This window comes from Pseudorhodoplanes sp. (assembly GCA_032027085.1).
Lineage (GTDB): Bacteria > Pseudomonadota > Alphaproteobacteria > Rhizobiales > Xanthobacteraceae > Pseudorhodoplanes.
The window spans coordinates 1725709-1781508 of record JAVSMS010000001.1; the positions used below are offsets into that span (position 1 = coordinate 1725709).

The 55800-nt window shown below is 62.6% G+C and carries 57 protein-coding genes and 1 pseudogene (2 of these 58 cut by a window edge); 25 read left to right on the plus strand and 33 right to left on the minus strand.

The features are described 5' to 3' along the window. Positions 1 to 477, minus strand: partial view of a hydrogen peroxide-inducible genes activator gene (locus RO009_08390; GenBank protein ID MDT3685047.1) — the 5' portion only. 408 nt of this gene lie to the left of the window's left edge; 477 of the gene's 885 nt are visible here — the first part of the coding sequence; the start codon lies at positions 475 to 477; its stop codon lies off the left edge, out of view. Positions 478 to 591: 114 nt separating this feature from the next. On the opposite strand from RO009_08390, the gene katG reads away from it, so the two are divergent. Further along, entirely contained in the window at positions 592 to 2802 is a 2211-nt protein-coding gene (katG, locus tag RO009_08395) for a catalase/peroxidase HPI (GenBank protein ID MDT3685048.1), read from the plus strand. 177 nt (positions 2803 to 2979) lie between these two features. Here katG and fabI read toward each other — a convergent pair whose 3' ends face one another. From fabI to fabA, 4 genes are read right to left on the minus strand one after another with little or no spacing between them, the layout of a single operon-like run. Next, complete coding sequence (fabI, locus tag RO009_08400; protein MDT3685049.1) at positions 2980 to 3792, minus strand: enoyl-ACP reductase FabI; 813 nt, start codon at positions 3790 to 3792, stop codon at positions 2980 to 2982. Next, positions 3789 to 4133 (minus strand): hypothetical protein, encoded by a 345-nt coding sequence (locus RO009_08405; protein MDT3685050.1) that lies wholly within the window; start codon positions 4131 to 4133, stop codon positions 3789 to 3791. The genes fabI and RO009_08405 overlap by 4 nt, the downstream gene beginning before the upstream one ends. 9 nt (positions 4134 to 4142) lie before the next feature. Further along, positions 4143 to 5363 (minus strand): beta-ketoacyl-ACP synthase I, encoded by a 1221-nt coding sequence (gene fabB, locus RO009_08410; protein MDT3685051.1) that lies wholly within the window; start codon positions 5361 to 5363, stop codon positions 4143 to 4145. A gap of 55 nt (positions 5364 to 5418) precedes the next feature. Further along, positions 5419 to 5946: a 3-hydroxyacyl-[acyl-carrier-protein] dehydratase FabA gene (gene fabA / locus RO009_08415; GenBank protein ID MDT3685052.1), complete on the minus strand. Its 528-nt coding sequence runs from the start codon at positions 5944 to 5946 to the stop codon at positions 5419 to 5421. 191 nt (positions 5947 to 6137) lie between these two features. Here fabA and RO009_08420 point away from each other — a divergent pair, with 191 nt between their 5' ends. After that, positions 6138 to 6650 (plus strand): Fur family transcriptional regulator, encoded by a 513-nt coding sequence (locus RO009_08420; protein ID MDT3685053.1) that lies wholly within the window; start codon positions 6138 to 6140, stop codon positions 6648 to 6650. A gap of 100 nt (positions 6651 to 6750) precedes the next feature. Here the strand turns inward: RO009_08420 and RO009_08425 are convergent, their stop codons facing one another. Next, positions 6751 to 7308 carry an SH3 domain-containing protein gene (locus tag RO009_08425; GenBank protein ID MDT3685054.1) on the minus strand — a complete coding sequence of 186 codons (558 nt, stop codon included), beginning with the start codon at positions 7306 to 7308 and terminating at the stop codon, positions 6751 to 6753. Between the two features lie 112 nt (positions 7309 to 7420). Between RO009_08425 and RO009_08430 the strand changes: the two genes are divergently transcribed. Next, positions 7421 to 8422 carry a D-glycerate dehydrogenase gene (locus RO009_08430; GenBank protein MDT3685055.1) on the plus strand — a complete coding sequence of 334 codons (1002 nt, stop codon included), beginning with the start codon at positions 7421 to 7423 and terminating at the stop codon, positions 8420 to 8422. Positions 8423 to 8470: 48 nt separating this feature from the next. Here RO009_08430 and moeB read toward each other — a convergent pair whose 3' ends face one another. Further along, the gene (gene moeB, locus RO009_08435; GenBank protein ID MDT3685056.1) at positions 8471 to 9271 is read right to left on the minus strand and encodes a molybdopterin-synthase adenylyltransferase MoeB; all 801 of its coding nucleotides are present in this window, start codon (positions 9269 to 9271) and stop codon (positions 8471 to 8473) included. Positions 9272 to 9404: 133 nt separating this feature from the next. Here moeB and RO009_08440 point away from each other — a divergent pair, with 133 nt between their 5' ends. Continuing rightward, positions 9405 to 10793: a serine protease gene (locus tag RO009_08440; GenBank protein MDT3685057.1), complete on the plus strand. Its 1389-nt coding sequence runs from the start codon at positions 9405 to 9407 to the stop codon at positions 10791 to 10793. 229 nt (positions 10794 to 11022) lie between these two features. Here the strand turns inward: RO009_08440 and RO009_08445 are convergent, their stop codons facing one another. Both RO009_08445 and RO009_08450 read right to left on the minus strand, forming a co-directional pair. Further along, positions 11023 to 11796, minus strand: coding sequence for an enoyl-CoA hydratase (locus tag RO009_08445; protein ID MDT3685058.1), 774 nt, complete (start codon positions 11794 to 11796; stop codon positions 11023 to 11025). 70 nt (positions 11797 to 11866) lie between these two features. Next, a complete protein-coding gene (locus RO009_08450) occupies positions 11867 to 12661 on the minus strand; it encodes an alpha/beta hydrolase (protein MDT3685059.1) in 795 nt (264 codons plus the stop codon). A gap of 216 nt (positions 12662 to 12877) precedes the next feature. Here RO009_08450 and RO009_08455 point away from each other — a divergent pair, with 216 nt between their 5' ends. After that, positions 12878 to 14158, plus strand: a complete 1281-nt coding sequence (locus tag RO009_08455; GenBank protein ID MDT3685060.1) for a glycosyltransferase family 4 protein — start codon at positions 12878 to 12880, stop codon at positions 14156 to 14158. A gap of 195 nt (positions 14159 to 14353) precedes the next feature. Further along, positions 14354 to 14893 carry a translation initiation factor IF-3 gene (gene infC / locus RO009_08460; protein ID MDT3685061.1) on the plus strand — a complete coding sequence of 180 codons (540 nt, stop codon included), beginning with the start codon at positions 14354 to 14356 and terminating at the stop codon, positions 14891 to 14893. Here the strand turns inward: infC and RO009_08465 are convergent. After that, the gene (locus tag RO009_08465) at positions 14871 to 15857 is read right to left on the minus strand and encodes a class I SAM-dependent methyltransferase (GenBank protein ID MDT3685062.1); all 987 of its coding nucleotides are present in this window, start codon (positions 15855 to 15857) and stop codon (positions 14871 to 14873) included. The two genes, infC and RO009_08465, sit on opposite strands and share 23 nt — an antisense overlap. 279 nt (positions 15858 to 16136) lie before the next feature. Then, positions 16137 to 16526: a hypothetical protein gene (locus RO009_08470; protein MDT3685063.1), complete on the minus strand. Its 390-nt coding sequence runs from the start codon at positions 16524 to 16526 to the stop codon at positions 16137 to 16139. Between the two features lie 289 nt (positions 16527 to 16815). Between RO009_08470 and rpmI the strand changes: the two genes are divergently transcribed. The 5 genes from rpmI (at position 16816) to RO009_08495 (ending at position 21602) form a co-directional block, all read left to right on the plus strand. Next, positions 16816 to 17016 (plus strand): 50S ribosomal protein L35, encoded by a 201-nt coding sequence (gene rpmI, locus RO009_08475; protein ID MDT3685064.1) that lies wholly within the window; start codon positions 16816 to 16818, stop codon positions 17014 to 17016. Positions 17017 to 17064: 48 nt separating this feature from the next. Continuing rightward, positions 17065 to 17424, plus strand: coding sequence for a 50S ribosomal protein L20 (rplT, locus tag RO009_08480; protein ID MDT3685065.1), 360 nt, complete (start codon positions 17065 to 17067; stop codon positions 17422 to 17424). A 106-nt stretch (positions 17425 to 17530) separates the two neighbouring features. Next, complete coding sequence (gene pheS, locus RO009_08485; protein MDT3685066.1) at positions 17531 to 18613, plus strand: phenylalanine--tRNA ligase subunit alpha; 1083 nt, start codon at positions 17531 to 17533, stop codon at positions 18611 to 18613. Further along, a complete protein-coding gene (gene pheT / locus RO009_08490) occupies positions 18610 to 21027 on the plus strand; it encodes a phenylalanine--tRNA ligase subunit beta (GenBank protein ID MDT3685067.1) in 2418 nt (805 codons plus the stop codon). Before pheS ends, pheT begins: the two co-directional genes overlap by 4 nt. A gap of 161 nt (positions 21028 to 21188) precedes the next feature. Beyond that, positions 21189 to 21602 (plus strand): BA14K family protein, encoded by a 414-nt coding sequence (locus RO009_08495; GenBank protein MDT3685068.1) that lies wholly within the window; start codon positions 21189 to 21191, stop codon positions 21600 to 21602. 61 nt (positions 21603 to 21663) lie between these two features. On the opposite strand, the gene RO009_08500 is transcribed toward RO009_08495, so the two are convergent. Both RO009_08500 and RO009_08505 read right to left on the minus strand, forming a co-directional pair. Then, positions 21664 to 22332 carry an ATP-binding protein gene (locus RO009_08500; GenBank protein ID MDT3685069.1) on the minus strand — a complete coding sequence of 223 codons (669 nt, stop codon included), beginning with the start codon at positions 22330 to 22332 and terminating at the stop codon, positions 21664 to 21666. After that, a complete protein-coding gene (locus RO009_08505) occupies positions 22329 to 23696 on the minus strand; it encodes an NAD(P)/FAD-dependent oxidoreductase (GenBank protein ID MDT3685070.1) in 1368 nt (455 codons plus the stop codon). The genes RO009_08500 and RO009_08505 overlap by 4 nt, the downstream gene beginning before the upstream one ends. A gap of 182 nt (positions 23697 to 23878) precedes the next feature. Between RO009_08505 and RO009_08510 the strand changes: the two genes are divergently transcribed. Next, the gene (locus RO009_08510) at positions 23879 to 24700 is read left to right on the plus strand and encodes a YiiX/YebB-like N1pC/P60 family cysteine hydrolase (GenBank protein MDT3685071.1); all 822 of its coding nucleotides are present in this window, start codon (positions 23879 to 23881) and stop codon (positions 24698 to 24700) included. A gap of 172 nt (positions 24701 to 24872) precedes the next feature. Continuing rightward, positions 24873 to 25604 (plus strand): sulfate transporter family protein, encoded by a 732-nt coding sequence (locus RO009_08515; GenBank protein ID MDT3685072.1) that lies wholly within the window; start codon positions 24873 to 24875, stop codon positions 25602 to 25604. Positions 25605 to 25639: 35 nt separating this feature from the next. Here the strand turns inward: RO009_08515 and nth are convergent, their stop codons facing one another. After that, on the minus strand, positions 25640 to 26443 hold the full coding sequence (gene nth / locus RO009_08520; protein MDT3685073.1) for an endonuclease III: 804 nt from the start codon (positions 26441 to 26443) through the stop codon (positions 25640 to 25642). 21 nt (positions 26444 to 26464) lie between these two features. On the opposite strand from nth, the gene RO009_08525 reads away from it, so the two are divergent. Then, the gene (locus tag RO009_08525; GenBank protein ID MDT3685074.1) at positions 26465 to 26977 is read left to right on the plus strand and encodes a DUF2244 domain-containing protein; all 513 of its coding nucleotides are present in this window, start codon (positions 26465 to 26467) and stop codon (positions 26975 to 26977) included. Between the two features lie 83 nt (positions 26978 to 27060). Further along, positions 27061 to 27939 carry a bifunctional helix-turn-helix domain-containing protein/methylated-DNA--[protein]-cysteine S-methyltransferase gene (locus RO009_08530; GenBank protein MDT3685075.1) on the plus strand — a complete coding sequence of 293 codons (879 nt, stop codon included), beginning with the start codon at positions 27061 to 27063 and terminating at the stop codon, positions 27937 to 27939. Positions 27940 to 28007: 68 nt separating this feature from the next. Here RO009_08530 and RO009_08535 read toward each other — a convergent pair whose 3' ends face one another. The 10 genes from RO009_08535 to RO009_08580 all read right to left on the minus strand — a co-directional run bounded on the left by RO009_08535 (position 28008) and on the right by RO009_08580 (position 37482). Beyond that, positions 28008 to 29048, minus strand: a complete 1041-nt coding sequence (locus RO009_08535) for a polysaccharide deacetylase family protein (GenBank protein MDT3685076.1) — start codon at positions 29046 to 29048, stop codon at positions 28008 to 28010. A gap of 111 nt (positions 29049 to 29159) precedes the next feature. Then, positions 29160 to 29783: a 2,3-bisphosphoglycerate-dependent phosphoglycerate mutase gene (locus tag RO009_08540; GenBank protein ID MDT3685077.1), complete on the minus strand. Its 624-nt coding sequence runs from the start codon at positions 29781 to 29783 to the stop codon at positions 29160 to 29162. 116 nt (positions 29784 to 29899) lie between these two features. Next, positions 29900 to 30715, minus strand: a complete 816-nt coding sequence (gene dapB / locus RO009_08545) for a 4-hydroxy-tetrahydrodipicolinate reductase (GenBank protein ID MDT3685078.1) — start codon at positions 30713 to 30715, stop codon at positions 29900 to 29902. Positions 30716 to 30880: 165 nt separating this feature from the next. After that, on the minus strand, positions 30881 to 31183 hold the full coding sequence (locus RO009_08550; protein MDT3685079.1) for a DUF1330 domain-containing protein: 303 nt from the start codon (positions 31181 to 31183) through the stop codon (positions 30881 to 30883). A 22-nt stretch (positions 31184 to 31205) separates the two neighbouring features. Beyond that, complete coding sequence (gene pyrF / locus RO009_08555; protein MDT3685080.1) at positions 31206 to 31919, minus strand: orotidine-5'-phosphate decarboxylase; 714 nt, start codon at positions 31917 to 31919, stop codon at positions 31206 to 31208. Beyond that, the gene (locus RO009_08560; GenBank protein ID MDT3685081.1) at positions 31916 to 32497 is read right to left on the minus strand and encodes an NAD(P)H-dependent oxidoreductase; all 582 of its coding nucleotides are present in this window, start codon (positions 32495 to 32497) and stop codon (positions 31916 to 31918) included. Before RO009_08560 ends, pyrF begins: the two co-directional genes overlap by 4 nt. A gap of 221 nt (positions 32498 to 32718) precedes the next feature. After that, positions 32719 to 33321: a methyltransferase gene (locus RO009_08565; GenBank protein ID MDT3685082.1), complete on the minus strand. Its 603-nt coding sequence runs from the start codon at positions 33319 to 33321 to the stop codon at positions 32719 to 32721. A 90-nt stretch (positions 33322 to 33411) separates the two neighbouring features. Beyond that, positions 33412 to 34551 carry a molecular chaperone DnaJ gene (gene dnaJ / locus RO009_08570; protein MDT3685083.1) on the minus strand — a complete coding sequence of 380 codons (1140 nt, stop codon included), beginning with the start codon at positions 34549 to 34551 and terminating at the stop codon, positions 33412 to 33414. 107 nt (positions 34552 to 34658) lie between these two features. Continuing rightward, positions 34659 to 36569 (minus strand): molecular chaperone DnaK, encoded by a 1911-nt coding sequence (gene dnaK / locus RO009_08575; GenBank protein ID MDT3685084.1) that lies wholly within the window; start codon positions 36567 to 36569, stop codon positions 34659 to 34661. Positions 36570 to 36840: 271 nt separating this feature from the next. Beyond that, complete coding sequence (locus RO009_08580) at positions 36841 to 37482, minus strand: trimeric intracellular cation channel family protein (GenBank protein MDT3685085.1); 642 nt, start codon at positions 37480 to 37482, stop codon at positions 36841 to 36843. 28 nt (positions 37483 to 37510) lie between these two features. Here RO009_08580 and RO009_08585 point away from each other — a divergent pair, with 28 nt between their 5' ends. Then, positions 37511 to 38518 (plus strand): hypothetical protein, encoded by a 1008-nt coding sequence (locus RO009_08585; GenBank protein ID MDT3685086.1) that lies wholly within the window; start codon positions 37511 to 37513, stop codon positions 38516 to 38518. Positions 38519 to 38533: 15 nt separating this feature from the next. Here the strand turns inward: RO009_08585 and grpE are convergent, their stop codons facing one another. Beyond that, positions 38534 to 39142 carry a nucleotide exchange factor GrpE gene (grpE, locus tag RO009_08590; GenBank protein MDT3685087.1) on the minus strand — a complete coding sequence of 203 codons (609 nt, stop codon included), beginning with the start codon at positions 39140 to 39142 and terminating at the stop codon, positions 38534 to 38536. Positions 39143 to 39213: 71 nt separating this feature from the next. Next, on the minus strand, positions 39214 to 40242 hold the full coding sequence (hrcA, locus tag RO009_08595; protein ID MDT3685088.1) for a heat-inducible transcriptional repressor HrcA: 1029 nt from the start codon (positions 40240 to 40242) through the stop codon (positions 39214 to 39216). Positions 40243 to 40431: 189 nt separating this feature from the next. On the opposite strand from hrcA, the gene rph reads away from it, so the two are divergent. The 3 genes from rph (at position 40432) to hemW (ending at position 43043) form a co-directional block, all read left to right on the plus strand. Beyond that, positions 40432 to 41145 (plus strand): ribonuclease PH, encoded by a 714-nt coding sequence (gene rph, locus RO009_08600; GenBank protein MDT3685089.1) that lies wholly within the window; start codon positions 40432 to 40434, stop codon positions 41143 to 41145. 118 nt (positions 41146 to 41263) lie between these two features. Continuing rightward, the gene (gene rdgB, locus RO009_08605; GenBank protein ID MDT3685090.1) at positions 41264 to 41899 is read left to right on the plus strand and encodes an RdgB/HAM1 family non-canonical purine NTP pyrophosphatase; all 636 of its coding nucleotides are present in this window, start codon (positions 41264 to 41266) and stop codon (positions 41897 to 41899) included. Beyond that, entirely contained in the window at positions 41889 to 43043 is a 1155-nt protein-coding gene (hemW, locus tag RO009_08610; GenBank protein MDT3685091.1) for a radical SAM family heme chaperone HemW, read from the plus strand. Before rdgB ends, hemW begins: the two co-directional genes overlap by 11 nt. 145 nt (positions 43044 to 43188) lie before the next feature. Here the strand turns inward: hemW and RO009_08615 are convergent, their stop codons facing one another. Further along, a complete protein-coding gene (locus RO009_08615) occupies positions 43189 to 44400 on the minus strand; it encodes a penicillin-binding protein activator (GenBank protein MDT3685092.1) in 1212 nt (403 codons plus the stop codon). 114 nt (positions 44401 to 44514) lie between these two features. Here RO009_08615 and rsmI point away from each other — a divergent pair, with 114 nt between their 5' ends. Both rsmI and RO009_08625 read left to right on the plus strand, forming a co-directional pair. After that, a complete protein-coding gene (gene rsmI / locus RO009_08620; protein ID MDT3685093.1) occupies positions 44515 to 45423 on the plus strand; it encodes a 16S rRNA (cytidine(1402)-2'-O)-methyltransferase in 909 nt (302 codons plus the stop codon). Between the two features lies 1 nt (position 45424). Further along, the gene (locus RO009_08625) at positions 45425 to 45817 is read left to right on the plus strand and encodes a YraN family protein (GenBank protein MDT3685094.1); all 393 of its coding nucleotides are present in this window, start codon (positions 45425 to 45427) and stop codon (positions 45815 to 45817) included. Here RO009_08625 and RO009_08630 read toward each other — a convergent pair. Then, positions 45814 to 47493 (minus strand): methyl-accepting chemotaxis protein, encoded by a 1680-nt coding sequence (locus RO009_08630; protein MDT3685095.1) that lies wholly within the window; start codon positions 47491 to 47493, stop codon positions 45814 to 45816. The genes RO009_08625 and RO009_08630 overlap by 4 nt on opposite strands. A gap of 107 nt (positions 47494 to 47600) precedes the next feature. On the opposite strand from RO009_08630, the gene gshB reads away from it, so the two are divergent. Then, the gene (gene gshB / locus RO009_08635; GenBank protein ID MDT3685096.1) at positions 47601 to 48539 is read left to right on the plus strand and encodes a glutathione synthase; all 939 of its coding nucleotides are present in this window, start codon (positions 47601 to 47603) and stop codon (positions 48537 to 48539) included. Further along, positions 48536 to 49501: a hypothetical protein gene (locus RO009_08640; GenBank protein MDT3685097.1), complete on the plus strand. Its 966-nt coding sequence runs from the start codon at positions 48536 to 48538 to the stop codon at positions 49499 to 49501. The genes gshB and RO009_08640 overlap by 4 nt, the downstream gene beginning before the upstream one ends. A 6-nt stretch (positions 49502 to 49507) precedes the next feature. Here RO009_08640 and RO009_08645 read toward each other — a convergent pair whose 3' ends face one another. Continuing rightward, positions 49508 to 49675, minus strand: a complete 168-nt coding sequence (locus tag RO009_08645) for a hypothetical protein (protein MDT3685098.1) — start codon at positions 49673 to 49675, stop codon at positions 49508 to 49510. A 114-nt stretch (positions 49676 to 49789) separates the two neighbouring features. Between RO009_08645 and RO009_08650 the strand changes: the two are divergent. Next, positions 49790 to 51327: pseudogene (locus RO009_08650) on the plus strand (YifB family Mg chelatase-like AAA ATPase). A 25-nt stretch (positions 51328 to 51352) separates the two neighbouring features. Here the strand turns inward: RO009_08650 and RO009_08655 are convergent. The 3 genes from RO009_08655 to RO009_08665 form a co-directional block, all read right to left on the minus strand. Continuing rightward, positions 51353 to 51691 carry a cupredoxin family copper-binding protein gene (locus RO009_08655; protein MDT3685099.1) on the minus strand — a complete coding sequence of 113 codons (339 nt, stop codon included), beginning with the start codon at positions 51689 to 51691 and terminating at the stop codon, positions 51353 to 51355. Beyond that, positions 51688 to 52212, minus strand: coding sequence for a DUF4142 domain-containing protein (locus RO009_08660; protein MDT3685100.1), 525 nt, complete (start codon positions 52210 to 52212; stop codon positions 51688 to 51690). The genes RO009_08655 and RO009_08660 overlap by 4 nt, the downstream gene beginning before the upstream one ends. 88 nt (positions 52213 to 52300) lie before the next feature. Then, positions 52301 to 52996, minus strand: a complete 696-nt coding sequence (locus RO009_08665; GenBank protein MDT3685101.1) for an RNA polymerase sigma factor — start codon at positions 52994 to 52996, stop codon at positions 52301 to 52303. A 317-nt stretch (positions 52997 to 53313) separates the two neighbouring features. Here RO009_08665 and RO009_08670 point away from each other — a divergent pair, with 317 nt between their 5' ends. Next, complete coding sequence (locus RO009_08670) at positions 53314 to 55452, plus strand: ATP-binding protein (protein ID MDT3685102.1); 2139 nt, start codon at positions 53314 to 53316, stop codon at positions 55450 to 55452. 53 nt (positions 55453 to 55505) lie between these two features. Here the strand turns inward: RO009_08670 and coaA are convergent, their stop codons facing one another. After that, a protein-coding gene (coaA, locus tag RO009_08675; protein ID MDT3685103.1) for a type I pantothenate kinase crosses the window boundary here: on the minus strand, positions 55506 to 55800 show its 3' portion. It continues 659 nt past the right edge of the window; only the last 295 of its 954 coding nucleotides appear in the window; its start codon lies beyond the right edge, outside the window — the gene reads right to left on this strand; the stop codon is at positions 55506 to 55508.

Genomic DNA, 55800 nt, shown 5'->3' on the forward strand with positions numbered 1-55800 from the left:
CAGCGTCTCGATGTCGGAATTGTCGAGTGGCACCGCCGCCATGACCAGATCGAGGCTGCCGCGCTCAAGCTCCTCCAGCAGCACTGCGGTCTGGGTTTCGCGCAATTCCAGACGCAGATTCGGATAGCGCTGCTGCAGCACCGGCAGCAGGCGCGGCAGCAGATAGGGCGCGACCGTCGGGATGACCCCGAGCCGCAGGGGTCCGCTCAGCACCTGCCCGCGGTGGTGGGCGAAGTCGGCCAGGTCACTGACGGCGCTTAGAATCTGCTTGCCGCGTCGGGCGATGTCGGCGCCGGTTTCCGTCAGCGCCACCTCGCTGGTCCGGCGCTCGACCAGCTCGACCCCCAGGAACCGCTCTAGATCGCGAATCTGCATGGACAAGGCGGGCTGGGAGACCGCGCAATCCCTCGCCGCCCGGCCAAAATGCCGGTGATGGGCGAGGGCATCGAGATAACGGAGCTGCCGAAGGGTGATCATCGCCATAAGATAATCTTATTATATAGGCTAATCAATCCGATTGGACCTTATCTAATCCAAAGTCCAACCTCCGGCCAGATGGGCGTTTTCAAAGCAAACGCTGAGGAGGATCGCATGGACGCAAAAACTGACGAGAAGAGCGCGGGCAAGTGCCCGTTTACCGGCACGCGCGGACGGTCAAACCAGGACTGGTGGCCGGAGATGCTCAACATCTCGGTCCTGCATCGGAATTCCAACTTGTCCGATCCGATGGGCCAGGATTTTGACTACGCCAGCGAATTCAAGACGCTCGATCTTGACGCGGTCATGAACGATCTGAAGGCCCTGATGACGGATTCGCGGGACTGGTGGCCGGCCGACTACGGCCATTACGGCGGCCTGATGATCCGCATGGCCTGGCACAGTGCCGGCACCTACCGCATCACCGACGGGCGCGGCGGCGCCGGCGCCGGTCAGCAGCGTTTCGCGCCGCTGAACTCCTGGCCGGACAACGCGAACCTCGACAAGGCCCGTCGGCTCTTGTGGCCGATCAAGCAGAAATACGGGAAGAAAATTTCCTGGGCCGATCTGATGATCCTCGCCGGCAACGCCGCGCTTGAATCGATGGGCTTCAAGACATTCGGTTTCGCCGGCGGCCGCAGGGACGTGTGGGAGCCGGAAGAACTGTTCTGGGGTCCTGAGGGCACCTGGCTCGGCGACGAGCGCTACAGCGGCGAACGCCAGCTCGCCGAACCGCTCGGCGCCGTGCAAATGGGCCTCATCTACGTCAACCCGGAAGGGCCGAACGGCAATCCGGACCCGGTCGCAGCAGCCAAGGACATTCGCGACACGTTCTACCGCATGGCGATGAACGACGAAGAGACCGTCGCGCTGATCGCCGGCGGCCATACCTTCGGCAAGACCCATGGCGCGGGCGATCCTTCGCTGATCGGTCCCGATCCGGAAGGTGCCGCAATCGAGGATCAAGGCCTCGGCTGGAAGAGCAAATACAAGACCGGCATTGGGTGTGACACCATCACCGGCGGTCCCGAAGTCATCTGGACCACGACTCCAACGAAGTGGAGCAACAACTTCTTCTGGAACCTGTTCGGCTACGAATGGGAGCTGACAACGAGCCCGGCCGGCGCCAAACAGTGGAAGGCGAAGGGCGCAGGTGCCACGATCCCGGATCCCTTCGACCCGTCGAAAAAGCATGTGCCGACCATGCTGACCACGGACCTGTCGCTGCGGTTCGACCCGGCCTATGAGAAAATCTCACGGCGCTTCATGGAGAATCCGGACCAGTTTGCAGATGCGTTCGCCCGCGCCTGGTTCAAGCTCACGCACCGCGACATGGGGCCGCGCGCCCGCTACCTCGGCCCGCTCGTGCCGCAGGAAGTGCTGATCTGGCAGGACCCGATCCCGGAGGTGGATCATCCGCTCATCGGCGAGCAGGACATCGCCGCGCTGAAGGCGAAGATCCTGGCCTCCGGCCTGTCAGTGCCGCAGCTTGTCTCGACCGCTTGGGCGTCGGCTTCCACGTTCCGCGGTTCCGACAAGCGCGGCGGCGCGAACGGCGCGCGCATCCGTCTCAGCCCTCAGAAGGACTGGGAGATCAATGAGCCCGCCCAGCTCGCAAAAGTCCTGGAGAAGCTCGAAGCGATCCAGAAGGAGTTCAACACCTCGGCGTCCGGCGGCAAGAAGGTTTCGCTGGCCGATCTGATCGTTCTTGCCGGCAATGCCGCGATCGAAAAGGCTGCGAAGGACGGCGGCGTCGACGTGAAGGTTCCCTTCACGCCGGGCCGGATGGATGCTTCGCAGGAGCAGACCGACGTCGAGTCCTTCGCGCCACTGGAGCCGCGCCAGGACGGTTTCCGCAACTACACCAACGCCAAGAAAATCCAATTCATGAAACCTGAAGAAGCGTTGGTCGACCGGGCGCAATTGCTGACGCTGACCGGGCCTGAAATGACGGCTCTCGTCGGCGGGCTGCGCGTCCTCGGCGCGAATGCCGGCGATTCCAAGCACGGCGTCTTCACCAAGAAGGTCGGTACCCTGACCAACGACTTCTTCCTCAACCTGCTCACCATGGACACCGTGTGGTCGCCGGCCGACGACGACGTCTACGAGGGTCGCGACCGCAAGACAAACGAGCTGAAGTGGACCGCCACGCGCGTCGACCTGATCTTCGGCTCGCACTCGCAGCTTCGCGCCTTCGCGGAGGTCTATGGCTGCGCGGACTCAAAGGAGAAGTTCGTGAAGGACTTCGTGGCGGCGTGGGCCAAGGTGATGAACGCCGACCGCTTCGACCTGAAGAATACTTCGGAGGTGAAGGCGGCGGCCTGAGCGGCGTTGTCCTGAACAAAATGCGAAAGGCCGGGAGCAATCCCGGCCTTTTTTGTTTCTGTCGTTCCCGCGCAAGCGGGAACCCAAACGCCGCGTCATTAAAGTTCGGAAAGCGCCTGTTATCGCAGGCAGCACTTGCGTTTATGGGTCCAGCTTTCGCGGGGACGACGCAACTATTTACTCCGTCTTTCCACCGGCCTCCCGCAGCGCATCCGGCTGCGGCATGGCGATGACGTTGTAGCCCGAATCGACAAAATGGATTTCGCCGGTGACGCCGCCGGACAGATTTGAAAGCAGATAAAGCCCCGCGCCGCCGAGCTCTTCCAACGTCACGCCGCGGCCGAGCGGCGAATATTTCTGCTGGAAAGCAAACATGTACCGCGCATCGTGAATGCCCGCGCCCGCCAGCGTGCGGATCGGACCGGCGGAAATCGCATTCACCCGGATATTCTGCCGGCCGTAATCGACGGCGAGATAGCGCACTGAGGATTCCAGCGCCGCCTTGGCCGGTCCCATGACATTGTAATTCGGCATGGCACGGTCGCCGCCGTTATAGGTGAGCGTCAGCATGGCGCCGCCGTTCGGCATCAGTTCCGCCGCCCGCTTTGCGGATTCGGTGAAGGAAAAGCAGGAGATCACCATCGAGCGGATGAAATTCTCGCGGCTGGTGTCGGCATAGCGGCCCTTCAGCTCGCTCTTGTCGGAGAAGCCGATGGCGTGCACGTAGAAATCAAGCGTGCCCCATTGCTTCTTGATTTCGCCGAAGACGGCATCGACCGTGCCGATATTCTCAACATCGCACGGCATCAGGAACGAAGAATTCACCGATTCCGCCAGCGGCTTCACCCGTTTCTGCAGCGCCTCGCCCTGATAGGTGAAAGCCAGTTCCGCGCCATGCTGCGCCAGCGCCTGCGCGATTCCCCACGCAATCGAATGATCGTTGGCGACGCCCATGATGAGCCCGCGCTTGCCCTGCATCAGTTTGGTCATTTCTTGACTTCTGCCAGTTGAAAATCGGCCGCCTCGGCCTCGATGACACCGCCGAACAGCGACAGGATCAGGATTTCTGATTCGTCGGTGAATTCCATGCGCATGAAATCGATATTGCCGGACTTGCTGTTTCTGGTGAGCCTCGGAATATCGCCGCTGAACAGGATCTTGCGCAACCTCTTTCCGGTGCAGCAATAACGCTTGCGCACGCCGTCAACGTCATCGCCCGGATAGAGGTCGAGATAAAGCCGAACATCCTGTCCCTTGGCCGACAGCCCGTTGATATGGACATCGACGAGATTGCCGTCGTGCCAGTCGATGTCCTGATCGACAAGCTTCATCACCCAGGGTCATGCGTCCAGTTGCTTGAACACCACCGATGCATTGGTGCCGCCGAAGCCGAAGGAATTCGACAGCACGCAAGCTAGCTTCGCGTTGTCCTGCCGTTCGCGGATGATCGGCAGGTCGGCGAACGCGGGATCCATATTCTCGATATTCGCGCTTTCGCAGATGAAGCCGTTCTGCATCATCAGCAGCGAGTAGATCGCTTCCTGCACGCCGGCGGCCCCCAGCGAATGACCGGACAGCGACTTGGTCGCCGAAATTGGCGGACACTTGTCGCCGAACATGCCGCGAATGGCCTCGATTTCCTTGATGTCGCCGACCGGGGTCGAGGTGGCATGCGGATTGATGTAATCGACAGAAATTTTCACAGTCTCAAGCGCCATCTTCATGCAGCGCAGCGCACCCTCGCCCGAAGGCGCCACCATGTCGTGGCCGTCGGATGTCGCGCCATACCCCGCAACTTCGGCGTAGATTTTCGCGCCACGCGCCTTCGCATGCTCCAGCTCTTCCAGCACGAGTACGCCGGCGCCGCCCGCAATAACGAAGCCGTCGCGATCCCTGTCATAGGCGCGAGACGCTTTCTCGGGCGTATCGTTGTATTTCGACGACATCGCGCCCATCGCGTCGAACAGATTGGAGAGCGTCCAGTGCAGCTCCTCACAGCCGCCGGCAAACATCATGTCCTGCTTGCCCCACTGGATCATTTCTGCGGCGTTGCCGATGCAGTGGTTGGATGTCGCACAGGCGGAGGAGATCGAATAATTCACGCCCTTGATCTTGAACCAGGTGGCGAGCGTCGCCGACGCCGTCGACGACATCGCTTTCGGAACGGCGAACGGGCCGACGCGCTTGGGGGAGCCTTTCTCGCGCGTGATGTCGGCGGCTTCGACAATGACGCTGGTTGAGGGACCGCCCGAACCCATGATGATCCCGGTGCGCTCGTTGGAGATATCGCTTTCCTCAACGCCCGAGTCGCGGATCGCCTGCTCCATGGCAACGTGATTCCAGGCGGCGCCTTCGCCGAGGAAACGCATCGCGCGGCGATCGACCGCTCCTTCCGGATCAAGCGTCGGCGCACCGGCGACCTGGCACTTGAAGCCATGCGAGACGAATTCTTCCGAACGCGTAATGCCGGACTTGGCCTCGCGCAGACTCGCGAGCACTTCCTGCGTGTTATTGCCGATGGATGAGACGATGCCCATCCCGGTCACCACAACCCGTCTCATCCTTGCCTCATCCGCCCCAACTTCTGTCAGCGCCGCGCGCTGCAAACCCCGTGCCTCAGGAGGCCGGCGCCATGGCCGCACCTTGCTTGAACAGGCCGACCTTCAAATCGCTGGCGCGATAGATAACGTTTCCGTCCGCCGACAGCCAGCCGTCGGCGATGCCGAGCACCAGCTTCGAGCGCATGATGCGCTTGATCTCGAGGCCGTAGATGACCTTTTTCATTTCCGGCAACACCTGCCCGGAAAATTTCAATTCACCCAGGCCGAGCGCGCGGCCACTGCCGGACGATCCGAGCCAGCCGAGAAAAAACCCGACGAGTTGCCAGAGGGCGTCGAGGCCGAGGCAGCCTGGCATCACCGGGTCGCCCTTGAAATGACAGGGGAAAAACCAGAGGTCCGGTTTGATATCGAGCTCAGCGCGGATCAGGCCTTTGCCGTGCTCGCCGCCGGTCTCGGAAATCTCGGTGATCCGGTCGAACATCAGCATGGGGGGCAGCGGCAGTTGCGGGCCGCCTTCGAACAATTCACCCCGTCCGCAGGCCAGAAGATCCTCAAATTCGTATGTATTTCGCCGGCTCTGCATTGCCGTCCTTTTCGGAGATTGCGGCCCCCTCGGCCAAGTCGGGATTTCCCTAACATAGGCGTCCCCGACGGCAAAGCTGACCTTTGCGGGGGCCTAGATGCGAAAGAGTTGCAAATAAGAATGGCTCGCGTATATAATTTCAACTGCAACAAATCCCCGGCCTTGAACCGGGCAAATTTGAGCAAGGAACCATGACCCAGCAGCGTACCGTCGTCTTCTCAACCCCGATCGAGCCATCGCCCGCACTGCGTGTGAGCGATCACCGCAGGACCGATCTGAATGGCTGCCCTTGGCATGACGTCAAATCGATGTTGCGCGATGTCGGTTTGCGCCCGACCCGTCAGCGCATGTCGCTCGGCTGGATCCTGTTCGCCAAAGGCGACCGGCATGTGACCGCTGAAATGCTGTATGAGGAGGCGACCAAGGCCAAGGTGCCGGTGTCGCTCGCGACCGTCTACAACACCCTGCATCAGTTCACCGAAGTCGGTCTGCTGCGCCAGGTCGCGGTCGACGGCTCGAAAACCTATTTCGACACCAATGTTTCGGACCATCACCACTTCTTCGTCGAGGGCGAAAACGAGCTCGTCGATATCGCCGGCCCGGACGTCGTGGTCGACAAGACGCCGATCGCGCCCGACGGCTACGAGGTGGCCCGCATCGACGTGGTGGTGCGCCTGCGCAAGATCAGGTCGCAGCCCCGCTAGTGTCCCGATTCCGAAATTCGCCGCGAGAATGGGGCGAATTTCCGAACCACACTAGGCTGTTCGAGTGTCACAACAGATCGGGACGGCTGAGCCGCGCGGCTCAGTCGATTTTCTCGTTGGGATAGACGCCCCACAGGCGTTCCTGCGGAATCCAGCCGTCAAAGCCGTCTCCCGTAATCCGGCACCAGGAACCGGTGCAGCGCTTGACCGAGGCGACCACGCCCGATTGCAGCCGCGCACTGACCGCGCCGGTTGTTTCCGGGCTTTCGTTCAGCGGCACCAGGTCATCCTTGCTGCGCTGGGTCACAACCGCCGTGCGGCGGCCGGACAGCAGCGAATGATAGACCCAGCCTTCAGCGCCTTCGGAGTCGCGGATACGCCGCCAATTCTCGAATTCCGCCGTGATTTCGACCGGTAGCCCGGACCGGGTGAACACCCAGGCGACGTCGTGATCCTTGGTCGGGCCGGTGCGCACATTCACGCGATCCGACTTGAGGCTGACATAACGCGGCACCGGCAGCCCGCTGACCGAGCCATGCGCGGTCTCGCCGGCCGCACCGGCCGGCACGGCCGCCACAAGCCAGGCGCCCGCGACCAAAGCCGCAGCGATCAGCCTGTTCAGTCGGGCGTTTTGGGTTGATATGACCATATCGAACATGAAATATCGGCGCCGGAACCGTGCGCCGATCGACCGGCGCAGTGTCGGCGAGCCGGGTTAAAGAGGGCTGAACGGAGCTCTCCGGCGTAATGCAGGGATGAGGCGCGACAGGATGCCCAAAAGCAAGAAACCGTTGGTCGTCGTGACGCGCAAATTGCCCGACAGCGTCGAAACCCGCATGCGGGAATTGTTCGACACCCGGCTCAATCTGGACGACAGGCCGATGACGCAGGCCGAACTCGTTGCCGCGGTCAAAACCGCCGACGTGCTGGTGCCGACCGTCACCGACCGCATCGATGCATCTGTGCTCAGCCAGTCGGGCGAGAATCTCAAGCTGATCGCCAATTTCGGCAATGGCGTCGACCACATCGACGTCACCACCGCCCTGCAGCGCGGCATCACCGTGACCAACACGCCGGGCGTGCTCACCGAAGATACCGCCGACATGACCATGGCGCTGGTCCTCGCCGTGCCGCGCCGGCTCGCCGAAGGCGCGCAGGTGCTCACCGGCGAGAACGAGTGGAGCGGCTGGTCGCCGACCTGGATGCTCGGACATCGCATCTGGGGCAAGCGGCTCGGCATCGTCGGCATGGGCCGCATCGGCCAGGCGGTGGCGAGGCGCGCCCGCGCCTTCGGATTGCAGATCCATTATCACAACCGCCGGCGCGTGCCGGCGAAGATCGAAGAAGAGCTGAACGCCACCTACTGGGAAAGTCTCGACCAGATGCTGGCGCGTGTCGACATCGTGTCGGTGAATTGCCCGCACACGCCAGCAACCTATCATCTCTTGTCGGCGCGTCGGCTCGCGCTGATGCGGCCCGAGGCCTATATCGTCAATACCGCGCGCGGCGAGGTGATCGACGAGAATGCCCTGATCCGGCTGATCGATTCCGGCAAGATCGCCGGTGCCGGTCTCGACGTGTTCGAGCACGAACCGGCGCTCAATCCGCGTCTCGCCAAGCTCGCGCGCGAAGGCAAAGTGGTGCTGCTGCCGCATATGGGCTCGGCGACGGTCGAAGGCCGTATCGACATGGGCGAGAAGGTCATCATCAACATCAAGACTTTCATGGATGGGCACAAGCCGCCGGATCGCGTGCTGCCGAGCATGTTGTGACAGTCATTCCGGGGCGCGCGCGCAGCGTGCGAATCCGGAATGATAACGTCAGGCGTGCAGCGACAAATTCCGGATTGTCGGCTTCTCGCCCGACAGCGGGTTGTCCCTGTCCCAACCGTAGCGCAGCGTCTCGAAGCGCATCGCCAACGCGTCAAGCATCAGCAGGCGGCCGACCAGACCTTCGCCGAAGCCGACGATCTCGCGAATCACTTCCAGCGCCATCAGTGAGCCGAGTACGCCGGGCAGCGCGCCAAGAATACCGGCTTCCGCGCAAGCCGGCACGGTTCCAGCCGGCGGCGGCTCGGGAAACAGGCAGCGATAGGTCGGATTGGGCGTGCCGTCGGCCGCGCGCTCATGCGCGCGGATGGTGGTGAGCGTGCCGTCAAAGACGCCGAGCGCCGCCGTGACGAGCGGCTTTTTCGCGAGGAAACAGGCGTCGGAGACGAGATAGCGGGTGGCGAAATTGTCAGAACCGTCGGCGACCACGTCATAAGATGACACAAGCTGCATGGCGTTCGCCGCCGTCAATCGCGTGGGATGCGTTTCGACTTTCACATGCGGATTGAGTCTTTGGATTGCAGCGGCGGCGCTATCGGTCTTTGCAACACCGACATCCGGCGTGGCGTGAATGACCTGACGCTGCAGGTTGGACAAGGCGACCTTGTCATCGTCCACAATACCGATGGTGCCGACGCCCGCCGCGGCAAGATAGAGCAGCAAAGGCGCACCAAGTCCGCCGGCGCCGACCACCAGCACCCGCGCCGACTTGAGCTTGGCCTGGCCCGGACCGCCGACATCTCGCAGGACGATGTGGCGGGCATAACGTTCGAGTTCGTCGGCGGTAAGCATCGATGACATTCCGGCTGTTCACCCCCATCACGCTTGCTCGGGAGCGCAAGGTCAAGGGGCTCGGCCGCAAGAGCGCGCTTGCACAGAGCGGGCCTGCGCGGCCATCATGCAAAAGACCTCGCGCGAGGCCCTAATGAGAGAGTTGGTCGCAATTGCCGCATTGGCAGCAGCTACCGCGCTTGCGGCGCCTTTGCCTGCTTCGGCGCAGGATGCGGCGGCAGCGAAGAAACCGGCCGCGAAGACCGCCTCCGCCAAGGCTAAGCCGTCCGCGCCCAATCCGGCCGAGATGGCCGCACTGAAAGAGAGCTATGCCACCATGCCGCTGGCCGAGCGGCTCGCCATCCAGTCTGACCTGGTCTGGTCCGGCGACTATAATGGCGGCGTCAACGGCGATTTCGGCGAGCGCTCCATCGCCGCGGTGAAGGCGTTCCAGAAGAAACACAAGGCCAAGGAAACTGGACTTCTCACGCCGCAGGAACGCGAGAGCCTAGCTGCAGCCGTGAAAGCGCAGCGCGAGCAGGTCGGCTGGACGCTGATCGAGGATGAGGCCCTGCCCGGCGCGCGGCTTGGCATTCCAGCGAAGTTCGCGGCGAAATCCGAACGCGGCGCGAGCGGCACGCGCTGGTTTTCCGCGCGGGGCGAAATTCAGATTGAGACCTTTCGCGAGAAAATGGGCGGCGCGCAGCTTTCCGAGCTGTTCGAGGAGCAGAAGAAACAACCGAAGAACCGCAGGGTTGAATACAACGTGCTGCGTTCGGATTTCTTCGTGCTGTCAGGATTGCAGGGCCTGAAGAAATTCTACGTTCGCGCGCAGCTCAAGGACAATGAAGCACGCGGCCTGACCATTCTCTACGATCAGGCGATGGACGGCATCATGGAGCCCGTCGTCGTCGCCATGTCGAGCGCCTTCGCGCCGTTCGGCAGCGACGCCGCAGAGCCGGTGCGGCGCGCGGTCGAATATGCCAGCGGCATCATCGTAAGCAGTGCCGGCCATATCATTACTGAACGACAGGCGACCGACGATTGCCGTAGCATTGTCGTCGCAGGCCACGGCCATGCCGAACGCATCGCCGAAGAGAAAAATTCCGATCTCGCGCTATTGCGGCTGCACGGCGCCGCCCATATCCGCGCACTGCCCTTGTCGACCGAATCGCCGAAAGGCGCGGACCTCGTGCTGATCGGGGTCGCCGATCCAAAAACGCAGGCGGGCGGCACGACCGTTTCGGTGTCGCCGGCAAAATTGCGCGGCGTGGAAGGCACGCGGGTTCTGCTCGATGCAACGCCGGCACAGGGATTCGCCGGCGCTGCCGCGCTCGACGGCCAAGGCCAGTTTGTCGGCATGCTGGACGTGAATTCAATTGTCATCGCCGGCTCGTCCGCAGCTACGCCACAGTCGGCGTTGGTGCCCGGCGCGACCATCCGCAAATTTCTTGAAGCGTCGAATGTGATGCCAGTCATCGGTCGTGCGGACATCGAAACGGCAAAAGCGGCCGTCACGCGCGTAATTTGCGTGAGGAAGTAGCGCGATCCGTCATCCTGAGGTGCGAACGGCGCAGCAGCGAGCCTCGAAGAATGACGGGCTTGCTCATGAGAACAGATTGGCCAACGCTCCGCTGTCCCTGTTCTTTGCGGCGCGGATGGAGCCGACGGACCCGCGCAAAGCGGCGCGTCGGCAAACTCCGCGACGCCCGAGGAACGACACCCGGCGTTCGCCGCGCGCAGCCGCGGCTGCGACTGCATTCGACCACCCCTTATTTGTGGGTGAACTTCGCCGGCCGCTTTTCGACAAAGGCGGCCATGCCTTCCTTCTGGTCAGCGGTGGCGAACAGCGAATGAAACACGCGCCGCTCGAAACGGATGCCTTCCGTCAGCGGCACCTCGAACGCACGGTTGACCGCCTCCTTTGCCAGCATCGTCGCCGGCAGCGACATCGACGCAATCGCCTCTGCGACCTTCATCGCGTCGGTCATCAGATCGGCGAGCGGCACGACGCGCGCCACAAGACCGGAACGCTCCGCCTCTGCCGCATCCATCATGCGGCCGGTCAGCGTCATGTCCATCGCCTTGGCCTTGCCAACGGCATGCGTCAGCCGCTGCGTACCGCCAATGCCGGGAATGACGCCGAGCTTGATTTCCGGCTGGCCGAATTTCGCATTGTCAGCGGCGATGATGAAATCGCATTGCATGGCGAGTTCGCAGCCGCCGCCAAGTGCAAAGCCCGCGACCGCGGCGATCACCGGCTTGCGCGCGCGCGCCGCCCGATCCCAGCTCGCGGCGAAGTCGCCCATGAACGTATCCATGTAGGATTTGCCGGCCATTTCCTTGATGTCGGCGCCGGCGGCGAAGGCCTTGTCGGAGCCGGTAATGACCATGCAGCCGATATTCGCGTCAGCTTCGAAGGCGTCTATGGCCGCGCTGACTTCGCCGGCAAGCTTCGCGTTCAGCGCGTTCAACGCCTGCGGGCGATTAAGGCGAATGACGCCCACGCGGCCATGCGTTTCGACAAGAATGGTTTCGTAAGACATTTGCAGAGGCTCCGTCGTGAAAATTTGCCGCGAGTTTAAGTCCAGTCCCGCCGCCTGTTGAAGAAGAGAATCACTGGAATTCGGCCACCGCCGCGATCAGCCGCTCGATATCCTCCGGACGCGACAGGCGGTGATCACCATCCTTGACGAGCGTGAGAATGACATCGTCGCGTGCAAGCCGCGATACGAGCTCGGTCGCATGCTGCCAAGGCACGTCTTCGTCCTTCACGCCCTGGAGGATGCGCACCGGACAGCCGGTTTCGATCAGTCCACCCAGCAGCAGATGCCTGCGGCCATCCTCGATCAAACCACGTGTGATTAGATACGGCGCTTCGGAATAGTCGGACGGACGCTGCCAGGATCCTTTTTCTTCGATTTCCTTTTTGATCGCGGGTGTGAAACGTCGCCACATCAGGACCTCGGTAAAATCCGGGGCAGGTGCGATCAGCACCATTCCCTTGATTTCGGCGCCGCGCTTGTCCGCATCGAGCCTGCGCAATTCCCGCGCCAGCAGCAATGCCAGCCAGCCACCCATCGACGAGCCGATCACGATTTGCGGCCCGCGGCAAAACTCGGTGAACACGGCGAGGCTCTCCTCGAGCCAGCGGCTGATCGTGCCTTCGGAAAATTGTCCGCCTGATTCGCCGTGCCCGGAATAATCAAAGCGAGTGTAGCTACGGCCCTGCGCAGCCGCCCATTGGTCGAGCGCTTCCGCTTTGGTGCCTTTCATGTCGGATTTGAAGCCGCCCATCCAGAAAAGACCGGGCAAAGCGCCGTCGCGCTGCCGCACAGCGATCATCCGCTGGGCCGGGCCGGAGCCGACCGTCAGCGATTTCAGGGCAACCGGATTGGCGTTCTCATTCATGTTCATGTGACTTCGTTCCATACGCCGCAATTCGCCGCCATTCATGCTTCCGCCGCAATCTCCGGAGGCAACCTTGGCGATCACATCTCCTTGTGCGAACGTCGGCCGCCGGCCGCATTGCGTGGGCCGCCGAAGGGTTCTATCACCGTCTTGCGGCTGACGCGTCCAGCCGGCTCTTCCTCACTTGCATTTGCCAGCAAACTGAAAGGCTTCCTAGTGATTTCCGGTTCCGCAGCCCGCCGGCCCGAAACGCCTGAGCCCGTCGCGGATAAAGCTGCGCCGCATCAGCAGGACAATTTCGTCATTCCGCCGCATCGCAAAAGCCAATCGCGGCTGACCATTCTTGTCATCGTTCCGACACTGCAATCCGGCGCCGCCGAAATGGGCGCGCTCGAACTCGTGCGCAATCTGACTCTCGCCGGGCACGCCGTGATCGTACTGTCGAGCGGCGGCCGTCTTGAGCGCGACGTGATCGCCGCCGGTGGCGAATTTGTTCGCGCCGATGTCGCGAGCAAGAATCCGATCGTCATGACCGCCAATGCCACGATGATCGCGCGCCTTGTTCGGCAACGGCGTTGCGACGTGATCCATGCGCATGGTCGCGCACCGGCCTGGAGCGCCTATGTCGCTTCGAAGCTGACGCGCGTGCCATTCGTGACGAGCTGGTACAAGGGCTTTCGCGAACAGCATGTCTTCAAGCGCATCTATAATGGCGTGATGGCGCGCGGCGACCGCATTGTGGCGGTCAGCGACCAGCTCGCCCAACTGGTGAGTGAACGCTACAACGTACCCTGGGAGCGCATCGCCGTTATTCCGGCGAGCGTCGATCTGCAGCGCTTCGATCCGGCCGTAGTTTCGTCAGAACGCATCGACGCCATCCGACGAAGCTTTGGCGTCAAGGCGGACGACAAGGTCATCCTCATTGCCGGCCGCATCCTGCGGCGCAAGGGCCATCACATCGTGGTGCGCGCCGCACATCGCCTGAAGGAAATGGGCTGCAAGGACTTCGTCTGCGTGCTGGTTGGCGAAGACCACGAGAGCAGCCGCTACGCCGGCGAATTGTGGGATCAGGTGCTGGCGACCGACACCGCCGACGTGGTGCGGCTGATCGGCCCGGTGGACGACATGCCGGCGGCCTATATGGCCTCGATGGCGGTGGTGTCGGCGGCGACCCAGGAAGAGGGGCTGCAACACACGATCCTGGAAGCGCAGGCGATGGAGCGGCCGGTCATCGTGTCCGATCTCGGCGCCGGCCCGGACATCGTGCTAGCCCCACCGTCGGTTCCTGAGGACCGCATGACCGGGCTGCGCTTTGCGGCGGGCGACCATCAGGCGCTGGCCGCCACTTTGGTCCGGCTCTTTTCCATGCCGGAATCATGGCGGAAGGGGATCGGACAGCGCGGCCGCGAATGGGTGGCCGACCATTTTAACGCCCCGGCCGTGGCCGAAATGACGCTGAAACTCTATTCCGACGTCGCACAATCGCGGAAATCTTGACGAAATTTCGCATCCGGCGGCAAAAATCGTTAAACAGCGACGCAACTTGCGTCTGCCGCCGTTGACTTATTGACGGTTTATCCCAATTCTCAGTCCCGACCGGTTGCGAAGGACGGAAGGTCCGGCGCTTATCGCGCGCCGCAATTCCTCCGATTTTCAGCCGGCCTATTGCAACAGCAGAAGGAGACATCTGCCATTCGTCGCCCGATGAGAGCCGCGCCTGCCGTTCAGAAGGATGGCCCGCGCACAAACGATGAGATCCGTGCACGCGAAGTGCAGTTGATCGATCAGGACGGCACCAACCACGGTGTCGTTGAATTCAATACAGCCTACAAAATGGCGCAGGACGCCGGTCTCGACCTGGTCGAGATTTCACCCAATACGACGCCGCCGGTGTGCAAGATCCTCGACGTCGGCAAGTACAAATATCAGGCCCAGAAAAAGGCCGCCGAAGCCCGCAAGAAGCAGAAGATCGTCGAGGTCAAGGAACTCAAGTTCCGCCCGATGATCGACGATCACGATTACGACGTGAAGCTACGGGCGATGCAGCGCTTCCTTGAAGAGGGCGACAAGGTGAAGGTCACCCTGCGCTTCCGGGGCCGTGAACTAGCGCACCAGGAACTCGGCAGCAAGCTGCTGAACCGCGTGAAGGACGACACGGCGACTATCGCCAAGGTCGAATCGGACGCGAGGTTCGAGGGGCGTCAGATGATCATGATCCTGGCGCCAAGGTGAGATGCGACCGCTCGGAGCGCGCACGCTTGCGCGCCGAGCGGCCAAAACTTCCAAGCACATTCGTCCCGGGTGTCCAGGGCTTGTTGGCGCCGCTCACGACGCTGACCAGCTTCTGGATCGGGCATCGTTCGATTTCCGCGGGCGGCCGCGAGAGGAAGAAATCGGCATGATAGAGGCCCTCGGTTTCGTGCCCGCGGGTGTCGATGCCGCGGCTCTCGACCGCCTGCACTGTCGCCTCCATTTCAGCGCGATCGGCGAAGCGGCGCTGCACAAAGGTCGCCCCCTCGAATTTTTCCGTTTCGAGCCCCTGCTCGGCCAAACTCGCGGCGATGTCGTCAAAAGGAAACATCCGCAGCACAAATGACGCGGCCCAGGCCGGCCGTCCGCGCCGGCTCAGCGCCGTCAGCTTGCGGAAGGTCCTGCTGGTGACATAGCCGACGCAGCCGGTGGAAACGATGATGTCGACATCGGCCAAGACGGCAGCCTGTTCGGGCGTCGGATCGGTTGTTTCAAGATCGATGGCGATGCCGCGATCGACCGTGCCGCAGGCCTGCGCATAGGCGATGGCATTCTTCGAAGCATCGAGGCCGATCACCCGCAGGTGCCGGTGCTGTGGCCATGCTGCATAGAATGCCCGGTCAAGCCGCAGCATTTCCTCGCTGGCCAGAGCCTGCAGCGCCGGCAATGTGTAGCGGTCGCGCAGCATGTCGTAGGTCAATGTGTATTTCATCAACGCGCCGTTGACGCCGTAGGATGAGCCGAGATCAAGCACTGTCACGGGTTCGACTTGCGAGTGCGCCCGCGCGCGAATGAGCTGGTCGAAGATGGGCTGCGCAAGATGCGGGATGATGTAGTCAAGTTGTCCCAGATATTTGAAATATTCGCGCGGGTCTTTTTCTGAATAGATGTGGTCGAGATTTACTTTGGCCTGATTGATTTCGGAAAAAGCCGACACAGATTTCATAGCAAAGTCCCCCAGTCCCGAAGATTGATCCTCGAAACCTCCGTTCAGTGCGTGAATTGACGGGCGAGCGGCGACTATAGTTGCCGAAGCGTGTCGGTCCAACCTCCCGACGGTCCGGAAATCCCCATTGCACGAATACGATGAAAGCGCCTGATTACAGTCGCTTAGCGAAGACACGTCTGCGTCGCGCGTGAAAACGAAACGAGATAAATTGCCACACCCGCAGTCGCGACACGGCGCAATCAGGGGAGGATGGTTCTGGTGTAAGCGCGCCGGAGGTCAGCCTTCGCGGCGTTCGGCCTCCCAGCGCCCGCTGCAGGCGGTTGTTCTCGACTTGCCGCTCCAGGTGCCCGACCCGCTGCTGCGGGTGAGCCGGCCGCGACCGCTGGCTTGCTGGTCGCCACGGGAGATGGTGGCGCTGAGCTTGCCGGAGCCGTCGACCTTGCCGTGGATGTCGATGCCAGCTTCGCCCTCGTATTTGATCTGGCCGTTCACCACCCGCACCGGATACCTGTAGGCGCGGTCGCATGTGCCGCTTTCCGTGATGACCACAACGCTCCAGTTTCCGTCGAAGGAGGCCGCGCCGGCCGGGCGCTGGGACGCCGCCGTGAGGGCCCCCGCGAGCATCAGGGGTGCGAGAAACAGTCCGAATCGGAAAAACCTGCGCATTGCCAACTCCAAGCGGCCTGACGGCCAATTTGTCTGCCTTTTCCTGCCCAAAACCGCCAATCACAGGCGCCCGGGCAGGAGAACGATCTATGCCTCCGATCGATCCCGCCAAGGGGCCCCAAATGCTTGTTTTTTGGGCCTGTCTCTGCCATAACCCGCCCCTCTCGCCGCCCGGCTGATAAGGGCTGCCGTGGCGGCTGAGACAGCTCACATCCGAGCATCGCTCATTACGAGCACCGCAGGCTGCCGCGGGCTTTTGCACGCTGTGGCCGGCCAACAGGAGAGCCAAATGCCCAAGCTGAAGACCAAATCGGGCGCCAAAAAGCGCTTCAAAGTGACGGCCAAGGGGAAGGTGAAATACACCCAAGCCGGCAAACGCCACGGCATGATCAAGCGAACTAAGAAGCAGATTCGCCAGCTTCGCGGCACCAACGTTCTGTTCAAGAGCGATGGTGACAACATCAAGAAGTACTGGCTGCCCAACGGCTGATCGCCGAGGGCATTCAAACTCGCTTTTACCGCTCAAAGGAGATCAGCCATGGCTCGCGTCAAACGGGGCGTTACCGCCCATGCCCGCCACAAGAAGGTTTTCAAGGCCGCCAAGGGTTTCTACGGCCGCCGCAAGAACACCATCCGCATCGCCAAGCAGGCGGTGGAGAAGGCCAACCAATACGCCTTCCGTGACCGCAAGCGCAGGAAGCGCACCTTCCGCGCGCTCTGGATCCAGCGTCTGAACGCCGCCGTGCGCCCGTTCGGACTGACCTACAGCCGCTTCATCGACGGCCTCAATAAGTCCGGCCTCGAGATCGACCGCAAGGTGCTGTCGGATCTCGCGATCCACGAACCGGCGGCGTTCCAGGCGATTGTTGAGAAGGCCAAGGCAGCGCTGCCGGCGTAAGTTTTCCGTCGTCATGCCCGGCCTTGTGCCGGGCATCCGCGCCTTCATGGCATCAAGACGTGGATGGCCGGCACAAGCGCGGCCATGACGGTTACAGAGACCGCCCATGACCGACATTGCCCAACTTCAGCAGGCAATCCTGACTGACATATCCACGGCACAAGACGAAGCCGCGCTGGAAGCCGTGCGCGTCGCCGCGCTCGGCAAGAGCGGCTCGGTCTCGGCTCTGCTCAAGACACTCGGCGGCATGACGCCGGAAGAGCGCAAGCAGAAGGGTCCGGCGATCAATGGACTGAAGGATCGCGTCACTCAGGCGATCACAGAACGCCGCGAGGCACTGAAGAACGCCGCCCTCGACCGGAAGCTGGCGACCGAAACCGTCGATGTCACCCTGCCGCTGCGCGAAAGCCCCGCCGAAGCCGGACGCATTCATCCGATCAGCCAGGTGATCGACGAACTCACCGCGATCTTCGCCGATATGGGTTTCGCGGTCGCCGAAGGCCCGGACATCGAGACCGACGACTACAACTTCACCAAGCTGAATTTTCCCGAAGGGCATCCGGCCCGGGAAATGCACGACACCTTCTATTTCAATCCAGGCCCGGACGGCTCGCGCAAACTTTTGCGCACGCACACCTCACCCGTGCAGGTGCGCACCATGCTGGCGCAGAAGCCGCCGATCCGCGTGATCTGCCCGGGCCGCACCTATCGCAGCGATTCTGACCAGACGCATACGCCGATGTTTCACCAGGTCGAGGGCCTGGTGATCGACAAGAGCTCGCATCTCGGCCACCTGAAATGGATCCTTGAGGAATTCTGCAAGGCGTTCTTCGAGGTCGACAACGTGAAGATGCGCATGCGCCCGTCGTTCTTCCCGTTCACCGAGCCGTCGATGGAAGTCGACATCCAGTGCAAGCGCGAAAAAGGTGAAATCCGCTTCGGCGAAGGTGAGGATTGGCTCGAGATTCTCGGCTGCGGCATGGTGCATCCGAACGTGCTGAGGAATTGCGGGATCGATCCGGACGTGTATCAGGGCTTCGCCTGGGGCATGGGGATCGACCGTATCGCCATGCTGAAATACGGCATGAACGACCTGCGCGCATTCTTTGATGCCGACGTGCGCTGGATGAACCATTACGGCTTCCGGCCGCTGGATTTCCCGACGCTGGCGGGAGGGCTGAGCACATGAAATTCACCCTTTCCTGGCTGAAGCAGCATCTCGACACCGACGCCACGTTCGATGAGATCGTCGACAAGCTCACCATGATCGGGCTCGAGGTCGAGAATGTCGAAGACCCGGCCAAGAAATTCGCGCCGTTCAGGGTGGTGGAAGTCCTCTCCGCCGTGCAGCATCCGAATGCGGATCGCCTGCGCGTGTGCATGGTCAATACCGGCGAAGGCGCGCCGATCCAGATCGTGTGCGGCGCGCCGAATGCGCGCGGCGGCATGAAGGCGGTGCTCGGCAAGCCCGGCACCTACATCCCCGGCAAGAACATCACGCTGAGCGTCGGCAAGATCCGCGGCGTCGAAAGCCACGGCATGCTGATCTCGGGCGCGGAGATCGAGTTCTCCGACGATGCAGACGGCATCATCGAGATGCCTGCCGATGCCCCGGTCGGCGCGGCGTTCGCGGACGTGATCGGCGCCAACGACCCTGTCATCGAGATCAACCTGACGCCGAACCGTCCCGACTGCACCGGTGTTTCCGGCATCGCACGCGATCTCGGCGCCACCGGCATCGGCAAGTTCAAGGAAAACACTCCGAAGCCGGTCAAAGGCGAATTCCCCTGCCCGGTGTCGGTGACGTTCGATTTCGGCGACACGCCCTCGCTCTGCCCCGGCTTCGCGCTGCGGCTGGTAAGAGGCGTGAAGAACGGCCCCTCGCCGGAATGGCTGCAGAAGCGCCTGACCGCGATCGGTCTGCGCCCGATCAACGCGCTGGTCGACATCACGAACTACATGACCTTCGACCGCGGGCGCCCGCTGCACGTGTTCGATGCCGCGAAGGTGCACGGCAATCTCACCGTCCGCCGCGCGAAAGCCGGCGAGGAAATGCTGGCGCTCGACGGCCGCACCTACAAGCTCGACGACAGCATCTGCGTCATCGCCGATGAAAAAAGCGTGGAATCGCTTGCCGGCATCATGGGCGGCGAAGCCTCCGGCTGCTCGGAGACGACTACCGACGTGCTGATCGAGTCAGCATTGTGGGTGCCGCTCAACATCGCGCAGACCGGCCGCAAGCTCGGCATCAATTCCGACGCACGCTACCGCTTCGAGCGCGGCGTTGATCCGAATTTCATGGTGCCGGGACTCGATCTCGCGACGCAGCTCGTGCTCGAGATGTGCGGCGGCACGCCGTCGGAGATCGTCGTCACCGGCAACCCGCAAGTTGACGAGCGGCCAATCGACTTCCCGGTGGACGAGGTGAAGCGCCTGACTGGCCTCGACATCTCGCTGACCGAAACCAAGCGCATCCTCGGCCATCTCGGCTTCTTCGTTGCGGGCCAAGGTCCCGTGGTGAAAGTCGCCGTGCCGTCCTGGCGCGGCGACGTCGAAGGCAAGGCCGACATCGTCGAGGAAGTGGTCCGCATCGCCGGCATGGACAACGTGCCTTCGACCGAATTTCCACGCGGCGAGGCACCGCGCAAGCCGGTGCTCACCCTGGCGCAAAACCGCACCCGCAAGGCCAAGCGCGCGCTAGCCGCGCGCGGGCTTGAAGAAGCGGTGACGTGGTCGTTCATCTCGAAGCCGAAGGCGCAAATGTTCGGCGGCGGACAACCCGAACTCGCACTCGCCAATCCGATCGCTTCCGATTTGTCGGACATGCGGCCGAGCTTGCTGCCGGGCCTCGTTGCGGCAGCACAGCGCAACGCCGATCGCGGCTTCACTGACACGGCGGTCTTCGAGGTCGGGCAGATTTTCACCGGAGACAAGCCGGAGGACCAGTTGATGGCCGCCACGGGTCTGCGGCGCGGCCTCGCAACGAGCGCAGGCCTTGGTCGGCATTGGTCCGGCGGCAACAGCGCTGCGGATGCATTTGATGTCAAAGCGGATGCATTGGCGGTGCTGGCGGCGGCCGGCGCACCGATGGGAGCGCTGCAGATCGTGTCCGGCGGCCCGGCCTGGTTCCATCCAGGCCGCTCAGGCACCATCCAGATCGGCCCGAAAAATGTTCTCGGCTGGTTCGGCGAATTGCATCCGCGCGCGCTGGAAGCGCTCGACGCCGAAGGACCCGTTGTCGCATTCGAGCTGATTCTCGACCGCATTCCGGAGCCGAAGGCAAAGGCGACGCGCGCCAAGCCTGCACTGGAGATTTCGCCGTTCCAGCCAGTGATGCGCGACTTTGCTTTCATTGTCGACCGTGCGGTGAAGGCCGCCGATCTCGTGCGCGCCGCACAGAATGTCGACAAGCAGCTCATCACCGACGTAACGGTGTTCGATGTCTATGAGGGCAAGGGCATCGAGTCCGGCAAGAAGTCGCTCGCCATCGCGGTGACGATCCAGCCGCGCGAGAAGACGATGACCGATGAGGAAATCGAAACGCTCGCCGGCAAGATCGTCGCTGACGTCAGCAAGCGCACCGGCGGCGTACTGCGCGCCTGAGTCGCGCATTACATTTTTGTCATCTTCCGCTTCTTGATGAACCAAACGTTGCATGGCTGCGTTGCGGAAAGGAACCACGCTGCAAGCCTATTTCGGACTCATTTCGGAATCACGGTCACAGCGGAAGTATCCTCTGGAGTTTTGTCAGTATGAATCGCACCATGTTTTTCAAATTTGCGCCGCTGGCGTTGAGCGTCGTAATCGTCGGCGGGGCGATGTCGCTCCCGGCCACCCCCGCCTCTGCCGCACCCGCCGCCAACATCGTCGCCACCATCCCGTCGCAGAACGATATGCTGCAGCAGGTGCAGTGGCGCCGGCATGGCCATTATCCCGGATATTACGGGCGCCATTATCGCCGCGATCGCGGCGGCGCTGTCGCCGCCGGCGTGATCGGCGGTCTGGCGCTCGGCGCTATCCTCGGCGCAGCTGCCTCCGCACCTCCGCCCCCTGCTTATTATGGGCCGGCTTACGGCGACAGGGACTGGCTGGCCTATTGCTCGTCGAAATACCGCTCCTTCGATCCCCGCAGCGGCACGTATCTCGGCTATGACGGGCTGCGGCATCCCTGCCAGTAAGATCGAGCCAGTTTGAAATCAGAAGGCTCCGGCGATTGCCGGAGCCTTTCTGTTTCAACAATCACACACGCAGCAAATCGACATAAGCGAAGCCATCGCGCGTCACCGTCTCACCAACGGCGATCGGAATCCGCCGTGCAAACATCGGACCTGCCGATACGAAAGAATGAAATTCCCCGTTCTCGCCGCAAGGATCGGTGCCGCGCGGCAGATCCGCCAGCAGGGCCTCGTCGTAGCGGCGACCGGCAAACGACGGCGGGAGTTTCGCCAGATCGACAGTGGCGAGGGTCGCTTCGAGGCCGCCCGCGATCATCTCGCGGGCCAGCGTCTCTGTCGGGCGCTGCCAGAGCGGGAACACCGCCTGCATGCCGACATCCGCCAGACGCTGCTCGCGATAGGCGCGAACATCTTCCAGAAACAGATCGCCGAAGATGACGTGCGTGACGTCGTCCGCTTTCGCCTGCGCCATCGCCGCGGCCATTTCCCGCTCATAAATTTCATTCGGGCATGGAAACGGGATACGCACGACAATCGGGGTCAGCCGCACGGCAGCAAGCTGCGCCTGCAAAAGCTCCTCGCGGACGCCGTGCATGCTGACGCGGCCAAAGGTGTCCGTGACGGTGGTCAGTGCCGCGACGATTTCGTAATTGCCGGCCCGGCGGACCTCATGCAGCGCCCAGGCGCTGTCTTTACCGCTCGACCAAGCGATCAGGGCCTTGGGCTGCATCATCGTCGCGGCTGTTGACGTGGTTGCCGCTGCGGCCTTGCCGGCGGCGCAAGCAGCTTGATGACTGCGTCGGCAGCGCGTTCGCCGGATTCCCAGGCGCCGCCGACCGTGCCCCACAATGTCTCGTGCGCGGCCTCGCCGGCGAAGAAGATGCGCTCGCGCAACGGCTCCATCAGAATGCGGCGCGAAGGCTGGCCGCCGACTGCGGCAGCAGAAAACGCGCCGAGCACCCAGGGGTCCGCGTTCCATTGCGTGGCGTGACTGCGCTTGATCGTCTGCCTGATATCGGCACCGAACAGATCCGCCAGCCAGCCCTGCGCGAAGGCGATCATCTCGCGCGGGCCTTTTTCCGTGAGATCGCGGCCAAAGGAGCCGCCGACATCGATGTAAGCCAGCGTCGAGCCCCCGGCATTGGCGAGCAAAGCTGCTGTGCGCGGCCCTTGCGCCTTCTCAAACAACAGATCGTCGCGTTGCAGATCCAGCGGATTGCCGGAAAATTCCAGCGCGATGTGATCGTAGCTGCCGAGTTGCAGACGGCTGAGCGCATCGAGCTGCCGCTTCGGCAATTCCGGCGCGAAGGCTATCTTGCCGGCAAGCAGGACATTGGTGGAGGCAGTGACGATCACCGCGCGAGCCGCGAGCCGTCCTCGGGCCGTGTCGAGGGTGACTTCGCCGCGGCTGCGTGAATCGATGGCATCGACTGGCGTCGCAATCTGCACCGGCAGGCCTTCCGCGAGCTTTGCCACCAGCGTTCCGAAACCCTGGCGGCAGAACGCATCAATGTCGCGCTCCCAGGATTTCGAGAAATCCTGCGCCGACACGTCGCTCAAATCCTTGGCGCAGCCGAACGGACCGAGATTAAATTCGACCGAGGCGCGCCAGTCGCCGAGATCCTTCGGCAGCGCCTGTGCGGATGGCAAATCAACCTTGCGCGCGGCATCCTCGATTGCACGCCGCGAGCGCACCAGCAGCGATAGGAATTCCTCCATCTCGCCCTCGCGCGCATAGCGCTTGCCGATGCGCAGTTTCTGTCCGGGCGGCGCCGGATAAACCTCAAGGCCGGTGCGCGCCGCAAGCCGCGCGAGCGGGTTGACGTCCGGCATATGAATCCAGTGCGCGCCAAGATCGAAGGGCACGCCGAAAATATTCATGTCGGTAATGCAGCGCCCGCCGATGTAATTCGCCGCTTCAAAAATGCGCACGCTCTTGCCCGCGGCGGCAAGCTTGCGCGCGGCAGCAATCCCGGCGGCGCCCGCGCCGACAATCGCGACATCGAGTTCGGCGGCAGACGCGGACGTGCCGAAAGCGGGCGTCGTCGCGGCGCCGGCCGCCGCGGCGAGAAAAGATCGTCGGCTCAATGGAGTCATGGTTTCTGGAATGTTACGGGACGCGGCTAATGTGCCCAATCGCGCGCGGAACCGCAATCGCCGTCACGCATGCGCGGAGATTGCCGCATGGCGGCATGAACCAAATGGCAACGGCTTCCGACCAATAATGTTGTGTATGGCGGTAAGCGGCAGGGACCGCGTGCCAGAGGGAAAGCGCTGCCATGGGTACTGCGCTCGACAGAATCGGGCATCTGCTCGCCAGCTATCTGGAAAAGCCCGTGCAGGGCTATGAGCCCTTCACGCCGAGCGATCCCGCCGCATTGCGCTCGACGCTTCGCCCCGGCGATGTGCTGCTGGTCGAAGGCAATAACCGCGTTTCCGGCGTCATCAAATATCTCACCCAATCGACCTGGTCGCACGCCGCGCTTTTTGTCGGGCGCATCGGCGATCGCGAAAGTGCGGACGGAGAACCGCTGACACTGGTGGAAGCCGAGCTGGGAAAGGGCGTCGTTGCCGCGCCGCTGTCGAAATATTTCCAGTATCACACCCGCATCTGTCGTCCGACCGGCTTGTCGAAGGAAGATTGTGTGCGTGTCTGCGGCTTCGCAGCCGAGCGCATCGGCTTCGATTACGACCTTAAGAACATCGTCGACCTGATGCGCTATCTGTTTCCAATGCCGGTGCCGGCGCGTTTTCGCCGCCGCATGATGGCAATGGGCTCGGGCGACCCCACCCGCATCATCTGCTCGGCACTGATCGCGCAGGCTTTTGACTCCGTACGTTACCCGATCCTGCCCAAGATCACGCGCGTCGAAAGCGAAGCCATGCGTCAGGAAATCCTGGAAATCCGTCATTCGTCGCTTTATGCGCCGCGCGATTTTGACATTTCGCCCTATTTCGAGGTGGTGAAGCCGACGCTGCAGAACGGCTTCGACTATAAGAAGATGCAATGGGCGGATCAGGTTATGACCGAGCTGGCGGCGGTGGACGCTGCTAACGCGGCGCTTGTACCTGACCACGCGCACGCCACGTCCTCGTCTTGAGGTGCGAGGGCGAAGCTCGAGCCTCCGAGAGGCCGGCTAATCAATCATCCTGACATACGCCCATGGCCTTTGAGGCCCGCGCTCCGCGCGGGCGCCTCAGGGTCACGGACCAAGGTCTTGTGCAGAGGGCGGGCCATCGCTACCTCTGCGGCCTCGACCGCAGGGACCGCCCATGATCGACGCCGCCGTCAAATCCATCCAGCAGATGTTCTCGCCGGAATTCCGCTCGGTCTTACTCAAAGCCGTGCTGCTGGCGCTTGTCCTGATCGTGCTGCTGGGCGTGGGCCTGCATCAGTTTCTGTCCTGGCTGACGGCCAATGGCACGATCTGGGTGGAAGGCCAGGTCGCCCCGACCTATTACACGCCGCTCTCCTGGCTGATCTGGATACTCTCGATCGCTGCAACGCTCGGCATCGTCGTCGGCGGCATCTTCCTGATGCCTGCGGTGACCGCCTTCGTCGGCAGCTTCTTCGTTGACCAGATCGCCGAACAGGTTGAACGCGTTCATTACCCCGCCGATCCGCTTGGCAAGGCGGTGCCGCTCATGCCGGCGACCATGCACGGCATCAAGACCGCGCTACTTGCCATCGGCGTCTATATTCTGGCGTTGCCATTCCTGTTCATCGCCGGCGCAGGCCTGTTCATCCTGTTCTTCGCTGCGGCTTATCTTCTGAGCCGAGAATATTTCGAACTCGCGGCGATGCGCTTTCGTCCGGCTGAGGAAGCCAGGGCCTTCCGCAAGCAGCATCAGACCACGGTGTTCACGGCAGGCTTATTGATCGCGGCCTTCGTGTCGATCCCGATTCTGAATCTGGCGACGCCGCTCTTCGGCATGGCGCTGATGGTCCACACGCACAAGAAGTTGTCCGGTAACAGGACGGAACTGATCGAAGCGAGGGTGTAGACTCGTTTTTCACCCGCGTGGCGGGGAGAAGAAAACTATGCCGCCAGCACGGTCTTGCCGGGCCACTTGCACAGATCGGCGATGATACACCTCTCGCAGAGCGGCCTGCGGGCGAGGCAAGTATAGCGCCCGTGCAGGATCAGCCAATGGTGCGCGTGCAGCATGTATTTCGGCGGAATGACCTCAAGCAGCTTCAGCTCGACCTCAAGCGGCGTCTTGCCGGGCGCAAGACCGGTGCGGTTACCGACGCGAAAGACATGCGTGTCCACCGCCAGGGTCGGCTCACCGAAGGCGATGTTGAGCACCACGTTCGCAGTCTTGCGGCCGACGCCGGGCAAGGACTCCAGTGCCGCGCGATCACGCGGCACCTCGCCGCCATGCTCGGCGATCAGTCGCTCCGACAAGGCGATGACGTTCTTCGCCTTGTTACGGTAGAGGCCGATGGTCTTGATATAGTCGCGCACCTTCTCTTCGCCGAGCTTCACCATCTTCTGCGGCGTATCGGCCGCCACGAACAAGGCCGGCGTCGCCTTGTTGACTCCGGCATCGGTCGCCTGCGCCGACAGCACCACGGCGACCAGCAGAGTGAAGGCATTGATGTGCTGCAACTCGCCCTTGGGCTTCGGCTGGACCTCATGAAAGCGCCGGAAGGCTTCCTCGACCTCGGCCGGCGTCCATGGCGGAATGTCGCCGTGCAGGGCTTTGACATCCGCCCGCACCTGCTGGGCGGGCGTTTTCGGCTTGACCTTGCGTTTTCTCGCGAGCGGTTTCTTCGCAATCTTGCGTGCAGCGCTGGGTTTTTTCGCCGTTCTGCGGTTCCCGGTCGTTTTTCGTGCCATTTCTCCCCTATATTAGGGGTCATGAACCCAGACAACGACCCGAATTCCGAACCCACATTGTTTTCGGCGATCCTGACCCCGCACCGCTCACTCAGTCGCAAGGGCTTCATCGTGCTGATGGCAATCGTGAGCGCTATCAGCTTCGTCGCCGGGATGGTGTTCGTGATCGCGGGCGCGTGGCCGGTCTTCGGCATTTTTGGTCTCAACGTGCTGCTGATCTATTGGGCGTTCAAGGCGAATTACCGCGCTGCGGCCGAATACGAGCAGGTCATGGTGACCGCGTCGGAACTGAAAATCCGCAAGGTGAGCGCCAAGGGCGTGATGCGGGAATGGTCGCTTAATCCGCTCTGGGTGAGGCTGGAGCGCGAGACCCATGCGGAGTTCGGCGTCCTGAAGCTGGCCCTGACGATGCGAGACTGGCGCCTTTCCATCGGCCATTTTCTCAGCCCAGACGAGAAAGAAAGCTTTTCCACAGCCCTGACCGCCGCTCTGAGCGAAGCAAGACGCGGTCCGACCAGGACCGTCCTGACATAGCCCGCGCCCGACAGAAAACGGGTGGGTTCGGCCGGCGGGCTGTCCTAGTGAGGAAGGCTGACATGAACCAAGCGAGGCCAGCCATGCTTTCCCCCGACCGCATTCTCGCGCCCGCAGATCTCGGCGCAGCCGCCGAGGATTATGACGTGGTACGGCGCGCTATCGCGCATATCCGCACCACCTGGCGTGACCAACCGGAGATCGACGCCATCGCCGAGGCGGCCGGTGTCACTCCTACCGAACTGCACCATCTGTTCAGACGCTGGGCCGGCCTGACGCCAAAGGCCTTCCTGCAGGCGCTGACGCTTGAGCATGCGCGTAAGCTCCTGCGCGATTCCGCCAGCGTGCTCGACGCGACCTATGAGGTCGGCCTGTCGGGACCGGGCCGGTTGCACGATCTGTTCGTAACCCATGAAGCGATGTCGCCGGGCGAGTGGAAGGCTGGTGGCGAAGGCCTCACGCTAACCTACGGCTTCCATCCTTCGCCATTCGGCATGGCGCTCGTTATGACGACGCCGCGCGGATTGTGCGGCCTGGCGTTAGCGGATGCCGGCGAAGAGCAGGCAGCGTTGCGCGACATGCAGCGGCGCTGGCCGCGCGCCATCTATGTTGAGGATGCCGTGCAGACCGGGCCGGTGGCTCGGCGAATCTTCGATCCGGAAACCTGGCGGCCGGACCAACCGCTACGCGTCATCTTTATCGGCACCGATTTTGAGGTGCGCGTCTGGGAGACACTGCTGAAGATTCCAATGGGGCGCTTCAGCACCTATTCCGACATCGCCGCAAGGGTTTGCTCGCCGAAAGCCGCGCGTGCCGTCGGCGCCGCGGTCGGCAAGAACCCGATCTGCTTCGTGGTGCCGTGCCATCGCGTCATTGGCAAGAGCGGCGATCTCACCGGCTATCATTGGGGCCTAACGCGCAAGCGCGCCATGCTCGGATGGGAAGCGGGACAGGTGGCGTAGCAATGACCCGTCACGCCGAGATGGCCAACAATGCCGCCATCCCTCGAGGTCCCGCTTAGAATGACGGATCAGGGCTGCGCCAGTTCGGATACTGTAATCGCCGGCTCGGCTGCGCGGGCAAACTGGCCCTTGCGATAATCCGCAAGCGTCTCCGCGCTCAGTCCGTCCATGAAATCGGCCAGAGCCTTGTAGGTGACGCAGCGCACCTCTGGCAGCCCGCAGACCGACCGCGCAAAGGTCTTCAGCGCCTCTTTGTAGGCGCCGCCCTGATAATCGAAGAAGTGATGCCCGATATGCAACGGCGCGCGGTTGCCGGTGTAATTGGCGCGGAAATAATCGAGATAGGCCTGCACAATCTGGTCGCGGAAGAACGCCTGACGGCGCGGATCGGCTTTCGCGCCCGACTGCGCGACAAAGAAATTGTAGTCCATGGACAGGGTGGCGCGACTGGAATTGGCGAGCTTCAGCCGCGCCAGATTGAAACGCCAGACGCCGTCGATCTTATCCGGCCAGGCATCGGCGGCACTGTTGCCACTGGTGTCGTAGCGGAATTTCCGTTCCTTCAGCACCGCATAAAGCCCGGCGCTGGTCGCCAGATACGGAGCGCGAAAGCCAACGATATCGGAAACGGCAAACGCGACCTTCACGTCCGCGGCGAAGCCGTTGTTCTGCGCAATATTGTTCAATACCGCGTCGAACGAACGGAATTCCTTCTCCCATTCCGCCTGCGACCAGCTACGTCCGTCAAAATGGCCCACGGCATGCGACGCGATCTCGTGCCCCGCTGCATGCAACGTGTTTACATAATCCACGCGACGCTTCACGTCCGCGGGCGCGCCGCCGAAACTGATGCTGGAGGCGCCGCGCGGCCGGCGCGGCCCTTCATAGACATTGCGATTCTGGCTTGCGATGAAATTCACCGCACTGACGAAAAATGTGAAATGAATACGGTCGCCGTCGCGATTCATCTCGGCAGCGAAGTCCGACAATTCCTGCCAACGCTCAAGCTCGGTGCAATTGTCGAAGGCGATGGCGATGAATTGTGGCGGACGATCGACATTCGCCCGTGCGACAGAAGCAAGTCCGGTGAAAGCGATGAATGAAAGCACGCACGCAACACATCTCATGCCGAGTGTTAGACGGCATGAGCGCTTTCGGCTTCAACAAGCCGAAGGTTTTAAGTTTACCCGGTAGGCTTAATGGACAGCGTAAATGCGCGGTTACGCGGCCAGATCGAGCTTGGACGCGACAGTCGCGTCGGCATTGAGCCGGTAGATGATGGGAACGCCGGTCGAAATCTCGCGCTTGAGAATTCCTTCAGGCGAAAGCTTCTCCAGCACCATCACCAGCGCTCGCAGCGAATTGCCATGCGCGGCGATGATGGTGCGCTCGCCGCGCAGCACGCAGGGCAGAATCTCCTGCACATAGTAAGGCAGCGTGCGCGCCAGCGTGTCGCGCAGGGATTCGCCCCCGGGCGGGGCGACGTCGTAGGAGCGGCGCCAGATATGAACCTGCTCCTCTCCCCATTTCTTGCGGGCGTCATCCTTGTTCAGGCCCGAGAGATCGCCATAGTCGCGCTCGTTCAGCGCCTGGTCCTTGATGATCGGAATGTTGGTCTGGCCCATTTCCGTGAGCAGCAGATCAAGCGTGTTCTGCGCCCGCTTGAGCGCGGAGGTGAAGGCGATGTCGAAGACAAGTCCCTGCGCCTTGAGCTTGCGACCGGCTTCCTTCGCTTCGGCGACGCCTTGCGGCGTGAGATCGACGTCGCGCCAGCCGGTGAAGAGGTTCTTGAGATTCCATTCGCTTTGGCCGTGGCGGACAAGTACGAGAAGACGATCGGACATTCTTTCGGTTCCTAGCTTCAGCTATTGATCCGTCACCCTGAGGCGGCCTTGAAGCAAGGTCCTTGAAGGACGACGGCCATCATCCTTCGAGGGCCGCGACAAGATGACGGATCGATTCAAAAATCCCCCAGCCCCAGCACATCGGCCATCGAATAGAGCCCGGGCTTCTGCCCGCGCGCCCAGAGCGCCGCCTTCACCGCGCCGCGGGCGAAGATCATGCGATCCTCAGCGCGATGACCGAGCTCGATACGTTCGGCAGGACCTGCGAAAATCACGTTATGCTCGCCGACCACGGTGCCGCCGCGCAGCGAGGCAAAGCCGATATCACCGGGCTTGCGTGCGCCGGTATGGCCGTCGCGGGCGGCACCTTTCTTCTGGCTGAGATCGACGCCGCGTCCCGCCGCCGCCGCCTGACCGAGCAAGAGCGCGGTGCCGGACGGCGCATCGATCTTCTTGTTATGATGCATCTCGACGATCTCGATATCAAATTCGTCATCGAGCGTCTTTGCCACGCGCTTGACCAGAGCCGCCAGCAGATTGACGCCGAGGCTCATGTTGCCGGACTTGACGATGATGGCTTTCGACGAAGCAGTCTTGATCGCGTGTTCCTCCGCCGCCGAAAATCCCGTCGTGCCGATGACATGTACGATGCCGGCCTTGGCCGTGACAGCCGCGAGTGCGACGCTGGCCTTGGGGATCGTGAAGTCGATGATGCCGTCGGCCTGCGCCGCCAGCGCCATCGCGTCAGATGTCAGCTTGATGCCGTTTGGGCCAAGGCCGGCAAGTTCACCGGAATCGCGGCCGATCAGCGGGGAGCCCGCCTGCTCCAGCGCGCCTGCGAGCACCGCCCCCTTGCCGGCGGCAATCGCCTGGATCAGTGCGCGCCCCATACGCCCGCCGGCGCCGGCAACTGCAAGCCGCATGTCGGACATGGATGTTCTCCTGACTGGGCGCGGATATACACGGCCTGGTCATTCCGGGCGAGCGCCGTTTACGGCGCGAGACCCGGAATCCAGAAGGAAAGTCGGCATTCCTCCTCGGATTCCGGGTTGCCCGCCTTCACGCTACGCGCTTCTGCGGGCGCCCCGGAACGACGGCTAGGGCTGTGGTCCGTCATAGCCAGCAATGATGACCAGATCGACCTCGCAGCCCTTCTTCAGGTATTGCGAAGCGTCCTGATATTCCGGCGATCTGTAGCAGGCGAGCGCCGCCTCGTGGGTGGGGAATTCGAGCACCACATTGTGCTTGCGGGAAGCGCCGATCGGCGTTTCGTGCGGCCCGCCGCGCACCAGGAATTTGCCGCCGTGCTTCGCGAAGGCTATGGCGTTGCGGCTGCGGTATTCGTCATAGGCGGCCTGATCGTTGATGTTGAGACTGGCGATCCAGTAGCCCTTTGCCATCACTCTCTCCGGTGAGTTTTCGTTACACGGTCCTGGCGGCGCTGATTTCAGCGACGATCGCATCTGCTGCGGCCTTCGGATCGGCAGCTTCCGTAATCGGACGCCCGACCACAAGATAGTCGGCGCCCGCGGCCATCGCCTTGGCCGGCGTCATGATGCGCTTCTGGTCGCCGGCTTCGGCACCAGCAGGGCGGATTCCCGGCGTGACGAGAAGTCGCGATCCGACCAGCGGGCGCAGCATCGCTGCTTCCTCCGGCGAGCAGACGAGGCCGTGAATGCCAAGCTCACTCGCTTTTCTGGCGCGGCGCGAGACCTGCTCCGACACCGTACCGGTGAGTCCCGCCTCGCGCACATCGTCGTCGTTGTAGGAGGTGAGGATCGTCACCGCGAGGATCTTCAGGTCCGAGCCGCGGCTGCCTTCCAGCGCGGCGGCCATGGTCTTCGGATAAGCATGCACCGTGAGAAACGTCGCGCCGAGCCTTGCGATGCTTTCCGCACCCTTGGCGACAGTGTTGTCGATATCGTGCAGCTTCATGTCGATGAAGACCTTCTTGCCGGCGCTCACGAGGTCGCGTGCGAGATCAAGGCCGCCGGCAAAAGCGAGATGATAGCCAATCTTGAATACACCGACCGCGTCGCCGACCTGCGCGACGAGGCGCTCCGCTTCCGTCATTGTCGGCTTGTCGATGGCGAGGATCAGACGGTCCCGCGGATCGATGGAAAATTGCTGCGTCATGCCAGTTGCCTCGTCACATCGATGAGGCGCTGCAATACGCCCTTGAGCCGATTCATCGTCTGCTCGTCCTTCAGATTGTCATTCTCGTCGTAGGCGTCGGCGGCGCGCGGCACCGCGATCTGATCGGGGATGACCAGCGCCCCGCAACCGATTTCCAGGACTTGGCGAAGAGCCAGCAACGAGCGCATGGCGCCGTAATTGCCGTTGGATGCGCCGCCGAGCGCGAAGACGCGATCCTTGTAGGCAGCGAGCGGGGACTCGCGGCCCTCGCGTACACGCGAAATCCAGTCCAGCGTATTTTTCAGAAGCGGTGTGATCGACGCGTTGTATTCGGGGCTGGCGATGAAGATGCCGCCATGCGCCATGAAAAGCTGTTTCAACTTGATCGCATTTTCCGGCTGTCCGGAACGCGCTTCCAGATCGGCGTCGTAAAGCGGCATCGGATAATCGGCGAGCGAGATATGGGTCACCTCTGCCTCGAGCAGGGCCAGTTGCTTGGCGGCATTCGCCGCCAGCCGTGCGTTGAATGAACCAGTGCGGATCGAGCCGGCGAAGACAAGGATTCTTGGGATGGGCATCGGGGCTCCGAGAACGCTTCCAATAGCAGATGCGCGATTTCCTCATGGCCGGGCTTGTCAGCACAAGTCGGATAATATCCGACCTGTGCATCCATCCTTACCGAAGGCGAGCGAGCCCGGCCTCGGGCGCCATCCACGGCTCCGCTGCTTTGCGGCCGCAAAGACGTGGATGCCCGCAACACGTGCGGGCATGACGATAGAAACCACAATTTGGATGAGTATCAACCTTTGCGGTAAATCCACACGCGGGCGGGCGGCAGATTCATCCAGATGCGCTCGGAGGCTTCCGTTTTCACGCCGGACAGGCCCTTCGGGATCGGTGGCGTGGTCATCGAATAGGTGAACTGGATGAAGGGCGCCTCACGGTGCAGCAGCGCGAAGGCGTCGTTGATCAGGCGCAGCCGCGTCTTCACCGGCTTGGTCAACAGCGGCAGACCGGATACCACGGCTGCGGCTGGCTCCTTCAGCAAGCTTTCGAGAAGACGCTTGAGGCTGTAGGCGTCGCCCTGCACCACCGTCGCTTCCGGATAGCGCGAACGCAGCAGGCGGCAGAAAACCGGATTGAATTCGACAAGCACCAGACGCGCCGGATCGACGCCGCGCTCGACCAGAGCCTCCGTCACCGGTCCAGTGCCCGGTCCGAGTTCGATCACCGGCCCAGGTGAATTGGTGTCGACATAGCGAGCCATGGTGCGCGCCAGGAAACGTCCGGACGGCGTCACTGCGCCGATCGACAGCGGCTTTTCCAGCCAGGAACGAATGAACCGGACCTCATCATCAAGACGCAGGCCCTTTTTTTCGGCAACGCTTGGCTGGAGACGCATGGTTCGACGGCTATGGTTTTGTGAAGCTATTATGATCCGCCCAAGCAATAATCGGTATAGGGAGGGCGGCTCGGGGTCAAGCAGTCCGGGTCAGGTGACAGTTCCGCGCGAGCCCAGCCCGTCGAAAAGATCTTTGACGCGCGAGAAGAAACTCACGGATTCAGGCTGAGTTTCCTTGGAGGATAATTTTTCAAACTCCGCCAGCAATTCGCGCTGTTTCTTGGTCAAATTCTGCGGTGTTTCCACCACAACCTGCACGTACATGTCCCCAGTCTGTTTGGAGCGCAGGACCGGCATCCCCTTACCCTGCAGCCGGAAACGCCGGCCGGACTGGGCTCCCGCCGGTATTTTCACCCGGCTCTTGGAATTATCGATGGTAGGAACCTCGAATTCCCCGCCCAAGGCCGCCGTCACCATGGACACGGGCACCCGGCAATGCAGGTCAGCACCATCGCGCTGGAACAGATCGTGGCTCGCTAACGAGAGGAAGATGTAGAGATCGCCCGGCGGTCCGCCGCGCAAGCCGGCCTCGCCTTCGCCAGCAAGACGAATGCGCGTGCCGTCCTCGACGCCGGCCGGAATATTCACTGACAGCGTCCGCTCGCGGGTGACGCGGCCGGAACCGGAGCAGGATTTACACGGATCCTCGATAACTTGTCCGCGACCATGGCAGCCCGGACATGTGCGCTCCAGGGTGAAGAAGCCCTGCGCGTGACGGATCTTTCCAGCACCACCGCAATGCGGACAGGCTTTCGGCTTGCTGCCGGGCTTGGCGCCGGTGCCGGAGCAGGTTTCGCACGTCACTGATGTCGGAATGCGCACCTCGGCGGTCTTGCCAAGATAGGCGTCTTCCAGGGTGATCTCCATATTATAGCGCAGATCAGCGCCGCGCTCGCGGCCGGAGGCGCGACGCCCGCCGCCCATGCCAAAAATGCCTTCGAAGATATCGGAGAAAGCGGAGCCGAAATCAGCCCCGAAACCATGCGCGCTGGCGCCGTTGCCGTGCTCGAATGCGGCATGACCAAAACGGTCATAGGCGGCGCGCTTGTCGCCGTCCTTCAGGACATCATAAGCTTCGTTGATTTCCTTGAACTTGTGCTCGCAATCCTTGTCGCCGGGATTGCGATCCGGATGCCATTGCATCGCGAGCTTGCGATAGGCGCTCTTCAGCTCGCTTTCGCTGACGGTGCGGGAAACACCGAGTGTTTCGTAGTAGCAGCGCTTCGACATGATCCGCCGTCAGTTCTTATCCGTCCAGGACAGACAGACCCCCGGGACGAACCCGAGGGTCTGTCTGTTGCTTAGGCCGTATAGCATGCGCGCCTCACGGCGAAACATCAGGCTGATTTCTTCTTGTCGTCGTCGACTTCGGTGAATTCCGCGTCGACCACGTCATCTTTCTTGGCACCGGCATCGCCGGAGGCGCCGCTATCGCCGCCCTCCTGCTGAGCCTTGTACATGGCTTCGCCGAGCTTCATCGAAGCCTGCGCCAGGGTATTGGCCTTGGCGCTGATCGCGTCGGCATCATCGCCCTTTAGCGCTTCCTTCAGGTCGGCCAGCGCATTCTCGATGGCGCGACGCTCCTGCTCGCCGACTTTCGCGCCATGCTCCGACAAGGCCTTCTCCGTGGAATGCACCAGAGCTTCGGCATGGTTCTTCGCTTCGACTGCGGCCTTGCGCTTCTTGTCCTCCTCGGCGTGCGCTTCCGCGTCCTTGACCATCTTGTCGATGTCGGCTTCGGACAGGCCGCCCGACGCTTGGATGCGAATCTGCTGTTCCTTGCCGGTGCCCTTGTCCTTGGCATGGACATTGACAATGCCGTTGGCGTCGATGTCGAAGGTGACTTCGATCTGCGGCACGCCGCGCGGCGCCGGGGGAATGCCGACGAGATCAAACTGGCCGAGCAGCTTATTGTCGGCCGCCATCTCGCGCTCGCCCTGGAAGACGCGGATCGTCACCGCGCCCTGGTTGTCGTCGGCGGTGGAGAAGACTTGCGACTTCTTGGTCGGGATCGTGGTGTTGCGGTCGATCAGGCGGGTGAACACGCCGCCCAGCGTCTCGATGCCGAGCGACAGCGGGGTCACGTCGAGGAGCAGCACGTCCTTGACATCGCCCTGCAGCACGCCGGCCTGGATCGCCGCACCGATCGCGACCACCTCGTCCGGATTGACGCCCTTGTGCGGCTCCTTGCCGAAGAACTGCTTCACGACTTCCTGGACCTTCGGCATGCGGATCATGCCGCCGACAAGAACAACTTCGTTGATCTCGCCCGCCGACAGGCCGGCATCCTGCAGCGCCTTTCGGCACGGCTCGACCGTCCGCTGGATGAGGTCATCGACCAGCGCCTCGAACTTGGCGCGGGTGAGCTTCATGGTCAGATGCTTCGGACCAGTCTGGTCGGCCGTGATGAAGGGCAGATTGATTTCGGTCTGCGTCGTGGACGACAGCTCGATCTTCGCCTTCTCGGCGGCTTCCTTCAGCCGCTGCAAGGCGAGCTTGTCCTTGGTGAGATCGATGCCTTGTTCTTTCTTAAACTCGGCCGCGAGATATTCGACCAGCCGCATGTCGAAGTCTTCGCCGCCCAGGAACGTGTCACCGTTCGTGGACTTCACCTCGAACACGCCATCGCCGATTTCGAGAATGGAGATATCGAAGGTGCCTCCGCCGAGGTCGTAGACCGCGATGGTGCCCTGCTTCTCCTTGTCGAGACCGTAAGCGAGCGCGGCTGCCGTCGGCTCGTTGATGATGCGCAGAACTTCGAGACCCGCAATCTTGCCGGCGTCCTTGGTCGCCTGGCGCTGCGCGTCGTTGAAGTAGGCGGGAACGGTGATGACTGCCTGCTCGACCTTCTGGCCGAGATTGGCCTCCGCCGTCTCCTTCATCTTCTGCAGAATGAATGCGGAGATCTGCGACGGAGAATAGGTCTTGCCGTCGACCTCGACCCAGGCGTCGCCGTTGCCAGCCTTGACGATCTTGTAGGGGACAAGCTTCTTGTCCTTCTCGACCGTCGGATCGTCGTAGCGCCGTCCGATCAGGCGCTTGACTGCGAAAATCGTTTTTTCAGGGTTGGTGACCGCCTGACGCTTTGCAGGCTGGCCCACCAGGCGCTCGCCGTCGTCGGTGAATGCGACGATCGATGGCGTGGTCCGCATGCCTTCCGCGTTCTCGATCACGCGGGGGGTCTTGCCTTCCATCACGGCCACGCACGAATTGGTGGTGCCGAGGTCGATACCAATGACCTTAGCCATATCTCTGTTCCTCTCTTTCAGGCAGATCGGCCGGGCCCTGAAGCCGGCACCCGGATAGACGACGAGGCGCAGGCCTTGCCCGGCGCGTCCTCTTCCGACCCCCTAATCTGATACGACGCCGCAGCCCTGCGGCGTCATGGCTCATATAGGAGAGGCCACTTGGGTCGCAAGGCATTTGGGCACCCGGCCTCCACGCCAGTCCGCCTGGCGATGATGGCCCATACGCCGGATTCGTTAACCTGGCATCAAGCTATGGCGGATGGCCGCCCTCTCAGAGGCCTAATTCATCGGGACGACGGCCCGGCCGGGCCCGGTAGGGCGGCAGTGACCAACCCCTCCGCAGCGCCATGGCGCGGATAACGAAGCAGGCCAGAAAGCCCGCCAGAGTTGCCGCAATTCCCAGCCCGCCCCAGACTGCCAGGGCCGTGAAAACACAGGCTCCGGCAAGCGCCGCAGTCGCATAAATTTCCTTGCGCAGGATGATGGGCACTTCCCCGCCGAGAATATCCCGCATGATGCCGCCGAATGTGGCCGTCATCACGCCCATGATGATGGCGATAAATGGCCCGGCGCCGGCCGCGAGCGCGACCTCCGCCCCAACCACGCAGAAGAAGGACAGCCCCACGGCATCGAGCTGCAACAGCAGACGGTAGCGGGATTGCGGAATATGGGCCGTGAAGAATGCAATGACCGCCACAGCCAGACAGACCCCGACATAGACCGGCTTCTGTACCCAGAAGACTGGTATTCCGAGGATCAGATCGCGTAAGGTGCCCCCGCCGATGCCGGTCACCGTTGCCAGCAGGGCAAACCCGACAACATCCATCTGCTTGCGCGAGGCGACCAGTGCGCCGGTCACGGCGAAAACCGCCACGCCCAGGAAATCGAGAATGGTGATGAACGTATCGAGCATCCGGTCCCCGCGGGCCCCGCGTCAATTCATGGCTTCTTATCGCATCGCGAGGCGCGTCCGCTCACAAATCTGCATCGTCTCGACAACCATCGCCATTTTCTGTCTCGCGACGGGCACCGTACTCGCCGATGAGCCGGTCTTCCCGCGCGGCTCCCATGTCGGACTGGTGCCGCCGCAAGGCATGACCGCAAGTCAGACATTTCCCGGCTTCGAGGATCGCGAGCACAATGTTTCAATTCAGCTCAACGAACTGCCGGCGCCGGCCTATGAAGCCTTTCTGCAATCGATGACCCGCGGCGAGATCAACGTCCCCGGGGTCAGCAATGCCAAACGGGAAATCCTAATCACACAGGGCGGCGGCGCACATGTCGTTGTCGGAGATCAGGAAGCGGCGGGCAAGAAATTTCGCAAATGGCTCCTGGTCACGCGGCAGACCATTTCGAGCGAAAAGCTCGGTCTCACCATGGCTTTTGTTGTGACGGCGCAGGTGCCCGAGGACGCCAAAGCCGCCTATTCGGACGAAGCGATCAGAAAGGCGCTGTCCACGGTCACGCTGCGAAGCGAGATTCCCGGCGAGGAAACTTTGAGCATGCTGCCGTTCAAGCTCAATGATCTCGCCGGCTTCACCACGGTGCGCTCGCTGGTTCCCGGCCGCGCCGTGCTGCTCAGCGAAGTCCCGCTCGGCAATGTCGAACCCACCGACAAGCCGTTCATTACGCTTTCGGCCGCGCCGGCAACCATGCCCGACGAGGCCGACGAGCGCCGCAAGTTCTCTGAGCAGTTGTTGCGCGGTATCCAGGGCTACAAGGATTTGAAGATCGTCTTTGCCGAGCAGCTTCGTCTGCGCAATCAATATGTCTACGAATTGCGACTGGAAGGAAAATACGAAAAGACCGGCGGGGACATGATGCTGGTGCAGTGGATCCGCTTCGGACGTCAGGGTTTCGTCCGCCTTGTCGCCATCACACCGAAGGAGAAATGGGCGGACGACTTCCCGCGCTTTCGCGCGGTGCGCGACGGCATCGAGAACCGCTAAGTTGAAAATGACCGGTCAGTCCGCCGCCGGGCCTTGCGCGCTGACATTGTTGTCGGCGGCGGGCGCCGTTTTCGGACCGCCCTTGGAAACCCCGACCATGGCAGGCCGCAAGACCCGTTCGCCGATCAGGTAGCCGGGCTGCACGACCTGCACGACACTGCCCGCGGGCACGGACGCATCAGGCACTTCGTACATCGCCTGATGGATATTGGGGTCGAACTTCTCGCCCAGCGGGTCGATTTTCTTGATGCCGTTCTTTTCCAGCGACTTCAGCAGTTCACGCTCCGTCAATTCAACGCCCTCGATGAGGGCGTTGATTCCGGCATCGGCAGTGGCGCGCAATTCCGGACCGACTGCGTCGAGCGCGCGGCGCATATTGTCGGCCACGCCGAGGACGTCGCGCGCAAAAGATGAAATGCCATAGGCCCGCGCATCGGCGACCTCGCGCTCGGTGCGGCGGCGGAGATTTTCCATGTCCGCGAGGGCGCGCAGCAGCTTGTCCTTCAGGCTGGCGGCCTCCTGCTGCGCCGCCACAAGCGGCTCCACCGCAGTTTCGGCGGGCGCTGCAGCCTGGTCATTCCCGGTGGGGGTCGCGGCGGCGTCAGGCCGAGGCGTATCGTTCATCATTCAAATCCGTCGATTTCGGAGGTTTTGCGTTCCCGATATCAGAATTACGGCCGGAAAAATCAAGGTTTTTAGCCGCTCAGGAGTTTGGACACTATTCGCGCGGTGTAATCGACCATGGGTATGACCCGCGCATAATTCAGCCGGGTCGGGCCGATCACCCCCAGAACCCCAACCACACGCCCGGTCGAATCCGAATAGGGCGCCATGATGGTGGAGGAACCCGAGAGCGAGAACAATTTGTTCTCAGACCCAATGAAAATCCGCACACCCTCTGCAAGTTCCGCGCGGCCGAGTAGATCGATGACTTCCCGCCGCGTCTCCAGATCGTCAAACAGCAGCCGCACCCGTTCGAGGTCTTCCAGCGCTCTGAGATCTTCGAGTAAATGCGCCTGCCCGCGCACGATCAGCTTGCGTTCGTCATTGCCGCCGCCGGACCAGTTTGCCAGACCGGCCTCGACAATTTTCTGAGTCAATTGGTCCAGTTCGGCGCGGCTGGCTTCGAGTGCGCGCTCGAGTTCGGCCTTCGCTTCCGACAAGGTCTTGCCGCGGCTGCGGGCATTCAGAAAATTCGTCGCTTCCGTAAGCGCCGACGTGGGCAGGCCGGCTGGCACATTCAGGATGCGGTTCTCGACCTGACCATCCTCGGACACGAGCACGACGAGCGCCCGCTCCGGCTCAAGCCGCACGAATTCGATATGCTTGAGCCGCACATTGGATTTGGTCGTGAGCACGACGCCGGCTGCCCGGGTCAGGCCAGAGAGCAAGCCGGAGGCCTGCGTGAGCACGCCCTCCACGGTCTTGCCGGAGGACGCGATCTGCGCCTCGATTGAACGGCGGTCCTTCTCGTTGATGTCGCCGATTTCCAGCAGCGCATCGACGAAGAAGCGCAGGCCGATCTCGGTCGGCAGACGGCCAGCCGACGTATGCGGCGCATAGATCAGACCGAGCTGTTCCAGATCCGACATCACGTTGCGGACCGAGGCCGGGGAGAGCGAGACCTGCAGCAACCGGGACACGTTGCGCGAACCCACCGGCTCGCCGGTTGCGAGATAGCTTTCCACGATTTGGCGGAAAATCTCGCGCGAGCGCTCGCTCATCTGAGCGAGGCTCACCTGCGTCGCGCCGATCGGAATGTCGTGGGACGCCACCGTCAGGTCCTCCAGGAACGCTCCAGAATTGTCCCTTTGCGGCTGGAGTTTCAAGACAGAGCTTGTCCCGGCCCGCCCTCCAACCTAAAAGCGGGCCGAGGCCTCAAGAACCATCAATCGCCGGAAAGGTTAACACACATGCGGCCAAGCCGTCGGGCACCCGACGAATTGCGCGCCGTCTCGCTGGAGCGCGGCGTCGTCAAATATGCCGAAGGATCGTGTTTCGTGAAATTCGGCGATACCCACGTCCTCGTGACCGCGACCCTGGAAGAGCGCCTGCCGCCCTGGCTGAAGGGTCAGGGCCGCGGCTGGGTGACCGCCGAATACGGCATGCTGCCGCGCGCAACTTCCGAGCGCACCCGCCGCGAAGCGTCGGCCGGGAAACAGTCCGGCCGCACGGTTGAGATCCAGCGGCTGATCGGCCGCAGCCTGCGCACAGTGGTCGACCTCGTAGCACTCGGGGAACGCCAGATCACCATGGACTGCGATGTGATCCAGGCCGACGGCGGCACGCGCACCGCCTCGATCACCGGCGCCTGGGTGGCCTTGCATGATTGCGTCTCCTGGATGAGGTCGCGCAACATGATCAAGAACGGCGTGATCCGCGACCATGTCGCGGCGATTTCCTGTGGCATCCACAATCATGTGGCGGTGCTCGATCTCGATTACGCGGAAGATTCGGAAGCTGAGACTGACGCTAATTTCGTTATGACCGGTAACGGCAACATCGTCGAAGTGCAAGGTACTGCGGAAAAGGAACCGTTCAGCGAGGAGCAGCTTCTCGCCTTGCTGGCGCTCGCACGTAGCGGCGTGAAGAAACTGGTCGATCTGCAGAAAATGGCGGTGACCTAATTCAATCTGTCATGCCCAACGAGAGCGGCATCCAGTAAACTCGGATAAAGCGAAAAGACAAATGCCTAACGAGCATTCAGCGGTTACTGGATCGCCCAATTTCACGGGGGATGAGGAACTGAAAGGGCATCGCCAGATTGCCGGCAAGCTGGTGATTGCGACGCATAATCCCGGCAAGCTGCGCGAGATGCGCGAGCTGTTGTCGCTTTATGGTGTCGAAGCTGTCTCCGCCGCCGATCTTGGCCTGCCCGAGCCGGAAGAAACCGGAAGAACTTTTGCCGAAAATGCACGCATCAAGGCGATGGCGGCCGCGAAAGCTTCGCAATTTCCTGCCTTTGCAGACGACTCCGGTCTGGTCGTCGATGCGCTCGGCGGCGAGCCCGGCATTCATTCGGCGCGCTGGGCCGGACCTGACAAAGATTTTGCAGGTGCGATGACGAAGATCGACTCGCTCTTGCGTGAACGCAACGTGACGCCGGCGCAGCGCACCGCTCATTTCGTTTCGGCGCTTTGTGTCGCCTGGCCGGATGGCCATGTCGAGGAATTCCAGGCGACCGTCGAGGGCACGCTGGTCTGGCCGCCGCGCGGCAACGCAGGTTTCGGCTACGATCCGATGTTCCTGCCGGATGGGCATGAGCGCACCTTCGGCGAAATGCCGGCTGAGGAAAAGCACAGCCTGCCCCCGCGCGGCAAAGGCTTGTCGCATCGCGCCCGCGCATTTCTGAAGCTGGCGGAGGCATGCCTTGTCGGCTGAGCAGAAAGCCTTCGGCGTCTACGTGCACTGGCCGTTCTGCCTGTCGAAATGCCCCTATTGCGACTTCAACAGTCATGTCCGGCATGGCGGCATCGACGAAGCGCGCTTTCTGCACGCCTACAAAAAAGAAGTCGCGACGATTGCGGCGCGTACGCCTGGCCGCACCGTGTCGTCAATCTTCTTCGGCGGCGGCACGCCCTCGCTGATGCAGCCGCAGACGGCGGCCGCCATTCTCGAGACTATCGGCAAACATTGGGCCGTGTCTCCCGACGTCGAAGTCACGCTGGAAGCGAACCCGACGAGCGTTGAAGCCGAACGCTTCCGCGATTTCCGTACAGCGGGCGTCAATCGTGTCTCGCTCGGCGTGCAGGCCTTGCATGACAGCGCGCTGAAGGAGCTCGGCCGCCTGCATAGCGCACGCGAAGCTCTCGACGCTGTTGCCATCGCGCGCAAGCATTTCGAGCGCTATTCCTTCGATCTGATCTATGCGCGGCCGAACCAGTCACCGGCCATGTGGGCGGATGAATTGCGCTGGGCCATCTCGGAAGCCGCCGAACACTTGTCGCTCTATCAGCTCACCATCGAGCCGGAGACGCCGTTCTTCAGCCTGCATTCTCTGGGCAAGCTGAAGATACCGGACGAGGACACAGCACGCGCTCTCTATGACACGACGCAGGAGATTTGCGCGCAAGCGGGGCTGCCGGCCTACGAGATTTCCAATCACGCGCGACCGGGCGCGGAATCGCGGCACAATCTCGTCTATTGGCGCGGTGATGAATATGCCGGGATCGGTCCAGGCGCACATGGGCGCCTTGAGGCCGAGGGAAAGCGCTTCGCGACGGCGACCGAGAAGAAACCCGAAAGCTGGCGGATGCGCGTGGAAACGCTCGGCCACGGCCTGATCGTCGACCAGGTGCTGACCAGCGAAGAACGCGCCGACGAATATCTTTTGATGGGTTTGCGCCTCGCCGAAGGCATCGATCTTGCGCGCTATCAGGCCTTCTCCGGGCGGCCGCTGGATCCGGAGCGCATCGCGATGCTGAGAAAGCAGGGCGCGCTGGAATTCACGCCAAACGGGCGGCTGCGCGTGACGCGCGACTGCTTTGCTCTGCTTGATGCAGTTGTCGCAGACTTAGCGGCTTAATCATCTTTCAGTTATTGCGTCGCACGCGCAAAGCGCGTGAACCCGAAATTCAGCGGCTTGTTCCACACATGCGGGTGGATTCCGGATCGTCGCGGGGGTCATGGAGCCGCGCTTCGCGCGGACCCCTTGACGGCATCCCGAATGACTACGTCCCCGACGCGCCAAACGTCTTCGGCGCCGGACTGATCACCTGCGCGCCTGAAGGTCCGACGCGCAGCACCGCAAGGCCGCGTTCATTGGTGCCATCGGTCCTGAAGCGGAAAATGCCGTCAATGCCCGCGAAACCGGATGGATTGGTCAGAACCTCTTCTGTGAACCGCTGGGCGCCTTGCGTCTTCACCAGCGCGGCAACCAGCGCGGTCGCGTCATAGGCGAGCGTCGCCGTGCGCACAGGATCCTGCCCGTATTTGGCGCGGTAACGCTGCGCGAAACTGTTGAACCCGCCGCTGTCGGGCGCGGCGAAAGCGCCGCCATGCAGGGACGCTTCATTGAAGATGCGCGGATCGTCCCACAGGCCTGTGCCCAGCAATTGCAGGCGTTTCGTATTCACGCCCGCATCCGTCAGCGTCCCCAAGATGAAGGGAACCGAATCCGCCCCATCCGGAATGAACAGGGCGTCGGCGCTGCCCGCCGCCTGCGCGACCACCTTGGCGGCTTCCGCCATCCTGGAGCGGTCCGACGAATAACGTTCAAGCGCGACGATGCGTCCGCCGCGGCGCGAAACGATTTCCCGGAATCTCGCCTCCACAACGCTGCCATAGGCATTGTCGGGAATCATCGCAGCGAAGGATTTCTTACCGGTGGAGATCGCGTAGCTGACGATGCGCGTGACATCCGATTCCGGCAGGAAGCTCAGGAGATAGACTCCGCGCGAGGCGACGCTCGAATCGGTCGAAAAGGCGATGATGGGAATCCCGCGCGGCTTCGCCGATGTCGCTGCCGCCTGCACCGATTGTGCGAAAAGCGGACCAAGAATGATTTCGGCGCCTTCATCCATCGCCTGCTGCGCGGCGAACTGCGCGTTGGACGCCAAGCCGCCAGCGTCTTTCACCAGAAGCTGGATGTTCGGATCGTTGAATTCCGACAGGGCAAGTTCGGCGGCATTCTTCATGGACTGCGCGGCGACTCCGGCATTGCCGGTGGCCGACAGCGGCAGGATCAGCGCGACCTTGACCTGCCCGGTACCAATGGCGGACGGCTGCACCGGAGCGCCGGCTTGCGGCGCGCCGAACGGATCGCCGGGAGACGTACCCTGTCCGGCGCAGCCTGCGAGCAAGGCCAAAGCTCCCGCCGCGAGACCACAAAGGCCCGCCCGTCGGGTGAACTGCAAGGACAAGGTCGAAACATTTCGGGACACGGCTGATTTCCTCAAGGACGCCACGAGAGGCAGGGCGCCAGTCCACGATTGCAATCTGGCATATTGTCGGCGAATGGTTAACCGGTCGAAAAATTCGGGTTCATGGTCAGTGACATGGCGCTGGATGCAGGTGGGAGAGGCTTCATTCTGGCGGGCCAACCCGTGAAGGCCTCGCGTCTGCCTGGCGGGCTTTATCTGGTTGCGACCCCCATCGGCAATCTGCGCGACATCACCTTGCGCGCATTGGAGATTCTGGCGGGGGCCGACGTGATAGCGTGCGAGGACACCCGTGTCACCCGAAAGCTGCTCGAGCATTACGGCATTTCCACGCCTATGCTGGCTTACCACGAGCATAATGCCGCAGCGGCGCGGCCGAAGTTGTTGGCCAAGCTCGGTGCAGGCGAGTCGATCGCGCTGGTATCCGACGCAGGCACACCGCTGATTTCCGATCCTGGCTACAAGCTGGTGCGCGCGGCGCAAGACGCCGGCCATGCCGTCACCGCAAGCCCCGGCGCATCGGCAACGCTGACTGCGCTAAATGTCGCAGGCTTGCCGACTGACCGGTTTTTCTTCGAAGGTTTCCTGCCACCGAAAGCCGGGCAACGCCGCACGCGCATTGCGGCGCTGGCGCGGATACCCGCCACTCTGGTTCTGTTCGAAACCGGTCCGCGGCTCGCCGCCACGCTCGCCGATCTCAAAGATGGCCTTGGTCCCCGCGAAGCTGCGATCTGTCGGGAATTGACCAAGCTGCACGAAGAGGTGCGACGCGGTGATCTTGCGGCGCTTGCCGCCGATTATGCGGAAGCCGCAGAGCCGCGCGGTGAAATCGTCATCGTCGTCGCGCCACCGCCGGAAGAAGAAAAGCCGGACGCGCAGCAGGTGGACGCTCTGATCCGCACCGCGCTGACGCGCGCCTCGATGAAAGACGCGGTCGGAGAAGTCGCGATGGCGACCGGCCTGCCGCGCCGCGAAGTCTATCAGCGCGCACTTGAGCTGGCGAAAGAGACAGACCGGAGCTCGTGAGATGGCGCGCGATACGAGACGCCTTAGCGACAATCCGGAGCGAGCCTCGGCGTTCCGTACCGGTCTCTCGGCGGAGAGCAAGGCCGCAGCCTATCTCATGATGAAAGGCTTCCGCATTGCGGCCCGGCGCTGGCGCAGTCCGGTCGGCGAAATTGATATCGTGGCGCGGCGGGGAAAGCTTCTGATCTTCGTCGAGGTGAAGGCGCGCGCCCGGCTGGATGATGCCGCCTATTCGGTCACTGAACGCCAGCAGCGCCGGATCGCAGGCGCCGCAGGCGCGTGGCTCGCTGCGCATCCAGATGATACAGAATGCGACATGCGGTTCGACGCCATCCTGGTGGCGCCGCGACGTTTGCCGCAGCACATTACGGCAGCATTTGAGGCGGGTGATTAGGCCGCGCGCAGGCGCTTGAAGAACTCGTCAATCTGCGCACGGATGCGGCTTGCCACCGCGCCGAGGTCGTCGGCGACATTGCGCGCCTGCAAGGCATGGGCCCCCGTGCTGGCCGTCGCCTCATTGACGCGATTGATCTGATCGGCGGTTTCCGAGGACCGCTGCGAGGCGGCTTCGACGCTGCGTGCAATCTCCTGCGTCGCTGCGCCCTGCTCCGTCACAGCGGCGGCGATGGCGCCGCTGATGTCGCCGATCTCGCGGATGGTGCGTTCGATCGCGCCGATTGCGAAGATGGACCGTTCAGTTGCCTGCTGCATGGCCGCAATCTGTGCGCCGATCTCTTCAGTGGCGCGCGCGGTCTGCCCTGCCAAGGCCTTCACCTCACCGGCGACCACCGCAAATCCCAGTCCTGCGTCGCCGGCGCGTGCCGCCTCGATCGTCGCGTTCAGCGCCAGCAGGTTGGTCTGTTCGGCGATGTCGGTGATGAGTCGGATCACGTCGCCGATGCGACCGGCGGCATCGCTCAGTTCCTTGACCGTAGCATTGGTCTGTTCGGCTTCGCCCACCGCCTTGATGGCGATGCTGTTGGCCTGGGAGACCTGCCGTTCGATCTCCAGCACCGAGGCGGCGAGTTCGTCGGCAGCCGAGGCAATGTCGCGCACATTCGAATTGGCTTCGCCGGAGGCTGCGATGGCGCGCGTGGTGCGATCCGACGTGACCTCGACCGCCCCCGCGAGATCTTTCGCGCTCTTGCGCACCGCTTCCGACAGGCTCGCGAGCTGCGCCAGCATCACCTCCGCTTCCAGCGAGAAGCGCTGGATTTCGGCGCCCACCTCATCCTGCCGCTGCGCCCGCGCCGCCGCATCGCGGCTGACAGTCTTGTTCAATTCATCATTGTGGCGCATCGCCGCCTGGAAAATTGCAACCGAAGATGCCAGAGCACCAATCTCGTCGCGCCGCCCGCGATAGGGAATGTCGAGGGTCTTTTTGTCGGCGACGGCCTTCGTGACGCGCGTGATCTCGGCGAGCGGCCGCACCACAGCGCGCCAGAGGGTGAAGGCGCCCGCGGCAGCGAGCAGTAACGCTACAGCGCCCAGCGTGGTCATCAGCCATGTCGTCCGGGCATTTGTCCGTTCAACCGCATCGGAAATCGCCTGCGCCCGCTGCACGTAAATCTGCGCGAGTTGTTCCAGATTCTTGCTGAGCGCCGTCTGCCCGGTAATGGCTTCGTCAAATTCGGCCAGCTGCCGCGCAGCGTCGGCTCCCGACGCAATGGCACGATCGGCAATCTGTTTGCGGTAATCGCGGAAAACCCAGATCCGACCTGAAAAGGCGTTGAGCTGCTCGGCATCATCTGCACCTGTGGTGCGCTGCCAATCCCCCATGACATCTGCAATACGGTCAGTGAGCCGTTTCAGCGCAGCCGCCCGATCGGACGCAATCGAGTCGTCGGCGGCAAGGAAAATGCCTTGCGACTCCGCAATGGCGGCGTGGATCAGCGCCTGCACCCGCTCGACGTTGGCAACGCCGGAATAGGCGGTATCGAGCGCGGCCGTCAGCCGCGCATGCTCGCGCGAATTGATTGCGGCGATACCCGCCAACGCGATAGTGACCGTCGCGAGGAGTGCAAAAATTGCGTAAAGCTTGGCTGCGATAGAGAGGTGTGGAAAAGACACGCGCCCCAAGGTCCCTGCAAAGCTCTGTGGTCAGCTCTAGGGAGACTGGCAGGTATGTGTTAACCACTGGTTTTCGTTGAGTTTCCGGCTAATTCCGTAGGATTATCATGACCCTCAATGTCGCCGTGCAGATGGACCCGGTCGAGCGGATCAATATTCGCGGCGATTCGACCTTCGCTCTTTTGCTGGAAGCGCAGAAGCGGGGGCACGCCCTCTCCTATTACACGCCCGACAAGCTGGCGCAGCGCGGACACCGGATTTTCGCGACAGTCTGGCCAATATCGGTGCGCGACACGGAAGGCGACCATTTCACGCTCGGTGAGCCGCAACGCACTGACCTGACGGCATTCGATGTGGTCCTGCTGCGCCAGGATCCGCCCTTCGACATGGCCTATATCACGACGACGCACATGCTCGAACGCGTGCATCCAAGGACGCTGGTGGTGAATGATCCGGCGCAGGTACGCAATGCGCCGGAAAAAATCTTTGTCCTGGGTTTTCCTGACCTGATGCCGCCGACGCTGGTCACCCGCGACCTCGCCGAGATCAAGGCGTTCCGCGAAGAGCATGGCGATATCGTCATGAAGCCGCTTTACGGTCATGGCGGCGGCTCGGTCTTCCGCCTGACCAAGGACGATCTGAATTTCGGCTCGCTCTACGATCTGTTTGCGACAACCTTCCGCGAGCAATGGATGGTGCAGACATTCCTGCCGGCGGTAAAGGACGGCGACAAGCGCATCATCCTGGTGAACGGCGAATTCGCCGGCGCCGTGAATCGCGTACCCGCCGCCGATGATCTGCGCTCCAACATGGTGCGCGGCGGCGCGGCGAAAGCGACCGACCTCACTGCACGCGAGCGCGAGATTTGCACAAAGCTTGGCCCAGCCCTGCGTGAACGTGGTCTGCTCTTCGTCGGCATCGATGTCATCGGCGGCTACCTCACCGAGATCAACGTCACCTCGCCGACCGGCCTGCGCGCGATCAGAAATCTCGGCGGACCGGACATTGCGGCGATGATCTGGGATTGCATCGAGAGCAAGCGGTGAAGCGGACCGTCGGCGAGCATTTCAGGCCTGCGAATTCGCGGCTTCTCGCGATCTGTCTCGCGGCGGCTATTCTGACGACAACGACTGCCGTCGCTTTCGCCGCCGGCGAATGCAGTTTCAAGAAGCAGCGGCCGGTGACCCTCAAGACGATGGGGCCGTGCCATTTCGATCCCGAGACTTTGAGCTTTGCCGGCGACGCGCAGCAGCAGGCCAGATGTCTGCTGACGCCGGTGCTGGAAGGCGGAAAGCTCGGCAGCCCGCTCGAACAATTACCCGACTTACTCGCCGGACGCGTCGGCCGCAGCGACAATCTGCCGGATCGCAACGCCATGCTCGGGGCGCTGAAGGAGCGCGGCCTCGACGTGGTGTTCGGCGACAGGCTTGCGCAACCGGCGTCACGCGCCAATGACAATGACGCGGAGGCGCGCGGCGCCTCATATATGGTTCTGCACGACACCAGCGCGCCGAATTTTCGCAATCATCCCTGGCCACCGAAGATCGACGACGATCCGAAGATCAACAGCCTGGCGCGCTATTCCTGCAGCAACAATATCGAGCGCGCGCATATCTTCATCAATCGTCTGGGCGACATCTTTGCGCCGCATGATTTCTGGGTGCCGTGGCGCGCGACCAAGTTCGAGATGGCGACCAATTTCGACGGTAAGCTGAAAGGCCTGTTCCTGCATGTCGAGCTGGTGCAGCCGCGCAAGCGGCATCCCAGATATCGCGGCAACAACGATTTCCTGGCGCCGTCGCCGGGCTTTCCGCCTGTGCAATATGATGCGCTGGCGCTGGTCTATGTCATCGCCAGCCTGCGCGCCGGTGTTTGGCTTATTCCCGCTTATCATGCCGTGCTCGATGAGGGCATTTACGACAAGCACGACGACCCGCAGAATTTCGATCTCAATGCATTCGCCGCCAGCCTCGCCAAGCTGCTCGACCGGCTGAAATCCTCGGGCTGAATTAGCCTAATGCGCTGTCGCAGCGGGCTGGCCAAGACCGAGCTCGATTTCTTTCAGCGTGAGCCCTGAGCGCATCTGGTCGATCAGGGTTTCCAGGTCGCCGCCGGCAGCTTCCGCCTCGATGCGGGCCCGCCGGGCCTCCTCCAATTCGCGCTCCAGCGCCTTGATATCCATGGCCAATGCTCCGCTGTCCCGTTGCGAAAAATAACTGAGTCGTTTTGTTCTTCAAATGTTCTTGTATACGGTAGACTAGTCCATTAGACTGCAACCAAGGGTAGAGGCAGCCTCATGGTTCAGCGGGTCGCCACGGTCGCATTCGAGGGCATTGAGGCGCGCGCCGTCGATGTACAGGTGCAGGTCGCGCCAGGCTTGCCGGCCTTCAATGTCGTGGGGCTGCCGGACAAGGCCGTGTCGGAAGCGCGCGAGCGTGTGCGGTCGGCGCTGATCGCGTCCGGCCTCGCGCTGCCCGCCCGCCGCATCACCGTGAACATGGCGCCGGCTGATCTGCCCAAGGAAGGCAGTCACTATGATCTGCCGATCGCGCTCGGGCTGATGGCGGCGATCGGCGCAATTCCATCCGACGCGTTATCGGGATTCACCGTGCTGGGCGAACTCGGCCTCGACGGCTCGATCGCGCCCGTTGCCGGCGTGCTCCCTGCCGCGATCGGCGCCAATGCGCGCGGCGAAGGTTTGATCTGTCCGGCCGGCTGCGGCGCCGAAGCCGCCTGGGCCAGCCCGGAAATGGAGATCATCGCGGCATCATCCCTCATCCAGCTTGCCAATCATTTCCGCGGCACGCAGGTGCTCTCGCGCCCGCAACCGAAAATCCGCGAGGTCGAGGGAGCACTGCTCGATCTCGCCGACATCAAGGGACAGGAAAGCGCCAAGCGCGCGCTCGAAGTTGCTGCTGCCGGCTCGCATAACTTGCTGATGGTCGGGCCGCCCGGCGCCGGCAAGTCGATGCTCGCGGCGCGACTGCCCTCGATCCTGCCGCCGCTGACGCCGTCCGAATTGCTTGAAGTCTCGATGATCGCTTCTGTCGCCGGCGAGATTTCCGGCGGCGCGCTGACCAATCAGCGGCCCTTCCGCAGCCCGCATCATTCCGCCAGCATGCCGGCGCTCGTCGGCGGCGGCTTGCGCGCGAAACCCGGTGAGATTTCGCTTGCGCATCATGGCGTTCTCTTTCTCGACGAGCTGCCCGAATTCGAGGCGCGCGTTCTCGATTCACTGCGGCAGCCGCGGAGACCGGCGAAGTCGCCATCGCCCGCGCCAGCCATCGCGTCACCTATCCGGCGCGCTTCATGTTGGTCGCCGCGATGAACCCCTGCCGCTGCGGGCGCGCCAGCGATCCCGGTTTTTCCTGCAAGCGCGGGCCGAATTCACGATGCGTTGCAGACTATCAGGCCAGACTCTCGGGGCCGCTGCTCGACCGCATCGATCTGCAGATCGAAGTGCCGGCGGTCACGGCCGCCGATTTGATCCTGCCGCCGCCTGCAGAAGGCAGCGCCGAGGTCGGTGCGCGCGTCGCCCGCGCGCGCGATCTGCAGGCGGAACGTTATGCCGCGCTCGGCTTGCCGCATATCCGCAGCAATGCGCAGGCGAACGGACCGGTGCTGGAAGATGTCGCGAAGCCAGACAAAGCAGGCCTGGCGCTGTTGCGCGACGCCGCCGACGCCATGCGGCTCTCTGCGCGCGGCTATCATCGCGTGCTGCGCGTCGCGCGCACGCTGGCCGATCTCGACGGTGCGGAACGTGTCGGGCGCATCCATCTCGCCGAAGCTTTGTCCTATCGCGCCCTCGCCGACGATCTCCGGCGCGCGGCATGACGGGTTGCCGCGCGCCGGTTCTTCCTCATGGCTCGACCACGATCCGTCCCTTCATATTCGGATGCAGTCGGCAATAATAATCGACGGTTCCGGCGGTCTTCACCGTCAATCGCGCGTGACTGCCCTTCGGCAGCATGTAATCCCAGGTGCCATCGCGTGCCGTCGCCGTATGAACAAGAAAATCGTCATTCGTCCACTCAACCGTATCGCCGACATGGACCCGAACTTCGGGCGGCGTGAACACCAGATTCTTCATCCCGATCGGAACGACATCGGCCGCCATCAAGACTGCGGGGACCAGCAAACCGGCGGCGAAAGGCAGCAGCACCTGCAGCCAGACAGACGAAAGACGGCGCGGTCTCATTTGAGATCTTTCACGAGAGTCTCGGCGTGCTGCTGATGGCCCTGAAAGACCTTCAGGCCGGTCTGCAAAAGATCTTTCAGTTCGGCATTGCTGGCCGACGGAATCAGGACCGTCTGCAGCGCGCCATTCACGGTCTTGTGGTAGGCGACTTCGTTCTCGGTATAAGCCTTGTCGAACTGCGCGCCGTTCAGCTTGGAAAGCTGCGCTTTCTTCTCCGCCGCCTGCTTCATCAGCGACTTGCTAGTGTCGTTATCCTGCGGCGTCACCTTGAGCTTCTTGACCAGCGCCAGCGCCTTCTCGTTGACGGCCGTGTGGTCGCGCACCATGCTTTCGGCGAAGCCGCGCACCGCGCCGTTCTTGCTCTTGTCCAACGCGAGTTTGGCGGCCTCGATATCGATCTGGCCCGCGGTGTAGGCAATATGCGCGATCTGCGGATCGGTGGGTTTTGCGTTTTGTGCCGAAGCCGGACTTGCAACCAGCCAGCACGCCGCCATCGCCGCTGCGAGTTTGACGATAGACATTTTCATCTCCTGACAATCGCCGGGTCGCGGGCTGCGAACCGGACGATCTATGGATGTCCGGACGACGCAAAGGTTCCCGGCTCTGCTGTCAGGAGGCGCGCAATCGCTGCAGCACGCGCTCGGTGATGCGTTCGCAACGCGTTCCGCCAAATGGAAACACGTCGGTGAGACCGGGCGCAAGATGCCGATCAAGCGCGTCGTGCAGCAATTTTCGCGCGCGATGAAGGCGCGTTTTCACCGTTTGCGGCTTGATGCCGAGCACGATGGCGGTTTCCTCGATGCTCAAGCCCTCAACCGCGCGAGAGATCAGCACCGAACGAAAATCCTCCGGCAGATCGTCAATTGCGCTTTCGAGCAGCTTCTGGATCTCGCGCTGCGCCATGGTGCGTTCCGGGTCGGTTGCAGTCGTCATGGAGGGGAACGGAATGATGTCGGCCTGTTTTGAATGGTCGAGCACGCTCAGGTCCGTCATTGATCGCTGCCGCCGCAACCGTCCCAGCGCCTCGTTATAGGCGATCCGCGAAATCCAGGTGCCGAAGCTGGAATCGCCGCGGAATTCCGCGAGCCTGGTGAAGGCGCGCACATAGGCTTCCTGCACGACATCCTCGGCTTCCGCATCGTTGCGCAGGACGCCGCGCGCGATCCGGAACAGCCGCCGGTTGTAGCGCTGCATCAAAGCCCGAATGGCCGCTTCGTCGCGATCGCGCGCGCGCCGCGTCAATTCGGGATCGCCGAGCCGTCGCAGATCGGCAAACCGCACGGGCTGGACCGATACATTCTCCATTCGGCTTTGCTCCTCACCGGCTGACTGAACCCCCTGTAGATGCGGCTTGCGCCCGAAGGTTCCCACAGACGCGCCGGCCATTGCGGCATCGCGCAAGTTTACCGCTTGTTAACCGCTTTTCTCAACGGCACGTCCGTCGCGTCGAGATTGAAGAAAGTTGCAAGCACCCTTCCGCCACACTGCTTACCTGAAAAACGACGGCTGGCACGCCTCCGCGATGACCGGCCGCGCAACAGGGCGAGACGGCGATGATACCCCTTCATGCTCCCGCATCGCGAGGGCAATGGCATGCGCATATGCGGCGACGGCCACGACCGTTGCTTCTCCTTGCCGGCGGCGCCTGCCTGGCATCCGTACTGCTTCTCTATACGCTTGCCAAGCAAGCCGGTTCTGCAACGCATCTCTATGCGATCGGCATATCCGCATTGCTCGCTGCGGCCGGCCTGTTCATCGCGTTTCTGATCCATCGGGTACAGACATTGACGGCAGCCGTCGATGCGCTGGAACAGCGTGCCGACGCATTATCTGACCGGAACTGGGAGTTGCGCGAAGCCGAGGAGCGCGCGCGCAGCTTTCTCGAAGCGCCAGGCGATCTCATCGTGCGCCGCACCCGCGACAGCAGGATCACCTATGCCAATGATGCCTATTGTACGCTGATGGGTCAGCGCGCTGAAAGTCTTGTCGGGACCGGCGCCGTTCCGGACATTCTTGAACAGGGTGACAGCGCCTTGCTGCCCGACGGCAGCCGCGTGCACGACCAGAAAATTGCAAGCCGGGACGGGCCGCGCTGGATCGCCTGGCGCGATGTTGCGGTCCGCACCGACGAAAACCACAGCGAGATCCAGAGTGTCGGCCGCGACGTGACCGATCGCGTCAATGCCGAACAGGCGTTGGCGGATGCGCGCGACGAAGCGGAAGCCGCCAATCGCGCCAAATCGCGATTCCTGGCCATGGTGAGCCACGAGGTGCGCACGCCATTGAACGGCATTCTCGGCATGGCCGACCTTCTTCTCGATACGCCGCTGACGCCGGAACAGAAAACCTATGCCAAGGCGGTGAAAACCTCCGGCGACACACTGCTGTCGCTGATCGAGGAGATTCTCGATTTTTCCAAGATCGAGTCCGGCCGGCTTGACATCGAGGCGCGGCCCTTCGCGCTCGGCGCCATGATCGAGGACATGGTGGAATTGCTGGCGCCACGCGCGCAGGCGAAAGGCATCGAGATCGCCGCTTATGTCGATGAGCGGCTGCCCGAACGGATCGCCGGCGACAGCACGCGTCTGCGGCAGGTGCTGATCAATCTTGCCGGCAATGCCATCAAGTTCACCGATACCGGCGGAGTCGCCATCGTCGTCGAACCCGGCATCTGGCCCGGCGACATCAATTTCAAGGTGCGAGACACCGGCATTGGAATCGCGCCGGAAGAACAGTCGCGCATCTTCAGGGAGTTCGAGCAAGGCGATGGCGCCGCGAATAATGCGAGCGGCACCGGTCTTGGGCTTGCCATCTCCCAGCAGATCGTCGAGCGCATGGGCGGCAGGATTTCGGTCGAGAGCCTGCCGGGCGCCGGCGCATTGTTCGAATTCACGGTCAATCTTGCTGCGGCAGACGACACCCCGCCGGCTTTTGCCGCGCCCGACCTGACCGGCCATGCCGTGCTGATCGTCGCGCCGGCGATGATCGAAGCGGCGCTGATCGCCCGCCGGCTGACGCGCTGGGGCGCAACCGCGGCGGTGGTGCCGAACGAGGCCGCGGCCGCAGCACTGGTGCCCGAGCGCAATTGGCAGACATTGCTGGCGGACCACGCCTTGGGCCGCGACGCACTCGACCGGCTGCTGCAAATGTCGCGCTCTATCGAGCGCCGCCTGATCCTGATGACTCCGGCGGAACGCGGCGAACTGGATGCGATGAGACAGGCCGGCTTTACCGGCTATCTCGTGAAACCCGTGCGCGCCGTTTCACTGGCGGCCCGCTTGCAATCTCACGGCGATGACTTTGCGCGCGTTGCCGACGTCCCGGCACCATCCGCGGAAGCCAAGCCCGTGCAGCGCGGACTCTCGGTGCTTGTCGCCGAAGACAATGAGATCAACGCCCTGCTCACCCGCGCGCTGCTGTCGAAGCTGCAGCACAGCCCGACGCTCACGACCGACGGCGCCGAGACCGTGCAGGGCTTCCTGTCGGCACGCGCCGCCGGAACGCCTTTCGACCTGATTCTGATGGACGTGCGCATGGCCGGCATCGACGGACTGGAGGCGGCGCGCCGCATCCGCGCCGCCGAGGCCGCGCACGGCTGGCCTCGCACGCCGATTGTCGCGCTCACCGCCAATGCCTTGCCTGAGCATCGCGACGCCTGCCTAGCCGCCGGAATGGACGGCTTCCTCACCAAGCCACTGGACCGCGAACGCCTGGAAACGGCCTTGGCGCGCTATAGAACCGTGCCTCCGATCGCCGCCTGACGGCCAAGCATCGGCGCTCGCTCCGCGTGTGACGTCGATCTCAGGATGACGAATCAGAGTTTCCGCAGCGCCACTTCCTCGACGGCGTGGCTTTCGGCTTTCTTCAGGATCAAATCGGCACGCTGACGCGTCGGCAGGATATTCTCGCGCAGATTGATCAGGTTGATACGCTCCCAGATGCCGGTTGCGGTCTCCACCGCTTCAGTGTCCGACAAGGTCGAATAGCGATGGAAATAGGACAGCGGATCGCGGAACGCGGTCATCCGCAGCGCCAGAAAACGGTCGACATACCAGCGTTTCAGCACTTCCTCGTCGGCGTCGAGATAGACCGAGAAATCGAAAAAGTCC

Coding starts and splice junctions, on each gene's coding strand:
- RO009_08580 (MDT3685085.1), bottom strand. CDS start 37,482: ATGCTCGATACGTTCATCACCATTCTCGATTTCCTGGGCGTGGCGGTT.
- RO009_08655 (MDT3685099.1), bottom strand. CDS start 51,691: ATGAGACCGCGCCGTCTTTCGTCTGTCTGGCTGCAGGTGCTGCTGCCT.
- RO009_08470 (MDT3685063.1), bottom strand. CDS start 16,526: ATGCGCAGGTTTTTCCGATTCGGACTGTTTCTCGCACCCCTGATGCTC.
- RO009_08405 (MDT3685050.1), bottom strand. CDS start 4,133: ATGAAGCTTGTCGATCAGGACATCGACTGGCACGACGGCAATCTCGTC.
- RO009_08440 (MDT3685057.1), top strand. CDS start 9,405: ATGAGAGAGTTGGTCGCAATTGCCGCATTGGCAGCAGCTACCGCGCTT.
- RO009_08500 (MDT3685069.1), bottom strand. CDS start 22,332: ATGATGCAGCCCAAGGCCCTGATCGCTTGGTCGAGCGGTAAAGACAGC.
- gshB (MDT3685096.1), top strand. CDS start 47,601: ATGACCCTCAATGTCGCCGTGCAGATGGACCCGGTCGAGCGGATCAAT.
- RO009_08445 (MDT3685058.1), bottom strand. CDS start 11,796: ATGTCTTACGAAACCATTCTTGTCGAAACGCATGGCCGCGTGGGCGTC.
- RO009_08665 (MDT3685101.1), bottom strand. CDS start 52,996: ATGGAGAATGTATCGGTCCAGCCCGTGCGGTTTGCCGATCTGCGACGG.
- fabB (MDT3685051.1), bottom strand. CDS start 5,363: ATGAGACGGGTTGTGGTGACCGGGATGGGCATCGTCTCATCCATCGGC.
- RO009_08660 (MDT3685100.1), bottom strand. CDS start 52,212: ATGTCTATCGTCAAACTCGCAGCGGCGATGGCGGCGTGCTGGCTGGTT.
- dnaK (MDT3685084.1), bottom strand. CDS start 36,569: ATGGCTAAGGTCATTGGTATCGACCTCGGCACCACCAATTCGTGCGTG.
- rph (MDT3685089.1), top strand. CDS start 40,432: ATGCGGCCAAGCCGTCGGGCACCCGACGAATTGCGCGCCGTCTCGCTG.
- RO009_08465 (MDT3685062.1), bottom strand. CDS start 15,857: ATGAAATCTGTGTCGGCTTTTTCCGAAATCAATCAGGCCAAAGTAAAT.
- RO009_08450 (MDT3685059.1), bottom strand. CDS start 12,661: ATGAATGAGAACGCCAATCCGGTTGCCCTGAAATCGCTGACGGTCGGC.
- dnaJ (MDT3685083.1), bottom strand. CDS start 34,551: ATGTCGAAGCGCTGCTACTACGAAACACTCGGTGTTTCCCGCACCGTC.
- fabI (MDT3685049.1), bottom strand. CDS start 3,792: ATGACCAAACTGATGCAGGGCAAGCGCGGGCTCATCATGGGCGTCGCC.
- RO009_08585 (MDT3685086.1), top strand. CDS start 37,511: ATGGCTTCTTATCGCATCGCGAGGCGCGTCCGCTCACAAATCTGCATC.
- pheT (MDT3685067.1), top strand. CDS start 18,610: ATGAAATTCACCCTTTCCTGGCTGAAGCAGCATCTCGACACCGACGCC.
- nth (MDT3685073.1), bottom strand. CDS start 26,443: ATGGCACGAAAAACGACCGGGAACCGCAGAACGGCGAAAAAACCCAGC.
- moeB (MDT3685056.1), bottom strand. CDS start 9,271: ATGCTTACCGCCGACGAACTCGAACGTTATGCCCGCCACATCGTCCTG.
- RO009_08625 (MDT3685094.1), top strand. CDS start 45,425: ATGGCGCGCGATACGAGACGCCTTAGCGACAATCCGGAGCGAGCCTCG.
- RO009_08645 (MDT3685098.1), bottom strand. CDS start 49,675: ATGGATATCAAGGCGCTGGAGCGCGAATTGGAGGAGGCCCGGCGGGCC.
- RO009_08425 (MDT3685054.1), bottom strand. CDS start 7,308: ATGTTCGATATGGTCATATCAACCCAAAACGCCCGACTGAACAGGCTG.
- RO009_08505 (MDT3685070.1), bottom strand. CDS start 23,696: ATGACTCCATTGAGCCGACGATCTTTTCTCGCCGCGGCGGCCGGCGCC.
- rsmI (MDT3685093.1), top strand. CDS start 44,515: ATGGCGCTGGATGCAGGTGGGAGAGGCTTCATTCTGGCGGGCCAACCC.
- RO009_08525 (MDT3685074.1), top strand. CDS start 26,465: ATGAACCCAGACAACGACCCGAATTCCGAACCCACATTGTTTTCGGCG.
- RO009_08420 (MDT3685053.1), top strand. CDS start 6,138: ATGACCCAGCAGCGTACCGTCGTCTTCTCAACCCCGATCGAGCCATCG.
- katG (MDT3685048.1), top strand. CDS start 592: ATGGACGCAAAAACTGACGAGAAGAGCGCGGGCAAGTGCCCGTTTACC.
- RO009_08540 (MDT3685077.1), bottom strand. CDS start 29,783: ATGTCCGATCGTCTTCTCGTACTTGTCCGCCACGGCCAAAGCGAATGG.
- dapB (MDT3685078.1), bottom strand. CDS start 30,715: ATGTCCGACATGCGGCTTGCAGTTGCCGGCGCCGGCGGGCGTATGGGG.
- RO009_08495 (MDT3685068.1), top strand. CDS start 21,189: ATGTTTTTCAAATTTGCGCCGCTGGCGTTGAGCGTCGTAATCGTCGGC.
- pyrF (MDT3685080.1), bottom strand. CDS start 31,919: ATGACGCAGCAATTTTCCATCGATCCGCGGGACCGTCTGATCCTCGCC.
- RO009_08530 (MDT3685075.1), top strand. CDS start 27,061: ATGCTTTCCCCCGACCGCATTCTCGCGCCCGCAGATCTCGGCGCAGCC.
- fabA (MDT3685052.1), bottom strand. CDS start 5,946: ATGCAGAGCCGGCGAAATACATACGAATTTGAGGATCTTCTGGCCTGC.
- rpmI (MDT3685064.1), top strand. CDS start 16,816: ATGCCCAAGCTGAAGACCAAATCGGGCGCCAAAAAGCGCTTCAAAGTG.
- grpE (MDT3685087.1), bottom strand. CDS start 39,142: ATGAACGATACGCCTCGGCCTGACGCCGCCGCGACCCCCACCGGGAAT.
- RO009_08565 (MDT3685082.1), bottom strand. CDS start 33,321: ATGCGTCTCCAGCCAAGCGTTGCCGAAAAAAAGGGCCTGCGTCTTGAT.
- RO009_08560 (MDT3685081.1), bottom strand. CDS start 32,497: ATGCCCATCCCAAGAATCCTTGTCTTCGCCGGCTCGATCCGCACTGGT.
- pheS (MDT3685066.1), top strand. CDS start 17,531: ATGACCGACATTGCCCAACTTCAGCAGGCAATCCTGACTGACATATCC.
- rplT (MDT3685065.1), top strand. CDS start 17,065: ATGGCTCGCGTCAAACGGGGCGTTACCGCCCATGCCCGCCACAAGAAG.
- RO009_08430 (MDT3685055.1), top strand. CDS start 7,421: ATGCCCAAAAGCAAGAAACCGTTGGTCGTCGTGACGCGCAAATTGCCC.
- RO009_08510 (MDT3685071.1), top strand. CDS start 23,879: ATGGGTACTGCGCTCGACAGAATCGGGCATCTGCTCGCCAGCTATCTG.
- RO009_08550 (MDT3685079.1), bottom strand. CDS start 31,183: ATGGCAAAGGGCTACTGGATCGCCAGTCTCAACATCAACGATCAGGCC.
- hrcA (MDT3685088.1), bottom strand. CDS start 40,242: ATGAGCGAGCGCTCGCGCGAGATTTTCCGCCAAATCGTGGAAAGCTAT.
- RO009_08515 (MDT3685072.1), top strand. CDS start 24,873: ATGATCGACGCCGCCGTCAAATCCATCCAGCAGATGTTCTCGCCGGAA.